47 protein-coding genes and 4 tRNA genes (2 of these 51 running past the window's edge) are annotated in these 57,671 nt (G+C 61.1%); 35 read left to right on the top strand and 16 right to left on the bottom strand.

Annotated elements, in window-relative coordinates; all coding sequences use genetic code 11:
* The 5 genes from F4V60_RS00810 to F4V60_RS00830 all read right to left on the bottom strand — a co-directional run.
* A protein-coding gene (locus F4V60_RS00810) for an arabinosyltransferase domain-containing protein (protein ID WP_075728898.1) crosses the window boundary here: on the bottom strand, positions 1-1,011 show its 5' end (the start). It extends 2,499 nt beyond the left edge of the window; the window shows 1,011 of its 3,510 coding nt (coding positions 1-1,011); it begins with the start codon at positions 1,009-1,011; the stop codon falls past the left edge of the window.
* A gap of 101 nt (positions 1,012-1,112) precedes the next feature.
* Positions 1,113-3,101, bottom strand: a complete 1,989-nt coding sequence (locus tag F4V60_RS00815; protein WP_141255903.1) for a galactan 5-O-arabinofuranosyltransferase — start codon at positions 3,099-3,101, stop codon at positions 1,113-1,115.
* Positions 3,102-3,282: 181 nt separating this feature from the next.
* Positions 3,283-4,041, bottom strand: a complete 759-nt coding sequence (dprE2, locus tag F4V60_RS00820) for a decaprenylphospho-beta-D-erythro-pentofuranosid-2-ulose 2-reductase (RefSeq protein ID WP_075728899.1) — start codon at positions 4,039-4,041, stop codon at positions 3,283-3,285.
* Positions 4,042-4,060: 19 nt separating this feature from the next.
* Positions 4,061-5,464 (bottom strand): decaprenylphosphoryl-beta-D-ribose oxidase, encoded by a 1,404-nt coding sequence (gene dprE1 / locus F4V60_RS00825; RefSeq protein WP_075728900.1) that lies wholly within the window; start codon positions 5,462-5,464, stop codon positions 4,061-4,063.
* Between the two features lie 126 nt (positions 5,465-5,590).
* Positions 5,591-5,866, bottom strand: a complete 276-nt coding sequence (locus F4V60_RS00830) for a hypothetical protein (protein WP_075728901.1) — start codon at positions 5,864-5,866, stop codon at positions 5,591-5,593.
* Positions 5,867-5,900: 34 nt separating this feature from the next.
* Between F4V60_RS00830 and F4V60_RS00835 the strand changes: the two genes are divergently transcribed.
* From F4V60_RS00835 to F4V60_RS00850, 4 genes are all read left to right on the top strand, one after another.
* Positions 5,901-6,374 carry a hypothetical protein gene (locus F4V60_RS00835; protein ID WP_075728902.1) on the top strand — a complete coding sequence of 158 codons (474 nt, stop codon included), beginning with the start codon at positions 5,901-5,903 and terminating at the stop codon, positions 6,372-6,374.
* A 21-nt stretch (positions 6,375-6,395) separates the two neighbouring features.
* Positions 6,396-7,292 (top strand): plasmid pRiA4b ORF-3 family protein, encoded by an 897-nt coding sequence (locus F4V60_RS00840; RefSeq protein ID WP_075730951.1) that lies wholly within the window; start codon positions 6,396-6,398, stop codon positions 7,290-7,292.
* A 68-nt stretch (positions 7,293-7,360) separates the two neighbouring features.
* Complete coding sequence (locus F4V60_RS00845; protein WP_075730953.1) at positions 7,361-7,777, top strand: GtrA family protein; 417 nt, start codon at positions 7,361-7,363, stop codon at positions 7,775-7,777.
* A gap of 23 nt (positions 7,778-7,800) precedes the next feature.
* Entirely contained in the window at positions 7,801-8,277 is a 477-nt protein-coding gene (locus tag F4V60_RS00850; RefSeq protein ID WP_075728903.1) for a GtrA family protein, read from the top strand.
* On the opposite strand, the gene glfT1 is transcribed toward F4V60_RS00850, so the two are convergent.
* From glfT1 to wzm, 3 genes are read right to left on the bottom strand one after another with little or no spacing between them, the layout of a single operon-like run.
* Positions 8,278-9,192, bottom strand: coding sequence for a galactofuranosyltransferase GlfT1 (gene glfT1 / locus F4V60_RS00855; RefSeq protein ID WP_174775525.1), 915 nt, complete (start codon positions 9,190-9,192; stop codon positions 8,278-8,280).
* Between the two features lie 23 nt (positions 9,193-9,215).
* Positions 9,216-10,025, bottom strand: a complete 810-nt coding sequence (gene wzt / locus F4V60_RS00860) for a galactan export ABC transporter ATP-binding subunit Wzt/RfbE (RefSeq protein ID WP_075728905.1) — start codon at positions 10,023-10,025, stop codon at positions 9,216-9,218.
* Positions 10,026-10,044: 19 nt separating this feature from the next.
* Positions 10,045-10,896, bottom strand: a complete 852-nt coding sequence (gene wzm / locus F4V60_RS00865; RefSeq protein ID WP_084559244.1) for a galactan export ABC transporter permease subunit Wzm/RfbD — start codon at positions 10,894-10,896, stop codon at positions 10,045-10,047.
* A 217-nt stretch (positions 10,897-11,113) separates the two neighbouring features.
* Between wzm and F4V60_RS00870 the strand changes: the two genes are divergently transcribed.
* A complete protein-coding gene (locus F4V60_RS00870) occupies positions 11,114-12,370 on the top strand; it encodes an aminotransferase class V-fold PLP-dependent enzyme (RefSeq protein ID WP_075728907.1) in 1,257 nt (418 codons plus the stop codon).
* Positions 12,371-12,376: 6 nt separating this feature from the next.
* Here the strand turns inward: F4V60_RS00870 and F4V60_RS00875 are convergent, their stop codons facing one another.
* A complete protein-coding gene (locus F4V60_RS00875) occupies positions 12,377-13,354 on the bottom strand; it encodes an NAD(P)H-quinone oxidoreductase (protein ID WP_075728908.1) in 978 nt (325 codons plus the stop codon).
* A 104-nt stretch (positions 13,355-13,458) separates the two neighbouring features.
* Here F4V60_RS00875 and F4V60_RS00880 point away from each other — a divergent pair.
* The 5 genes from F4V60_RS00880 (at position 13,459) to F4V60_RS00900 (ending at position 17,070) form a co-directional block, all read left to right on the top strand.
* Positions 13,459-13,546, top strand: a tRNA-Ser gene (locus tag F4V60_RS00880).
* A 655-nt stretch (positions 13,547-14,201) separates the two neighbouring features.
* Positions 14,202-15,206, top strand: a complete 1,005-nt coding sequence (locus F4V60_RS00885; RefSeq protein ID WP_075728909.1) for an HNH endonuclease signature motif containing protein — start codon at positions 14,202-14,204, stop codon at positions 15,204-15,206.
* Between the two features lie 372 nt (positions 15,207-15,578).
* Positions 15,579-15,731, top strand: a complete 153-nt coding sequence (locus F4V60_RS12935) for a hypothetical protein (protein ID WP_373862545.1) — start codon at positions 15,579-15,581, stop codon at positions 15,729-15,731.
* A gap of 248 nt (positions 15,732-15,979) precedes the next feature.
* Positions 15,980-16,642: an ATP-binding protein gene (locus F4V60_RS00895; RefSeq protein ID WP_075728910.1), complete on the top strand. Its 663-nt coding sequence runs from the start codon at positions 15,980-15,982 to the stop codon at positions 16,640-16,642.
* Positions 16,639-17,070, top strand: a complete 432-nt coding sequence (locus F4V60_RS00900) for a hypothetical protein (RefSeq protein ID WP_075728911.1) — start codon at positions 16,639-16,641, stop codon at positions 17,068-17,070. Before F4V60_RS00895 ends, F4V60_RS00900 begins: the two co-directional genes overlap by 4 nt.
* Positions 17,071-17,080: 10 nt before the next feature.
* Here F4V60_RS00900 and F4V60_RS00905 read toward each other — a convergent pair whose 3' ends face one another.
* From F4V60_RS00905 to F4V60_RS00915, 3 genes are read right to left on the bottom strand one after another with little or no spacing between them, the layout of a single operon-like run.
* Positions 17,081-17,476, bottom strand: a complete 396-nt coding sequence (locus F4V60_RS00905) for a phage holin family protein (protein WP_373862546.1) — start codon at positions 17,474-17,476, stop codon at positions 17,081-17,083.
* A complete protein-coding gene (gene hisC / locus F4V60_RS00910) occupies positions 17,473-18,531 on the bottom strand; it encodes a histidinol-phosphate transaminase (protein ID WP_075728913.1) in 1,059 nt (352 codons plus the stop codon). The genes F4V60_RS00905 and hisC overlap by 4 nt, the downstream gene beginning before the upstream one ends.
* A 10-nt stretch (positions 18,532-18,541) precedes the next feature.
* Positions 18,542-20,227, bottom strand: coding sequence for an alpha-keto acid decarboxylase family protein (locus F4V60_RS00915; RefSeq protein WP_075728914.1), 1,686 nt, complete (start codon positions 20,225-20,227; stop codon positions 18,542-18,544).
* Between the two features lie 159 nt (positions 20,228-20,386).
* On the opposite strand from F4V60_RS00915, the gene F4V60_RS00920 reads away from it, so the two are divergent.
* The 8 genes from F4V60_RS00920 to F4V60_RS00955 all read left to right on the top strand — a co-directional run bounded on the left by F4V60_RS00920 (position 20,387) and on the right by F4V60_RS00955 (position 29,601).
* Positions 20,387-21,502 carry a helix-turn-helix domain-containing protein gene (locus F4V60_RS00920; RefSeq protein WP_232315949.1) on the top strand — a complete coding sequence of 372 codons (1,116 nt, stop codon included), beginning with the start codon at positions 20,387-20,389 and terminating at the stop codon, positions 21,500-21,502.
* 83 nt (positions 21,503-21,585) lie between these two features.
* Positions 21,586-21,677 (top strand) — tRNA-Ser (locus F4V60_RS00925).
* A 148-nt stretch (positions 21,678-21,825) separates the two neighbouring features.
* Positions 21,826-23,196, top strand: a complete 1,371-nt coding sequence (mgtE, locus tag F4V60_RS00930; RefSeq protein WP_075728916.1) for a magnesium transporter — start codon at positions 21,826-21,828, stop codon at positions 23,194-23,196.
* 199 nt (positions 23,197-23,395) lie between these two features.
* Positions 23,396-24,970: an SLC13 family permease gene (locus F4V60_RS00935; protein ID WP_075728917.1), complete on the top strand. Its 1,575-nt coding sequence runs from the start codon at positions 23,396-23,398 to the stop codon at positions 24,968-24,970.
* A 138-nt stretch (positions 24,971-25,108) separates the two neighbouring features.
* Positions 25,109-25,813: a VIT1/CCC1 transporter family protein gene (locus F4V60_RS00940; RefSeq protein ID WP_075728918.1), complete on the top strand. Its 705-nt coding sequence runs from the start codon at positions 25,109-25,111 to the stop codon at positions 25,811-25,813.
* An 85-nt stretch (positions 25,814-25,898) separates the two neighbouring features.
* Positions 25,899-25,971: transfer RNA gene (locus tag F4V60_RS00945), tRNA-Arg, on the top strand.
* Between the two features lie 356 nt (positions 25,972-26,327).
* Positions 26,328-26,855, top strand: coding sequence for a YdcF family protein (locus F4V60_RS00950; protein WP_075728919.1), 528 nt, complete (start codon positions 26,328-26,330; stop codon positions 26,853-26,855).
* Between the two features lie 835 nt (positions 26,856-27,690).
* On the top strand, positions 27,691-29,601 hold the full coding sequence (locus tag F4V60_RS00955; RefSeq protein ID WP_075728920.1) for a potassium transporter Kup: 1,911 nt from the start codon (positions 27,691-27,693) through the stop codon (positions 29,599-29,601).
* 29 nt (positions 29,602-29,630) lie between these two features.
* On the opposite strand, the gene F4V60_RS00960 is transcribed toward F4V60_RS00955, so the two are convergent.
* Positions 29,631-30,659, bottom strand: coding sequence for a prephenate dehydrogenase (locus F4V60_RS00960; protein ID WP_075728921.1), 1,029 nt, complete (start codon positions 30,657-30,659; stop codon positions 29,631-29,633).
* A gap of 39 nt (positions 30,660-30,698) precedes the next feature.
* On the opposite strand from F4V60_RS00960, the gene F4V60_RS00965 reads away from it, so the two are divergent.
* The 6 genes from F4V60_RS00965 to tgt all read left to right on the top strand — a co-directional run bounded on the left by F4V60_RS00965 (position 30,699) and on the right by tgt (position 36,032).
* Positions 30,699-31,193 (top strand): tRNA adenosine deaminase-associated protein, encoded by a 495-nt coding sequence (locus F4V60_RS00965; protein ID WP_075728922.1) that lies wholly within the window; start codon positions 30,699-30,701, stop codon positions 31,191-31,193.
* Positions 31,194-31,224: 31 nt separating this feature from the next.
* Complete coding sequence (locus F4V60_RS00970) at positions 31,225-31,656, top strand: nucleoside deaminase (protein ID WP_075728923.1); 432 nt, start codon at positions 31,225-31,227, stop codon at positions 31,654-31,656.
* A 116-nt stretch (positions 31,657-31,772) separates the two neighbouring features.
* A complete protein-coding gene (locus F4V60_RS00975; RefSeq protein ID WP_075728924.1) occupies positions 31,773-31,979 on the top strand; it encodes a CsbD family protein in 207 nt (68 codons plus the stop codon).
* A gap of 119 nt (positions 31,980-32,098) precedes the next feature.
* Positions 32,099-32,189, top strand: a tRNA-Ser gene (locus F4V60_RS00980).
* A gap of 111 nt (positions 32,190-32,300) precedes the next feature.
* Positions 32,301-34,724, top strand: a complete 2,424-nt coding sequence (locus tag F4V60_RS00985) for an MMPL family transporter (RefSeq protein WP_075728925.1) — start codon at positions 32,301-32,303, stop codon at positions 34,722-34,724.
* Between the two features lie 21 nt (positions 34,725-34,745).
* The gene (gene tgt / locus F4V60_RS00990) at positions 34,746-36,032 is read left to right on the top strand and encodes a tRNA guanosine(34) transglycosylase Tgt (RefSeq protein WP_075728926.1); all 1,287 of its coding nucleotides are present in this window, start codon (positions 34,746-34,748) and stop codon (positions 36,030-36,032) included.
* On the opposite strand, the gene F4V60_RS00995 is transcribed toward tgt, so the two are convergent.
* The gene (locus tag F4V60_RS00995; RefSeq protein WP_141256035.1) at positions 36,008-36,715 is read right to left on the bottom strand and encodes a queuosine precursor transporter; all 708 of its coding nucleotides are present in this window, start codon (positions 36,713-36,715) and stop codon (positions 36,008-36,010) included. The genes tgt and F4V60_RS00995 overlap by 25 nt on opposite strands.
* Positions 36,716-37,002: 287 nt before the next feature.
* Here F4V60_RS00995 and F4V60_RS12670 point away from each other — a divergent pair, with 287 nt between their 5' ends.
* The 11 genes from F4V60_RS12670 to F4V60_RS12680 all read left to right on the top strand — a co-directional run bounded on the left by F4V60_RS12670 (position 37,003) and on the right by F4V60_RS12680 (position 54,605).
* Complete coding sequence (locus F4V60_RS12670) at positions 37,003-37,590, top strand: hypothetical protein (RefSeq protein ID WP_232315950.1); 588 nt, start codon at positions 37,003-37,005, stop codon at positions 37,588-37,590.
* Positions 37,590-40,349: a vWA domain-containing protein gene (locus F4V60_RS01005; protein ID WP_075728929.1), complete on the top strand. Its 2,760-nt coding sequence runs from the start codon at positions 37,590-37,592 to the stop codon at positions 40,347-40,349. The genes F4V60_RS12670 and F4V60_RS01005 overlap by 1 nt, the downstream gene beginning before the upstream one ends.
* A gap of 56 nt (positions 40,350-40,405) precedes the next feature.
* Positions 40,406-44,050 (top strand): tubulin-like doman-containing protein, encoded by a 3,645-nt coding sequence (locus F4V60_RS01010; RefSeq protein WP_075728930.1) that lies wholly within the window; start codon positions 40,406-40,408, stop codon positions 44,048-44,050.
* Positions 44,050-47,016 carry an AAA family ATPase gene (locus F4V60_RS01015; protein ID WP_075728931.1) on the top strand — a complete coding sequence of 989 codons (2,967 nt, stop codon included), beginning with the start codon at positions 44,050-44,052 and terminating at the stop codon, positions 47,014-47,016. The genes F4V60_RS01010 and F4V60_RS01015 overlap by 1 nt, the downstream gene beginning before the upstream one ends.
* A 21-nt stretch (positions 47,017-47,037) precedes the next feature.
* Positions 47,038-49,389 carry a SaeA-related protein gene (locus F4V60_RS01020; protein ID WP_150387348.1) on the top strand — a complete coding sequence of 784 codons (2,352 nt, stop codon included), beginning with the start codon at positions 47,038-47,040 and terminating at the stop codon, positions 49,387-49,389.
* Complete coding sequence (locus tag F4V60_RS01025) at positions 49,386-50,924, top strand: GAP1-N2 domain-containing protein (protein WP_075728933.1); 1,539 nt, start codon at positions 49,386-49,388, stop codon at positions 50,922-50,924. Before F4V60_RS01020 ends, F4V60_RS01025 begins: the two co-directional genes overlap by 4 nt.
* A 9-nt stretch (positions 50,925-50,933) precedes the next feature.
* The gene (locus F4V60_RS01030; protein WP_075728934.1) at positions 50,934-51,905 is read left to right on the top strand and encodes a hypothetical protein; all 972 of its coding nucleotides are present in this window, start codon (positions 50,934-50,936) and stop codon (positions 51,903-51,905) included.
* Positions 51,906-52,916, top strand: coding sequence for a hypothetical protein (locus tag F4V60_RS01035; protein ID WP_075728935.1), 1,011 nt, complete (start codon positions 51,906-51,908; stop codon positions 52,914-52,916).
* Positions 52,913-53,380 carry a hypothetical protein gene (locus F4V60_RS01040; protein ID WP_075728936.1) on the top strand — a complete coding sequence of 156 codons (468 nt, stop codon included), beginning with the start codon at positions 52,913-52,915 and terminating at the stop codon, positions 53,378-53,380. Before F4V60_RS01035 ends, F4V60_RS01040 begins: the two co-directional genes overlap by 4 nt.
* A 218-nt stretch (positions 53,381-53,598) precedes the next feature.
* Entirely contained in the window at positions 53,599-54,015 is a 417-nt protein-coding gene (locus F4V60_RS12675; RefSeq protein ID WP_232315951.1) for a hypothetical protein, read from the top strand.
* Positions 54,016-54,362: 347 nt separating this feature from the next.
* Entirely contained in the window at positions 54,363-54,605 is a 243-nt protein-coding gene (locus tag F4V60_RS12680; RefSeq protein WP_232315996.1) for an HNH endonuclease, read from the top strand.
* 130 nt (positions 54,606-54,735) lie between these two features.
* Here F4V60_RS12680 and F4V60_RS01050 read toward each other — a convergent pair whose 3' ends face one another.
* Positions 54,736-56,145 carry an MFS transporter gene (locus tag F4V60_RS01050; RefSeq protein WP_373862534.1) on the bottom strand — a complete coding sequence of 470 codons (1,410 nt, stop codon included), beginning with the start codon at positions 56,143-56,145 and terminating at the stop codon, positions 54,736-54,738.
* Between the two features lie 515 nt (positions 56,146-56,660).
* A protein-coding gene (locus F4V60_RS01055) for a hypothetical protein (protein ID WP_075728938.1) crosses the window boundary here: on the bottom strand, positions 56,661-57,671 show its 3' portion. It continues 213 nt past the right edge of the window; 1,011 of the gene's 1,224 nt are visible here — the last part of the coding sequence; its start codon lies beyond the right edge, outside the window; the stop codon is at positions 56,661-56,663.

A 57,671-nucleotide genomic window follows, 5' to 3' on the forward strand; every position in this document is an offset into this window, starting at 1 on the left:
GAGCGCGGAGACCAATGCGGGCAAACGCACAAACATCGAGGAGCTAGAAATGCCCGCGAGGAAGGCAATCAGGTCATAGAAGGGTGAGCCGAAAGGCGCCTCGGGGACGCCGTACCAGCGGTAGTAATTCGCCATATAGGTGGCGTGATCAGCAACACGGCCCATGGTGAGGATGAAGCCGTCATCCGAGGTATTGGAGCCGAAGATATGCCAAAAGCCCAAGACGGCCGCAACCACCGCGTCGAGGGGGCGAATTTGCTTCCAGGTAGGAGGCATAAAGCCGAGGCGGCGGCCATCAAGGCGATCGATGCGCCATAGGCAGAACAAGCTGAGAATAACCATCGCTATGCCCAGCCACATGGCCGCAGTCTTGATCACTGATGGGGAGGAGGTAAAACGCGAATTGACCTCGACGTGGACGTTCATTCCATCCGCGGCGAGAGCTGCGGCGTTTGCCGGGGAGTCATCGATCTCGGTGTAAATACCGGTGACCTGCGGGCGTTTGTCCTCGTCCGTGGTTTCCTTGTGCTTGCCCACGCTCACGGAGGTTTCTTCCCCAGTCGCGGAGATATGCAGCATCGCGTTGCTGGGAAGCTCGGAGACCTCCTTGGCATTGAGCGCGAGGAGCACCTCATCTAGGGAAGTGACCGAAAGGCCCTCCGTATCAGCGCGCACGAACATGCCGCGATTGGAGGCCTTTGGTGATTCCGGCGGGACGGTGCCGTAGAGCAGGTTTTGGCCCTCCCGCAGATCCGCTATCGCGGAAAGCGGAATGTCCGCCTCAATCGACTCCGGAGCCACCGAAATGAGCGGCGCGTTGACTGACTGCAGGGAATCATTCTGCGGCCAGCCGAAGGAGGATTGCGTTTGATTCACCGGGAGAAGTGGCGTGGCCACAAAACACAGAAAACCGATGATTCCGGCAACTATCGCCGTCAGCCGCAGCCAACGCGGGGATGCCGCGATGGTTGGGCGAGGCTCGTTTTTCTTCGAGGCGAGGCTAACTGACACGGCGAATAGTCTACGTCACCGCTTGGGGTTTTCGGGACTCGTCGCCGCGCGGAGCGTGAAATACTGAGTGCTGCTGAATGCTATTGAGTGCTATTGGGGCCTCAAGAGGCGTCACTGCGCACGGCGACCACGAAGGGGCCTATCTGCTTGGTGTCCCAGCCTTCCGTGAAGACCTCCGGGTTAAAGAACACGGAGCGATAGCGCACGTTGGGCTGATTCGGGTAGATGTCATCGGCCAAGTGAGTCTTAAAACCATCGCCCGGATCCTCCAGGTTGTCGCGGAAGATCATCACATCCGGCCCACGCCATGGCGCAGATTCCAAGGCCTGCCGGAACTGTGCGGGGTCTTGCTCCCAGGAGTCTTTGCTCCATTGTTGAATCTGCTCATTGCGGACACTGAACTCGCCCAAGGGGTTGGCGTAGTGGCTGGTAAAAGCATTAAATCCGAAGTAGGGGTTATAGCCCATAAAAAGCTTCTCATCCGTGAGCACCACGGTGTCATCTGCGGGGTGACCATGGGAATCAATGAAGTCACGGATGTCGATGTAGTGGCGGCTGGAATCACTGGTGAAACGGTCGCCGCGCTCGCCGTAGCCATCCGTATCGGAATAAGCGTGGTCGAGCGCAGACTCATTGGCCTCGGGGATCTGCTGGGCGTAATGGATCCCGCCCAGTGCCAGCACAGCGAGGAAGGCAGCGTTGAGGCGCTGGCGTAGCTTGAGATCGACAACCTGAGGATAGAGCGCCTTAAACCCGCTCAGCCGAAGCTCCGCAAGTGCGAGGATGCCCGCCGTAGCGAAAGTTAGAACGACGGCTATCTCCAAACGGAAGCCCAGCAGAGTAGAACCGATGAGCGTGACAATCATGGAAGCCAGGATCCACAGATAGAGACCAATGAGAGCACAGGTCAGGGAGAGGATCTCCGGCGTTTCCAGCCTTATCATCAGGTAGACCAGACCGATAAGACAGAGCAGGCCAATGATGCTGAAGGAGAGGAAGGGAACCGGAACCTGCGTTCCCTCCTGGGGCAGGTAGTGCTGCGCGGTCGATTCCAGCGGCGTCGATGCCCGCAGCGCCGCCAAGACATAAGGGCCCCACGCTATGGAGGCTATGGCAATGGAGCCAACCCCGATGATGATAGTGCGGAAAATCGGGCGCCACTGCTGCCTGTAGATAGCGGTAAGCAGCGCCAGCCAACACACGACGGTCAGCGCAACTGCACCGGTGAAAAGGGTATAGAAGGTGGCGGATATCCCCAGGTACAAGGTGATGCCGATGGTCGAGGCCCAGGAGCCGGCGAAAGCATGTGCGCACATCACGGCGACTGCGGGAACGCCCATCGCGATGACCGCGGAATAGGGTTCCTCAGCACCGAGGGTCGCGGTTACCGCGGTGGTGACCAAGGCGATGGCGGTGGCTACCGGCAGCGAGCCCGTCAGGCGCTGCCAGATGGGCACGAGGATACAGCCAGCAACCGCGATGGAGATGAGGGACCAAGGCTGGAAGACTTCCCAGCCGGGTATTCCCAACAGGTGCGCTAGGCGCCCGCCCAGCCAGAACCAGCCCAGAGGATAGAAGGTGGGCAGGCCCTCGTAGTTCATGTCGGCGTAGCCCATCTGGTCGGCCGAACGGGTAAGGAACTGCGTGCGGAAGACCTGATCCACCTGGACTCCGTCGAGCCACAGGCGCGTTGCCGAAAGCGGTAGTCCGAGCGCGGCGAGTATCAAAAGCGCGGGGGAGAGGTAGCTGACCACATAAGTCAGCCACGTGCGCCAGCGCGGACGCGGGACACGGCCGCCCTCTTTTTCTTTATACCCATCACGGATCCATAGCGTGGCCAAGACAGCGACGAGGACAACCGTGGCCACTATTCCTACGGTGCATAGAGCGCGGGTGACCATGGAGGTATTGAAAGCAGGCAGAGAAATCCTGTGGAAGATGTACCAACCAGCCAAGGTGAGTAGACCACTGCCCAAAGCCGTGACCGCTATCCCGATGAGGGCGGTCCTAAGCGGTAGACGGTCGGGAGCGTATTCCTGCAGCGCGGGTGGGGTAGGGCGTGCAGAGATGTCGGCAGCTGGACTTGTCATGTCCCATAGTTTCCCACAAATGCAGTTCGGTTTAAGAACCAGCGGGGCTTTCCACGCCAGATTCCTGAGACTTCTCGCCTGCTGCACGAGGGAAAACGAAGGGAGGGCACGGCCACTCGGCACGAAACACTCTGTGCCGAGCGACCATGCCCCCCGCGTTTAAATCCGCTGGCGCCTGATCTTAGAAAGGCAGCTTGCGGAAAATCGCCTGCGGGATGAACTTGAAGGCGAGCGAGACATATTGGAAGAGCGGATGCACGAAGATCGCTTGCTTGTGCTCGACGACGGCCTTCACGGTGGCCTCGGCTACGTCGGAGACGTTGACGGTCAGCGGCGCCTCGCCGGCCTCCGCGGACATCTTGGTGCGGACCTGACCGGGGCGGACAACGAGGACGTTGGCGCCGGTGCCGCGCAGGGCTTCGTCAAGGTTGATGAAGAATCCATCGACGCCGGCCTTGGCGGCACCGTAGACAAAGTTGGAGCGGCGCACGCGCATGCCGGCCACGGAGCTCAGCGCCACGATGGTGCCATGTCCCTGCTCCTTGAAGTACTGACCCAGCAAGACGCCGAGGGAGACGGGAGCGGTGAAGTTGGTCTCCGCGGAGGCGACGGCCTTGGCCTGGTCCTGCCACAGCTCTTCCTGGTCACCGAGGGTGCCGAAGGCGATGATGGCGACGTCGACATCGCCGCGCTCCCAGGCGCTGGCTACGACCTGCGGGTGAGAAGAGAAATCGGTGGCGTCGAAGTCAATGACCTCGACGTCTGCCCCGCGGGCCTTAAGGTCCGCGGTGGCCTGAGCGATGCGCGGGGAATCGTGGCGGGCGGCCAAGGTCACCTTGGCGGGGCCGCGCTGGAGGAACTCCTCGACGATTCCCAGTCCGATCTCGGAGGTACCGCCGAGGAGGAAGATGTGCTGTGCTTGGCCTACTGCGTTAAGCATTGTCTAGTAGTCCTTTCGATTAGTGCAGCTCGAGGCGGCGGGACATGTCGGAGGCAAAGACCCCGGTCGGGTCGATGTCGTTGCGGGTCTTGAGCCAGCCTTCCATACCTGGGTACATCTTATGGAAAGTCTCCGGCGAGGTACGAGATTCCTTGGCCAGGTAGAGGCGGCCGCCGAATTCCAATACTCGGCGATCGAGATCGTCGAGGAAGGCGCCGAGGCCGGGACGGATGGGGAAGTCGACGCAGACATTCCAGCCAGGCATGGGATAAGACAGCGGAGCCTTGTTGCCTGGGCCGAAGAGCTTGAACACGTTGAGCGCCGAGTAGTGCCCAGAGCGCTGCATATCGCGGATGATCTCCTTGAAGGGCTCAACGGCGTCGGTCGGCACAACGAACTGGTACTGCAAGAAGCCCTTGGAGCCGTATCCACGGTTCCATTCGCCAATGAGATCGAGGGGCTGATAGAATTGCGTGAGGTTCTTGACCTTGTTATAGGCCGGCGCGCCCATGGCATAGTAGGCCTCGCCGATGGCCATGAGCGTGAGCTTGTTCATGGTCCATGAGGGGAAGATGTCCGGCACGGTCATCAGCTGCGGGGCATTGAACTTGAGCGGATCCTTCGCCAGCTTCGGAGCCAGCTCCTCGAGCTGCGCCAGGGTGGCCAGGGAGCCGCGCGAAATAGTGGAGCGGCCCAGCTTGGGCTCTGGTGAGATGACATCGAACCACGCGGAGGAATAGGTGTAGTTCTTCTCCGAGCCATCGGAGTGGAAGGCCACCGTCTCTTCGAGGTTGTCGGTGCGGTCCGTATCGGCCACGAAGTAGGCGGTCTCGGTCTTGGTCATGCGGATCTTCGCCCGCAGGATGATGCCGGTCAGGCCCATGCCGCCTACAGTGGCCCAGAAGAGCTCGGAGTTCTCGCCCTCAGGCTCGAGGTGCAGGACCCGGCCATCAGCAACGAGGAGCTCCATGGAAACCACGTGGTTGCCAAAGGAGCCGGCGCTGTGGTGGTTCTTGCCGTGAATATCAGGGCCGATGGCGCCACCGATGGTGACCTGGCGGGTGCCGGGCAGAACCGGTACCCACAGGCCATAAGGGATGGCGGCTTTCATCAGCTGGTCCAGGGTGACGCCACCGTCGACGTCAACGATGGCGGATTCCGGATCGATGGAGTGGATCTTGTTCAGCGGCTGCATGTCGATGACGAGTCCGCCGCCGTTTTGGGCAGGATCGCCGTAGGAGCGGCCCATGCCGCGGGCAATGACGCCGCGGCGCAGGTGGCCTGGTTTGGTGGAGTTATCGTCAGCAACCTGGGCGACGGCCTTCTTGATGACGTCGACGTCTTCGGTCGAGACGACGTGTGCGGTTGTTGGGGCGGTGCGGCCCCAGCCGTACAGGGACTTTTCGGTGGTATGTAGTTCCATCTCTTACTCTTTGCTCGACGTGATGTATCGCTCCTAGCCTACTCACGTAGGTGGCGCGGGGAGGGGACTGAATTAAGTGACATTCGGAACAAAACGGACGCTTGTACTGCCCGAATGTGTTGTTTACTACAGATCCATCAGCTCCCGAATCTCTGCGGGGAGCTCCTCCTGGGAAGTGATTTCTGGGCCCTCATACTCACGCAGTAACTGATACACCCTCCCGCGCGAGTGGGAATCGAGCATGGGAAGCTCTTGGGCCATGAGCCTCGTCATAAAACCATCTAGGGGAAGCGCGGTGTGCTCGGTGGCTAGGAAGTGCCCGTTGCGGCGGTCATCATTATCGCGCTGATCTTGCGCGGCTTGTTGCACCGGCGTGAGGTGCTCTTTTTTCGCGTCATACATGCGCTCTAGAGTACCGCCGCTTAAAGTAGATGCCATGACTACAGGGGCCGAGAAGGCAACAAACAACCGCCAAGATAATTATGCGCTCGATGACACACTAACCGGGCGCATTACCCAGGCCGCAGCGGCCGGGATTGTCACCTCCTACCCGGACTGGATTAAAAGCCGCCGTGGGCGCATTGCGGCATATGTGCTCTCCTTCTTCGGCTTCGGTGCTCTCGTGGCCTATACCAACGCCCAGGCCGAGGAGGAAGACAGCGCCGAGCCAGGCACCTTCGAGCCCGTCACGGGCGCCGAGGCTCCTGGTGCCTGGGCCGTGTCCGCGGCCGTCGTGCTCGCCGGGGTGCTGAGCACATGGTTGGGCACGGCGGCATCGCGCCGGGTGGTGCGCGGCCTGCGTAAGCGGGGCTTCGCCAAGCCCTGGACGGTGCTGGGAATCGTTGCTGCGGCAGTGGTTTATAGCACCAGCGAGCTGGAAGCGCGGCGGATTGAAAAACTAGCGCAATAGCTTTTGCGTATTGTGGGCAGCATGAGTTACGGGGTGACCGATCTAGCGCGGGCGCGAGCCAGGCGAGCGGGCACCCCTATCCAATTGCGGCGCGAGCCTTTGACAATCATCTGCCAGGTTGCCAATATCCGCGCCGATGCGGAAGTCCACCGTCAGATTGGTTTCAGTGATGCACTGACCTTCAACGAGCTGCATCGCGTGCTCAGCATATGCTTTAGCCTGCCCAAGGAAGACTCCCCGTGGCACTTCTTCGAACACGTCGATGCCCGTGGCGCACGGATCGATCCGCGCCACCAGATCTCGCAGTTCCTGTGGAGAGAGGGCGACCAGGTGGACTTTTCCTGGGGGCTATGGGATTTCGAGATTGTCGTCGCGGAGATCTACCCACGCGATAGCGGCACGCCGCGGGCCCTCTGCGTCGGCGGCTCCGGCTCCCTCTTTCGCAACTTCGATCTCACGGCTATCAACGCCGAGCTCACCGGCCAGGAAACCATCGCCGAGGTGCTTAACATGGTCGCGCCCCCGGTTCGCCGGATGATCGAGCGCACGAAGCTCTATGACTTCGTTCCCCTCCTCCAAGCACTGGATCTGAATCGTCCGGTAGAGGTGAGCAGGCCAACGCGGCACACCCTGCGTAGCCTTCCCCGCGAGGTCACCCCTGAGGGCCAGGATGCCTTTTGGGCGATGGCGCTGGCTCTTTCGTGTTTGGGCGGCAAGGAGCTAACTGATTCCGTGGTGGAGACCGCCATGGAAGCGCTGGGTTGGGTTGATGATGACGGCCGCAGCCTGACCGGGGAAAAGATCCGCGCGCTGTGCTCTTCTTCGCTGTCCCAATTGGAACGCGTGGGCGCCTATGGCCCAGCAGCCGACTCGCCGGTGGACCGCTTGGACGTGTACCGCGCATTGCTGCATGGGTAGAGTACTTTCTCGTGACTGATAAACCAGAAGATTCTTCGCAGGGCGCTGCGCGCGCCGTCGCCGAAGACGTGGAGGTACAGGCCTCGAGCACCTCGCTCAAGACGCAGCTCTTCCGCTTCATCTCCGTCGGGGTCTGCACCGCCGCCCTCGACTACAGCCTGACGCTGCTCCTCACCGCGCTCGGTCTGCATCGTTCCGCGGCCAAGGCCCTGGGCTGGGTGGCGGGAACCATCGCCGCCTACATCGCCAACGCGCGGTGGACCTTCGGCGCCCAGGTCTCCGGGCGCACCGCCGGTGCCGTGGCGGCTCTATATGGTTCGACCTTCGTGGTGCAGAACTTCCTCTACTGGGTTCTCAACGCGCCACTTTTGTCTCTGGGTCTCGACGGTGTTGTCAAAGACACCGTCGCCTTCGTCATCGCCCAGGCGGTGGCCACCGTGACCAACTTCGTCATCCAGCGCATATTTATCTTCAAAGATAAATAGAGAGAATTAGACGGGGAAACTAGATGCAGGAGGCCACAGGTCTGGCGCGGGTAGCCGGGCGTCTGGGACGTTCGCATTCTTTGCAGGCCCACGGCCTCAAATTCGCCCTCATCGGCGCCCTGTGCGCGCTTATCGACGGCGGACTGACCTGGACCCTGCAGCTCGGCCTCGAGGTTCTGGATAAGACCCAGGCCCGCGCCGTCGGCTTCGTCGCGGGCACCTGCACCGCCTATTGGCTCAACCGCCGTTGGACCTTCAACGCCCGAGGCTCCACCCGGCGTTTCCTGGCGGTGGCGGCGACCTACGCGCTTACCTTCGGCATCAACATGCTGCTTTACGATGTCGTCTTCGACCATCTCACCCATCAACGCTGGGACCCCAACCTCGGCCTGGCTTTAGCCTTTGCCGTGGCTCAATTGACCGCAACGCTGGTCAATTTCTTTATTCAGCGCTGGGTGATCTTCCGCTCGACGCGTAAGTCCTTCGAGGTCACCGACTAACTAAGGGCGGCGAAAATCCTCGGTGCGTCCGCGGTTATGGAGCTTGAGCCATTGCCAAAATCCCCGCGGATCGTGGCGCTGAACCAGGAAGAACCAGCCAAAGCGGGCAAATTCCTGGGGCAGAAGCTTGCGCATACCGCGCTGCCACAGCAGGTAACCGCGGTTGCGGTAGGTAAAGAAACGCTTGAACTCGCCCTCCGGATACTGCGTGTGCATCCGCCCGCCCAAAATGGGCTTGAACTCATCAGAGCCATCTGGGTGCAGGTAGCTCGTGGTCAGCGCGGTGCCAAAGGCGAGGCCAGAGCCCTGCAGGCGGCGGTGATATTCAACCTCATCGCCGCGGATGAACAGGCGGTAGTCCGGCACCCCGATGATTTCCATGGCCTCAGCCGAGATCAGCGCGCCGTTAAAGAGAGAGGCAATACCGGGCAGGAACTCGCCCTCAAGCTCATCCATACGCCGCCGCCATACCAGGCCTTGGCGCAGCGGAAAGGCCAGGCGGCCTGGGTCAGCGATATTGCATACCGCGGGGGAGACCTCGTGGAGCTGATGCGCCTCCGCTACCCGGTAGAGCTCCTCGAGCACGTGGGAATCGGCCGGCCGGCCATCATCGTCGGCGCACCACACCGCATCAGCCCCTAAGGCCAAGGCATGCAAAAAGCCCAGTGCAAAGCCGCCCGCCCCGCCCAAGTTCGTGTGGGAGGCGATGTAGACCGCGCGATCTCCGGCGCGATCTTCTACCAAAGCCTGCACGGCTGGGTCGGCGCCGTTATCGACCACGATGACCCATTGGACCGGGTGAGTCTGGTTCACCACCTGATCCAAGGAGGCGCCTAAAAGCTCCACGCGTTGGTGGGTAACGATCACGGCGGCGGTGGTCCCCGCCTTGCTCAAAGTGGCAGTCATGGATTCCATTGTGCCACCCGTCAAGCCCGGCCCTAACCTTGAGTGGCCGAGTCGTCCTCGTTGGCAAAGCGCACACGCAGATCGCGGACATACTTGCCTGCCTCGGGGCCCTCGTACTCGCCCACTACCTGCGAAACCTCACCGGCCGAGCGGATGGTGCCGTGGTCTATCCACAGCGCCGTATTACACAGCTGGGCCAAGAAGTCATTGGAGTGCGAGGCAAAAACCAGGATGCCTGAGCGCTTGACCAGCTCTTGTAAGCGCACGCGCGCCTTGGCCATGAAGGCGGCGTCAACCGCGCCAATTCCTTCATCCAGAAGCAGAATCTCTGGCTCGATGGAGGTGACAACGCCCAAGGCCAGGCGCACGCGCATACCAGTGGAGTATGTACGCAGCGGCATGGCGAGATAGTCACCGAGCTCGGAGAACTCTGCGATCTCATCCATCTTATTTTTCATCTGCTTGATGGTCTGACCCAGGAAGAGCCCACGGACGATGATGTTGTCGTACCCGGAGACCTCCGGGTCCATGCCTACGCCCAGGTCGAAGACGGGGGCCACGCGGCCGCGCACCCGAGAAGCGCCGCGGGTGGGCTCGTAGATGTTGGACAATAGGCGCAGAAGAGTGGACTTGCCGGCGCCGTTGTGGCCAACCAAGCCGACGCGATCTCCCTCACGCAGGTGCAGGTTGATGTCCTTCAAGGCCTCGACGACGATGGTGTTATCGGAGTTCTTGCCAATCACGCCGCCGGCCGAGGAAAGCATGGCCTTCTTTAAGGAGCGGGACTTCGCATCAAAGATGGGGAAGTCAACGCAGGCGTTATAAGTATCGATGGAAACCATAATGTGCTTAAAACTCCTTCTAAACCCAGTAGCTCACGCGGAAGCGCCATTGGCGCATGGCTAGGGCGGCAAGCCCGATCCCGGCGAGAGTGCAGCCGATGACTATCCACCAGTGATAAGCCTCAACCGGCTGGCCAATCATGGGGGCGCGCACGACTTCCATGTAGTGATAGAGCGGGTTGAGCTGAGCCAACTTGGCACGCTCAGAGACCGCGCCGCCCTGGTTTTCCAGCGTATCCGTCATCCAGACAATTGGCGTGACATAAAACAGCAGCTGCGTCAGCGCCTCGAGCAAGGGAGCAATATCGCGGAAGCGAGTGGCCACGATGCCGAAGAACATGGCTACCCACACGCCGTTAATAAGCAGCAAGGCTAGGCCCGGGATGATGAGGAGGAACTCCCAGCCTAGGTGACGCGGGAAGATGATGATAAGCAGGACCCAAATGATGAGGTTATGAGCCAAGAACAGGGTTTGGCGCCACACCAGGCGGTACACGTGAACCGATAAAGGCGCGGGCAGCTGCTTGATGAGTCCTTCATTCTCAATGAAGACCGTGGAGCCTTCCTTGATCGCGCCGGAGATGAAGTTCCACATGATAAGGCCCACCGTGACGTGGGGGAGGAACTGTGCAGTGGGAATCTGAAAGAGCATGGAATAGAGCAGGCCCAAGGCTGCAGCCATGACACCGGTGGCGATGGTGATCCAGAAGGGGCCGAGCACCGAGCGGCGGTAGCGCTGCTTGATGTCTTGGATGCCCAGCATGAACCACAACTCGCGTTGACGTGCGCCCTGGAGCAGATCCGCGAAGGCGGCCCGGAACGTCTTGGATTGGGACGCTGGGACCTCGCCTTCGACGGTGGAGGCGACCATGCGCGCGACGTCGGCGCGCTGTTGATTGTTATCGTGCACGTCAATTACCCTAGCGCGCGGTGCAGACAAACGGGGATCTACACGCCGCCTATACTGGGAAAACACTCCTGTGCTGGGAAGATCCAGATTTAGGCAACGGGGCTTAAACGCGTATAGAGTAGATAAGCGATTGACTGCAGAAGTCGTCCAAACTAAAACGTGAGGGAAAGGTAGATCGATGCCACTAGGCTTGCCGCCTCAGTATGACGTTGCTAGCGTGCGAGGTCTCTACACCGGCTTGGCTGATGGCTGGACCTACCTCAACGCGCACACCGACCCGCAGATCTCCGAGCGTGTGGCCGCGGGAGTCTCCCGCGCTTTCCGCATGTCGGCGGCTGTATCCACCCACGAGGCCTCCGGCGGTGCGCACTCCGCGCCGACGGGCCCGCGGCGGCTGGTGGGAAACACCCACTACGATGCCGCCCGCATGGCGGTAGCGGATCTCGTCGGCGCCCAAGCTGACCGCGTGGTACTGGGTCCCTCTCTACCCGTTTTGTATAGCTCACTCTCGCGCGCTTTGCGCCCGCTGTTGCGGCGCAATTCCTCGGTAGTTCTCTCCAAGCTGGATCCGCCGGAACTCTACTCGGCCTTCGCCGAGGTCAACGCCGATACGCGCTGGGCGCAGCCGGATCTGGGCACGGGCGAGCTGCCCGGCTTCCAATTCTCCGAGCTGGTGGATGGTTCCACGCGCCTCGTGGCTTTCTCCGCCGCACACGAACTTTTGGGCACCGTATCCCCGGTGCGCGAGATCATGGAGGCCATCCGTTCGCGCTCCCGCGCCTGGACGCTGCTCGACGTCTCTGCGCTCGCCCCCTATCGTCCCATCGCCTTCGATGACCTCGGCGCCGATATCCTCGGCGTTGACCTCGGCTTGCTGGGCGGGCCACAGCTCGCCGCCCTGGTATTCCGCGATACGGCCATGTTCCGCCGGCTTGATGCCTTGAGCCCCGTCAACAGCGAGCACATCGCTGCCAAGGTCGAGACCCCTGTTTCCTCCGGCTTGGCCGGCGGTGTGGGGCCACTGGTAGATCACCTCGCTGCTCTAGCCGGCGGGGAGCGCGGTTCGCGCCGGGTGCGCGTGCATCGTTCCATGGGCGCGCTGCGCGGCTACCTCGACGATCTCGGAGGAGATCTCTATACCTACCTGGGCACGCTGCCGGCCGTACACATCCTCGGGGTTACTGGGGAGGCCGCTGCCGAAGCCTCCGATGACCGCCTACCACGCCTGACCTTCGCCGTGCGCGGCGTGCCCGCTGAGACCGTGCACCAGCGCCTCTTCGACAACGGGTTGGTGACCACCCTGGCCCCGCGCACCCCACTGCTCACGGAGATGGGCGTTGATGAGGTCGGCGGGGCGGTTACCGTCGCGCTCGGCCCCTTCAATACCCGCCACGACATCGAGCACCTCACCCGCGTCGTGGCCTCCCTGGCCTAAACCCTTCTAGCCCTCGCTTGAGTTCTCGCCGATCTCGAGCACCAGCTTTCCGGTGACCTCGCCGGAGTCGAGCAGGATGTGGGCGCGGGCGGCTTCGCCAAGCGGCAACACTTTGTGGATATGGTGACGCACCGTGCCATCCGCCAGCCACGGCCACACGTGGCGCACCGTCTCCGCGACGATCTCTGACTTCTTCTCCACGCTGCGCGAGCGCAACGTGGTGCCCCGCAGTGCCAGGCGCTTGGCCAAGAGCACTCCCATGTTCAGCTCCGCCTTCGTGCCGCCTTGCAGCCCTATTGTCACCAGCTGGCCGTCCGTGGCCAGAGCCTTGAGGTTGTCTTTCAAGTACTTCGCGCCGATGATGTCGAGGATGACGTCGCAGGAGTTCTTCAGCTCCGCCGCGAAGTCCTGCTCGCGATAGTTGATGAGGATATCGGCGCCATATTCGCGGCAGACCTCCAGCTTTTCTGGCGAACCAGCGGTGACGGCCACCTGCGCGCCCAGCGCCTTGGCCACCTGGATGGCGAAGGTGCCGATGCCGCCCGCCCCGCCGTGAATGAGAATCCTCTGCCCACTGTGCAGGTTGGCCGTCATCACCAGGTTCGACCACACGGTGCAGGCCACCTCTATCACGGAGGCCGCCTCCGTCAGGGAATAGCCCGCGGGGATGGGCAGCAGCTGGCCTTCCGGCACGGCCACGTACTCGGCATAAGCCCCGCCTGCGAGCAGGGCTCCTACCTTTTCGCCGACCTTGCGCCCAGTATCACCAGAATCGACAATAGTACCTGCGCATTCCAGGCCAATGATCTCCGAAGCCCCAGGCGGCGGCGGATAATGCCCCCGGGCCTGGAGCAGATCAGCGCGGTTGACTCCCGCGGCATGCACCTTGAGAAGTACTTCCCCCGGGCCTGGGGTGGGGGTGTCCACCTCGACCAGGGCGAGCGAGTGTGGGTCATCATTATTGGTGAGTTGAATTGCTTTCATGCCCGCCCAGCTTAGGGAAAGCGGGGGCGGGTTTCTAGGAACAGGCCGACTCGGGTAACCTATGACTGTTGCGCGTGAGGCTTGCCTTGGACCGCGCGGCATATGGAGACGTGGCAGAGCGGCCGAATGCACTGGTCTTGAAAACCAGCGTGGGGAAACTCACCGCGGGTTCAAATCCCGCCGTCTCCGCCAATGTCCTCAGTCGCGTCATCGTTGACATATGAGCGCGACATGGTGGACAAATCCGGCAGTTTCTGTTCTGAGAACAGTGGCTGCCGTATTTGCATTTCTGAACCAAGATTTCATCTGTTGGAGCGGGTTGAGGAATCCCTTTCTTTGTCTTTCTTGCGGCTGCTAGGGCTCTAAGCCGCCGCATGGATGCATCCGGGGCCACGGGCTTCAGGGCCACCGCGCTCTGGCTCTGTGCGCTTTGTAGCTGCGGGTATTACCACGCAACGACTCATGTAGCCAGCAGTTTTCTTAGACCTGGTGCCGGCTCGACGGAGAAGGGGCCGTGGTTGAGGCTGTTCATGGTGTCAGATATGACGCGACTGATCTGTCACCTTTCATTCGGGGCTTCCCAGAACAGCGATGTCGACTATGTCTTGAACACGAACACCGCCGTCCCCGCTAACTTTCACGGCCTGAGGACGCCCACTGATTTTGTTGCCGCTTGAGCCCGATCATTCAGGATAGACCGGATGGCCGTGCTAGCGCACTGCCTAATTCTGGCTAGGCGGCCCAGCTGTGGATAACCGCCCCGGGCTTGGTGGGTTATCCACAGTTTTCTTACTGGGCGCGGGTTGGGGATTGTCGCACCGGTGGGCGGTGTCTTAGCGTGGCGGTCATGGGCTTGCAGGAGTACTTCGCACAACTCGGCCGGGGTGTTGACCTCGTAGCCGAGTGCTCGGGGCTATCTGCCCCAGACCTTGAAAAGATGGGGGCCAGTGCGCAGGATGCCGCCGAGCTTATAGGCCTGCACACCATCTACTTCGGCCCCACACCCTACAGCGGCAAGCAGCGCTCGGCCGTTAACTCTGCTCGGCGCAACGGGCACACTCTGAGCACCCTGCACCACATCGAATCTTTTACCCGCCGCGTCAAAGAACAACGAGCCGCATGGAACCTACGCGTAGAGCTATGCGCCACGCCAAGCGAGCAGGTTACTGCGGTAGCTAGGCGCCGGCTGCGCGAGATGCGCGCCCCCCGCGAGTATTGCGAGCGTGTACTGCTGCGCCAGCACCCCAATGGGCTGGCTACCTTGACCGTGACCGGCAATGGGTTGGATATGGCAGATGCTTTCCGGACTATTGACCACAAGCGGCCAGGGGCAAGTTTTATTGCCCGCATGCTCGGCAAGGCAGACGCTGCCACCACACGTACTCGTGTGACGACTATGGTAGTCCTCCAGTTGGAGGACTACGGCACAATCCTGCGCCGTGAGCGCGATGATGTGATGGTGCGCACCACCAGTGGGGCTGTTATCACCGGTGCGCAGCTTGTGGAACGCGCCTGCGCCAACGAAGGACTTGTCACCATCATCAGCCGGGCGCTGGGGCCGGTGGACTTGTACCGCTTTGAGCGATTCGCATCGGTTAAGCAGCGCACGATGCTGGCAGCAGAGCACCCTACGTGTGCGTGGCCGGGCTGTAACACCCCGGCAGAAAGAGGGCAGTTTCACCATCTCACGCCGTGGAGTCATGGTGGGGAGACTAACGTTGTCAACCTGGTGACCTTGTGTAGTTATCACAATGGCATCAACGAGGATGATCCGAATGCGCCGCCGCGCCGCGGGCGCCTTACCCGACAGGGCGGGACAGTAGTCTGGCAGCCCCCGCATACTAGCCGTTAGGGCAACCGTCCCAACGGCTACTTTCCGCACCCTATCGCAGGTAGGGCACGGCGTCGGCTTCGATTACGGGGGACTCGCTTCTTATCTGCCACTCCCACCCTGCGCTCTACAAACGGAAGATTCCCCAAAGTGCCTACTTATGCGCAGGCTGCAGTTCATTCCACCGCAAATCCAACCTGGGATCGAATAAAGTTGGAGAAAGTTTTAAACGAATGGGCAAAGTGGGAATCACTTCCCTGTATTAGAAGCATGATTTGGAATGCGGAAACCCTCGACCGGATACTTCAAGAGTTTCGAAGGCTTGGTAGTGACAGCACCGCCATCGAATGAAAACGTGCAGGAAATGGTGCTCATGATGACGTTTTCGAATCTATTGCTGCTTTCGCGAACATGCCTGAGGGAGGCATCCTTATCCGCGGCGTCGAGGAAAGAGCTGATTTCCAGGTTTTAGGAGTCCCGGATCCTGCAAAGTTGGAAAGTGGGATTGCCGATAAGGTGAGGCAGTCGATTAAACCACTGTCTTAGTAGTAGAGATCGTGCCCTTGGCTCCCGAGCAAAAGCCCGCGCGATTCAAGAACAAGGCATATCTCCGGCAGGCCGATGACTCCCCATGAATGACAATGGCCTCCGGATGATTGACATTGCAGCACTCCACGCCAGTGAGCAACTTTCTGCATAATGTTCGTCATAGAACCGCCCGTGTAGCGAAGATTGGAGAAGATGCCCGTCTTCTTCAGATAACCAATGTGACTGATGATGAAGGACAGCTTCGGATGGGAGGGCTTTACGCTATGGGGCTTCTGCCCGAGGCAACATTCCCATCCCTTGCGGCCACTGCTGCCGTGCGTGTGTCCAGAGACGGATCAGGCGTTCGCACTCGAAATCTCAAAGACTTCGGAGGACCTATTCCACTTCTCCTCGATGAGACGATGGAATGGGTGCGCGATAATCTTGCTGAGGAGCGTGCATATACGGCTGACGGCCATACGGAATCAAGGCCAGAGCTCCCGATGTCGGCGGTGCGCGAGCTTCTGGCAAATGCCTTTGTGCACCGTGACCTGGGGCCGAATACCGTCGGTACCGGAAAACGGGTGGAAATTCGAGTCCTGCGAGATCGTCTGATGATTAAAAGCCCAGGCGGCCTAGAAGGGCTGCCTACCGCGCAACTTGAGTCCACGGATCTAACGAAATCCGCAGTAAATCAGCGCGTATACGAGATCGCGAAGTGTCTTGAAACCCCTGATGGGCGTCCTATCATCGAAGGCGAGGGTGGCGGTATTCCTGAGGTCTATCACGCTATGAGGGGGGCGGGGAAGCCAGACCCACGCTTTTTTGACAATGGCGTGGAGTTTAGCGTGAGTCTATTCCGAAACAATCGTTACGATGACGAAGAGAGTGCTTTCCGCGTTCCTTCTCTGGCTCATTGTCGTGGATGAAGAAAGAGCTCTTGGTAGGTCTCCTCCGGGGAGAAACATGGACGGTTTCCCAGGCAGAGAATGAGTTCGCGCCTGTTGCTCCCAGAGATGTGCGAAGCGAAGTGGAAGATCTGCTGCAGGCAGGAGTCATCAGGAGCATTGATGGGCAACTGAAGCTGGGGTCCGAGGCGGAAGAAAACCCCGAATCCACAAGCAATAGTGTTGCTGACTCTCTCACAAAGATTTCTACGCTCGGTCCCAATACTGAGGCCGTTTACCGGTCTATATCTGCAGCTAAGAGTACCGTGGTAGGCCTGATTGAAAGTACACAGCTCTCCGAGAACAAAGTTCGTTACGCCCTGAAGCAGCTCCTCGAGGCCCACGTGATTGCCATGAGGGGAGGGCGTGGGCACCGAAGCACAAGGTACGAACTATTGAATAGGGACTAGCCCTTGAGAGCTAAGGAACCACTCGCAGGGGACTTGTGAAGAAGTTGACCACCCCGGAGACGATGGAGAGGATGATGGCGCCGAAGATGGCGGCCCACCAGCTCTCGATGTGCAGGTAGCCAATGCCGAGGTCGAGGGTGCGCAGCGCCCACGAGACTATAAAGAGCACCGCGCCGTTGATGACCAGGGCAAAGAGGCCCAGGGTGAGGCAGGTCAGTGGCGCGCCGAAGAAGCGCAGGACCGGGGTGACCACCGCGTTGATGAGGATGAACACAACGGCGATGGCGATGAAGTTGCCCGTGGTATCCGGCGTGATGGAAATGCCGGGGACCAGCGTGACCACGGCCCAGAAGGCCACCGCGATGGCGATGACGTTGAGGATGAAGTTCAGCAGCGAGCTAATTATTCTTCACCACCAAAGGTTTCTTGCCAGGCTGTGAGGAGGGCGTCGGTCTCCGGGGCGGTGGTGCAAGAGATGCGCACGCCCTCGTCGAAGGCGCGCACGAGGACGCCGTGCTCGGCGAGTGCTTCCGCGATCTGCTGTGGGGTGCCCAGGTGCGCGATGTTGGCGGCGGGCAGCCAGATGAGGTTGGCCTCCGAATGAGGGACGCCGTAGCGCGCGAAGGTCTCGACCATGCGTTCGCGCTGGGCGACGGCATCTTCAGTGCGCGTGCGTAGTTCCTCATCGGCCTGCAAAGAGGCTAGGGCGCCGGCCTGAGCCACGGCGCTGACGGAGAATGGAACCGCTACCTTGTTGAGCGCCGTGATGATCTCCGCGTCGCCAAAGGCGTAGCCCACGCGCACGCCGGCGAGGCCATAGGCTTTGGAGAAGGTGCGCATGCCAATGACGTTGGGGTGATCCTTGATGACCTCCGTTGCCACCGGGGTATCGGTGGCGCGGTTGTACTCGAAGTAGGCCTCGTCCAAGGCGATGATGATGCGGGAAGGCACCGCGGCGAGGAACTCCCGGAACTCCTGCGAGGTCACGGTGGAACCGGTCGGGTTATTCGGGTTGCACACAAAGATAAGCCGAGTCTTGTCCGTCACTGCCTCAGCCATGGCGGCAAGATCTAGGCCGTGCTCCGAGTTCAGGGGAACGGCGACCGGGGTGGCGCCGACGACCTGCGTGAAGATGGGGTAGGCCTCGAAGGAGCGCCAGGGGAAGATTACCTCGTCACCGGGGACCGAGGTAATCTGCACCAGCTGCTGACAAATGGCGGAAGAGCCTGTGCCGACGGCGACCTGCTCGAGCTCTACGCCAAGGCGCTCCGCCAGGGCGGTGCGCAGGGCGATCGCTCCCATATCCGGGTAGCGGTTGGCGCCGGCTGCGGCCTGCGCCATGGCCTGGCTGGCCTCTTGAAAAGGCGGCTGGGTGGCCTCGTTGGAGGAGAGCTTTACAGCCGTGTCGTTGCGTGCACCCGGCACGTAATTGGGAAGTGAAGAAAGGTCGGAGCGAATCATGCCTAGTACCTTAGTCGTTTCGTGGCCCACGCGGGCCGTAGTCAAAGTCTGCGGTCATGGGCCCGAAAGTGTGCAATCCGCGTGGCGCATCTGCGGCCGGAAGATGTAGCTCGAGGAAGGCCCCATGCGGGGAGGCAGCGATGGATTCGAGGGCCTGCGCCAGCTCGCCCTCGGTGGTAGCCGAGTAGGACTCCATCGTGGTATCGGCCTTAAAGACCTGCGGCAGCTGGTTATAGGACCAGTCCTGGATGTCGTTGTACTCCTCTTCCATGCCGAGGATATAGCGCTCGATGGTGTAGCCCTTGTTGTTGATGAGCACGATGATGGGGTTGAGCTCCTGGCGCAGGATGGTGGATAGCTCCTGGGCGGTGAGCTGGAAGGAGCCGTCACCGATGAAGAGAATGTGGCGGCGATCCGCAGCGGCTAGTTGCGAGCCCAAAAGCGCGGGCAGGGTAAAACCGATAGAACCCCAGATGGGGGAGTTGATATAGCGCACGCCTTGAGGCAGGCGCTGCGGGCCCAGCCCGATATTGGAGGTGCCTGCCTCGGCGATGACCACATCCTCCTCGCGCAGGAAATCGACCATCTGCGGCCAGAGGCGCTCGTGGCACAACGCGGCTTCAGGGTGCGGCTTAAAGGACTCGACGGCAGCGGGGCTCGCGGGCGCCTGGGAGGCAGACGAGGAGGAGGCGGGGGGAATGCGCTCGAGGAGGACGTCGATAAGCTCGGCGGTGGTGATGCCAACGAAGATTTCGCCGGCGACGTTGGCGTGCTGATCGCCGAAGTTGATGATGGTGGCGCGGCTGAGGTTGTGGGTGAAAGAGCCCGAGTTCACCTCGATGAAGCGCGGGTTGGTGGTGATGAGAAAGTCGGAGCGCTCGATGCGCTCCTGCAGACCGGGGGTCGAGGCGGCGCCGTTATAGGTGCCGAGGAAGTGCTCGCCGCGCTCGGAGAGGATGGCCTTGCCCGAGGAGAGCTGCGCGTAGGGGATGTGCGCCTTGGCGATGAGGGCCTCGAATTGGGCGGTGAATCCGTGGCGGTCGGTGTCTTGATCGATGAGGATGATGGGGTCCGTGGCCTGGGCAAAGCGCTCGAGGATGCGCGCGGCGGCGGCCTCGAGCCTCTCCGGATCGGAGGCGGGCAGCGCGGTGGAAAACGGGGCATCGGGGACCTCGATGCTCAGGTGGGTGATGTCGGAGGGAATCTGGATGTGGACGGGGCGCTTTTCGCGCAGGCAGGTGTGCAGCGCGCGGTCGAACTCCTCCACAGCATTCATAGGGGACAGGCGCGTGGCCACCTCGGTGAAGGGGGCGACGGCTTCGAGCATGTTGGTGTAGTCACCGTCGGCAAGCGAATGGTGCAAGTTCCAGCCAAATTCGGTGGCGTACTGCGGCGGGGCGCCGGCCAAGGAGACCACGGGGACATGCTCGGCGCGGGCGCCGGCGATGCCATTGAGCGCGGAGAGCTCGCCCACGCCATAGGTGGTCAACAGCGCGCCGGCGCCGCGTTGGCGGGCGTAGCCATCGGCGGCGTAGGCGGCGTTGAGCTCGTTGCAGGCGCCGATGAAGCGGATGCCTTCACTCTGGCTGATCTGCTCGAGGAAGCTCAGGTTGAAGTCTCCGGGAACCCCGATGATTTCGGTGATGCCGATAGCTTTGAGGCGGTCGAGGATGAATTCTCCGATGGTGGTGTGCATGGCGCGGAAGACTGCCTTTCTGGAAAGGATTACTGAGATCACGGGACGTACCAGCATTATCGCGGCGGGCTGGGCCTCTTGTCACTAGACAGCAGCACTAAGTATCTTTGACATATGTCAAAGGCTGCGGTGGGAAATTTGCACGATATACAGCATTACGTGGATGAGATCGCGCGGCGGCTGCAGCGATCCGTCGAGGTCACCACGCCCTCCATCGCAGTCATTGCCGCCAGTGCCCAGCTCGGCCCCATCGACGGACACCGCGCCGCCTCCATTCTCAACCGCACGCCACCGCCGGAGCCGATACCGTGGATGCTGAGCTTTGGCATTCAGGAGGCCACGGCGCCGGTGCGCCTGCCCGCCCACCCCGGCTACGACATGCTCCCGCGCGTGGTCATTCCCCTGCGCCGGGGCCTGCGATTGGTGGGACACCTGTGGATCATCAACGAGCCCGCGCTTGGCGAAGCCGCGCTCACCACGATAAACCCCCTCCTCGACGCCCTCATCGAGCAGGTGGACAGGCGTGATGCGCCCCTGGCCGCGCGGGCAGAACAAGCCCGGGAGATGGCCCGGGACCTCATGGCCGGGCATGACGATGCGCTGGCGCGTGCCCACGAGCTAGATCTCCTGCCGGTCGACGGCGAGCTGCGGGTACACCGCCTCCACATCGCCGGGGACCTGGGCCGGTTGGCCCTTGAGCTCGCCCGCCCGCTGCACCGCCGTCCCTTTCTGGCTCTCGATGTCCACGATTCCCTCGTACTCATCGAGTCCCCACGTAACGCCGCCGACAGTGCGGCCTTGCTTGAGGAAGTAGCCAGCGCCGCATTGACCGCAGGTGCCGTCATTGCGGCGCGTGGTTCCGCAGCCGTCGGCGCGGCGAGTGCGGTGGGCGCGGGGGTGCGCCGCGCCCGGCATATGGCCGACATCGCCAAGCTAACGGGAATAGACGCCCTGGACTGGTCCGAGGCAGGGGCCTGGCGTCTGCTCCTCGGGTGGGATCTTTCCCCGGCTACGGTGCGCACCTTAAGCCCGGAGGCCGGAGAATTGCTGCGTGCGGGAAGTGATTCCTATTGGCGCAGCGTGCTTGCTTATCTGGATCACGCCCGCAACGTCACTGCGACCGCGGCCGAACTCTACATCCATCGTGCGACGCTGCATTACCGGCTGGAAAGGGTCCGCGAATTGATAGGTCCTGCCGCGCTAGAGGAGGGCTGGCGCGCCGCCGCCTTGCACGTTGCCCTGCGTCTGCATGCAGCGCTCGAAGAAGGGAAATGACGCCGCGCCTAGAAAGCCTGCCCCAGGTTTTGTCTGTCAGGCAGACTCAGGTAGAGTTTCTTAAGGTTCATCCGTGGACCGCTGGAGACGTGCCAGAGTGGCCGAATGGGGCTCCCTGCTAAGGAGTTGACCTACTTGCGTAGGTCCGGAGGTTCAAATCCTCTCGTCTCCGCCACATTTTCCAATAATCCCAGTTTGCGTGCCTACCGTGCGCAGCTGGGATTTTTGCTGCCGCGGGGGAGGCTTGGGCGGCGACCCGTGTTGAGAATTCGCCGTAGGATGAGGTGGCTTGCAGGTGGGAAGAAAGAGATAGGGGTCGCCAGATGCGGAATAAATCGACACGGTTGTCAGATGTTGAGGCCCTAGAGAAGATCCTGCGCAGCGATGATGCGCTGGATCCGGAGATTGCCTCCCACTTGCAGGAGCTGGCGGCGCGCCTGCCCTTGCGGGAGCTCATTTCCTTAGTAGAGCGCTGCAATTCCGTGCGCGCGGCGCTTATCTTGCGCCTCCTGCCAAGGCACAGGTCCATCGCGGTTTTTGATGCGCTGGACTTTGGCCAGCAGGCGGATCTCATTGATGAGCTGGGAAATTCCGAGGTGTTCGAGTTCTTCGACTCCCTGGAACCGGAGGATCGCGTCGCGCTTCTCGACGAGCTGCCGGCCGAGATCGCAGACCGCCTCCTGAAGTCCTTGAAGAAGCCGGCCCGTGACGTCACCGGCGTTGTTTTGGGGTACGAGAAGGGCTCGGTGGGCCGCCGCATGTCGCCCGAGGTGCCGGACATCTATCCCGAGATGACCGCGCGGGAAGCCCTCCGGCAGCTACGCGCCACCGCACGGGATCTGGAGACTATATATACCTTGCCCGTCGTGCGCACGGACAGGCGCTTGGTGGGAGTCTTGAGCTTCCGCGAGCTCTTTCAGGCCCCGGATGATAAGCCTCTTGGCGAGTTGATGAAGGAGGCCGTTTATACCTATGCCAGCGCGGATGCGGAGGAAACTGCGCGCTGGTTCCTCCCGCTGGATATCTTGGCCATCCCGGTGGTCGATGACTCGCGTCGCCTAGTTGGCCTTTTGACCTGGGACGACGCCACCGACATCGTGGAGGAGGCGGATTCCGAGGACACCGCGCGCTCTGGTGGTACTGAGGCCCTTAATCAGCCTTATATGTCGACTCCGCTGTTCAAGCTCGTGCGCCTGCGCATCGTGTGGCTCTTGGTCCTGGCCGTTTCCGCCCTGCTGACTGTGCAGGTGCTCTCCGTATTCGAGGACACGCTCGCCGCCGCCGTGGTGCTCTCCCTCTTCATTCCGCTGCTCACGGGAACCGGCGGCAACACCGGCAATCAGGCGGCAACGACGGTCACGCGCGCCCTGGCCTTGGGGGACGTGCGTACCAAGGATCTCTGGGCGGTGCTCTGGCGTGAGCTGCGGGTAGGCATGCTCTTGGGTGCGGCCCTAGGTGCACTCGGATTGCTGCTCGCCTCGCTGGTATTTGACCTGCATCTGGGCATCGTCATTGGCGCGACGCTGTTCTTGGTGTGCTCGATGTCCGCCACCGTGGGCGGAATCATGCCCCTTGTGGCCAAGAAGGTAGGCGCCGACCCTGCAGTCTTTTCCAATCCCTTCATCTCCACGTTCTGCGATGCGACGGGGCTCATCATCTACTTCTTCATTGCCAAGGCTGTGTTGGGGATCTAACTTCTTGGCTCTGGACCGGGGATTCGTGGACGGTGTGCTAGATTTTAGGGGCCCACAGCGGGGGTGAAAACCGGAAACAAGCTGAGAACTGCATGTGTACCAATTAGGGTCTGGGGTACCAGCGGTTGGTGGTTTATGCAACCCCGGCCGTCAAACGAGGTGTACATCACCTCCCCACGTTGACCAAGGAGGCAAGAGTATGACCATACCTCAGACCCACAGATCCACGGCCCACGCGGAAGGCGAGGATGATTGCGGCCCCCGGCCTCGGGCCTGGCGCCGCCAGCTCATCGGGCTATTTACCGGACTAATTCTCGCGCTTATCGTTTTCTTCATCTTCCCCAGCAACTCGGTGGAGACGGTCCTCCAGTCCACCGGGGCCGACGAGGACACCACTTATACCCACGAAGCGCTGCGCACCGTGGCGGCCGTAACCATTCTCATGGGCGTGTGGTGGATGACGGAGGCTATACCTTTGGCGGCCACGGCGCTGATTCCCCTGGCAGTGTTCCCTCTCTTCGGCGTCGCCGGCATTAAAGATGTGGGCTCGCCCTATGCCTCCGCCACCATCTTCTTGTTCATGGGCGGATTCCTGATCGCACTCGCGCTCCAGCGTTGGAATATCCACCGCCGCATGGCCTTGGCCGTGGTCAAGATCGTGGGAACCTCTCCCAAACGCCTAGTACTAGGCTTCATGCTGGCCACCGGCTTCTTGTCCATGTGGGTGTCCAACACCGCCACCGCCGTGGTCATGTTGCCCATCGGCGTCTCCGTCTTGCACCTGACCGCAGAGACCGTCGGCGGTATGCGCAAGCAGGCGCGTTTTGCAAGCGCAATGATACTGGGAATTGCCTACGCCGCCTCCATCGGATCCCTCGGCACCCTCATCGGTACCCCGCCCAATGCGCTGCTGGCCGGGTACATGAAGTCGGCGCACGACATCACCATCGGCTTTGGAAAATGGATGCTTGTGGGCATGCCTCTGGCCATCGTTTTCCTATTTTTGGCGTGGTCGGTGTTGATTACTATTTTCAAACCGGAGATAAAGGAGATTCCCGGCGGCAAGGAGCTTATCGACGGCGAGATTAAACAGCTAGGTCCGTGGACTCCTCCGCAGATCATCACTGGGCTCATCTTCCTCATCGCCGCGCTGTCCTGGGTATTCGTCCCCTTCATTGTGGGCGAGGACTCCTACTACGACGACGCCATCATCGGCATCATCGCGGGCCTGCTGCTGTTTATCCTGCCCGCTGAACCCAAGACCGGCGTGCGTTTGCTCGATTGGAAGACTGCGAATGAAATGCCCTGGGACGTGCTCCTCCTCTTCGGCGGTGGCCTTTCCCTTTCTGCCATGTTCAGTGCCTCTGGCCTCTCCCTCTGGATCGGTGAGATGGCCAAGGGCCTGGGTGGATTGCCCGTCTTCCTGCTCATCGCAGCCATTGCCTTGTTGGTCCTTCTCCTTACTGAGATCACCTCCAATACCGCCACCGCGGCCACCTTCTTGCCGATTATGGGCGGCGTCGCAGTCGGAATCGGGCTGACCGCCAACGGCGAGGCAAACGTCCTATTGCTCACCATTCCGGTCGCCCTAGCCGCAACCTGTGCTTTCATGCTGCCGGTGGCAACCCCGCCTAATGCCATCGCCTTCGGATCCGGTTACGTCAAGATTGGCGAGATGATCAAGGGCGGCATTTGGCTCAACATCATAGGCTGCGTTCTCATCACGCTGACCACATATTTTATTGCCATACCAGTATTCGGGCTCGTGGGTTAAGCCCCCACATTCCAGCTACCCTCAGGAAAGGCGCAGTTTGCACCGCTTAGGGTAGCTTTTGCTTGTTAGGAAACCGTGCGCCTTTTCACCATAATTGGGGTAATCAAAACTTCATTCTCTCTAAAAAGGAGGGTTGCCATGTCGCACCCCAATGAGCCGCACGAAGGAACCGAAGGCTCGCGTTTGAACTCCCTGCGGGCGGCGGTCCTCGGCGCCAACGACGGCATCGTCAGTGTGTCCGCACTCATCCTCGGCGTCATCGGCTCCGGGGCGGGGTCTGCCGCCATCTTCACGGCCGGTTTAGCCTCCACCATCGCCGGTGCGGTTTCCATGTCCCTGGGTGAGTACGTCTCGGTTTCCGCTCAGCGCGACACCGAGCGCGCGCAGGTGGAACAAGAGCGCCGCGAACTGGCCGAGGACCCGGAGGGCGAGCACCTAGAGCTCGCCGGAATCCTCGAGGGCTATGGCGTGACTAAGGAAACAGCGCATACCGCCGCAACGGAAATAAGTGGCGGCAATACTCTCTCTGCGCATCTGCGCCTAGAACTCGGCCTCGACGGGGACGATCTCACCAGCCCCTGGCAGGCTGCCGGCTGGTCAGCGCTGTCCTTCCTTTCCGGTGCGTTGCTGCCCTTGCTCTCCGTTTTCGTTGCACCCCGCGGCAACGAGGCGCTGTTGGTAACGGCGGTTACTCTCGTGGCTTTGTCGATAACGGGCTTTATCTCCGCGAAGCTCTCCCGCACCTCACCAGTGGTCTCCGTGGCCCGCCTCGTTATCGGTGGCGCGCTCGGCCTCGCTGTCACCTACGGAATCGGTTCTCTCTTTGGCATGTCAACCGGCTAAATGCCCGCTTACATGGCGATTTGTGGCTATTGCTGCTCGACGCTATAGTTAAATCTCGTTGCACAGTACAGCTGCTCAACAAAATGCGCCCGTAGCTCAACGGATAGAGCATCTGACTACGGATCAGAAGGTTGGGAGTTCGAATCTCTTCGGGCGCACAGTTTATCCCCGTTCTTGTTATTTCAAGGATGGGGATTTTGCTATGTGCGGGCACTCCAGTTTCGGTGGTCTTGGCGTGTTCACTGCCCGCAGTGGCCAAAAACTTCAGAAACTGGCCACTATTTACCGTGAAAACGCCGTGGCGCGCTCAAGCCTGGTGTGGCATCTATTTCGGGGGAGGGAAGTGTCCCTGGATCTGCCACTCTTGTCACACCAGTATTCACCCGTCACAGATTCCTTCTCTCGGCGGCCCAGAGGCCATATGTCCTGCTATGGTCAATTCGCAGCGCATACGTCCGTGCACCCTCCCTGCGGTGGTGAGGGGTTACTCATCTCTTCTCTGGATAGGAAATCTATGTCTTTGACCGGCAACGCTATTGTCGCGACCGGCATCGCTGCGTCCCAGGCGTTCTCCTCTACTAGCTCCGCCGTCGATCTTTCCTCGGAGGTTGCAGGGCTATCGTCGGCTTCCGATCTTGTGGCGGCACACAACGCGGCTTTTGCGGGAGCGCCCATCGTTGTCCTCGGGGCACGTCTCAACCCTGATTGCGTACCGCCTGCAGTGCTTAACAAGCGGCTGGATCGTGCGGCAGCGTTCGTGCGCCTGCATCCTGCCAATCGCGTCGTCGTGACCGGCGGCAAGACGCAGGGCGGTTGCCCCACCGAGTCGCAGTCCATGGAGGCCATGCTGCGCGCACGCCTCGTGTTCAACCCCATCATTCGTGATGAGTGGTCGGGCAACACCGTCCAAAACGCCCAGGCCGTTGCTGGTTTGATCCCCGACAAGCAGGTCGTGTTGGTTACGAGCCAGGACCACTTGCCGCGCGCCATGGGCAACTTCGCCAGCGTGGGCATAGAAACCAAGGGCGTCGCCGCTTTCTAGTAAATCTAGTGAGCTCAACTTATCTTGAAAGCGGTTGGGTGGACAACACCCTAGAAGGATTCCGGTGAGAATTTCAGTATTTACCATTGTTGCTGGCCTCATTTGCTCATTTGCTCTCACAGCATGCAGTAGCGGAGACTCTGAAGATTCTGTATCTTCGCCGTCGAGCACCCCTGCCACTTCCAGCTCAAAGGCGGAGACGTCTACGACGAAGAGTGAGACCACTAGCTCTGAAGTAGCGTCTGACTCTGTGATCCCTAGTCACGCAGCTATAGAGCCTGCGCCGATCACCGAGGCGGCTGTGGAACAGCCTTATGTGTTGTATTGCCTCGAGGGCACTCCAGGCCCAGCCACGTGGTCTGACAATCAAATTAGATTCTCGCAAGAGTGTTTCGATAGTTTGACCGTGGGCCAAGGTGACTACCGGTGTCCGTACACGGATCATTATGTACACGACCCATCTGAATGTGAGAGCAACCGCTCGAGGCCAAGTGTGCAGGATTCTCCTGCGCCCCTAGGCGGAGATCCTTCTACCTGGTTTTATGACGGTCCGAGGAATGAAAATGGCGACCCTGTTGACCATCCGCAGTTGAACTGGCCGAGCTAGTTTTCAGCGCTAATAGTGCATTTTTCGGCCGGAATAGTGCTGTCCAGCTAAAGACAGTAACCCCGAAACCTGTTGAGTTGGACTAATTGGCGTAGAAGCATTCAAGCAATGGGGGACTGCGACAAAAGGGTTCTCGATCCAGTAACGACAGAGGTAGTGGGAGTGCTAAAGAGCACTTAGGCGGCCCAATTATGGCTAAAAGGCACATTTGGGAGCACACTGTATGCCATGAAGATCTCAGTGTCTCCGCAGGTGGCTGCGAAGGGCGGATCGCCGCTACTGGCGCTCGGCGCTTTGGGCGTGGTGTTCGGTGATATCGGAACGAGCCCGCTCTACGCTCTCCACACTGCTTTCAGCATGGAGCACAACGCCGTTGAGGTAGATACCCATAACGTCTACGGCGTCATTTCAATGGTGCTGTGGACCATCACGGTTATCGTGACCGTCAAGTATGTCTTGCTGGTGACGCGGGCTGACAATGACGGCCAGGGCGGAATCCTAGCGCTGGTGGCGCTGTTGCGCAGGTACCTCAAGGGCAGGCATCGCCTCGGCATGCTGGTCACGGTGTGCGGAATGATAGGCGCCGCGTTGTTTATTGGGGATGCCGTCATCACACCGGCGATTTCGGTTCTCAGCGCCGTGGAAGGCATGGCTGTGGTGTCACCCGGCCTTCACCACTATGTGGTGCCAGTAGCCATCGTGGTGTTGAGCGCGCTTTTTCTCATTCAGCCTTTTGGTACCGGAAAGGTAGGCCGGGCTTTCGGGCCGATTATGCTGGCGTGGTTTATCACCATGGCGGTGTTGGGCGTGCCGCAGATTGTTGCGCACCCGGCAATCCTGGCGAGCCTGTCCCCGCACTGGGCGTTGAGCCTGCTGCTGCGCGAGCCGTTAGAGGCCTTCATTCTCATGGGAGCCATTGTCTTGACTGTCACGGGTGCTGAGGCGCTCTACGCGGACTTGGGTCATTTCGGGGCCACGGCGATTCGCTCGGCATGGTTCTGGGTGGCTATGCCCTCCCTCATGGTGGTGTACCTAGGGCAGGGGGCGCTGGTGATTTCGCACCCAGCGGCGGTGTCCAATCCGCTCTTTCACCTAGCTCCCCCGAGTCTGCAGATTCCGCTGGTCGTCTTCGCTACTGTCGCCACCATCATCGCCTCCCAAGCGGTTATCTCCGGGGCATTCGCCGTGATTCGCCAGGCAGTCCGGCTCAACCTCTTGCCGCGAATGACGGTGCGCCACACCTCGACGAGTGAGGAGGGGCAGATTTATCTGCCGCTGGTTAATGCGCTCATTTACTGTGGCGTAGTTGCGTTGATCTTGATCTTCCGCTCCTCCGAGCGTCTCGCCGAGGCCTATGGCCTCGCGGTGACGGGCACGCTGGTGCTCGAGTCTTTGCTGTTTTTGCTCTTTGCCCACTTGGCATGGGGCTGGCGGTGGCGGGCTGTTGGCTGTTATGTCCTAGCTATAGGCAGCCTGGAGTTGTTGCTGCTGGCGGCGAATAGCACCAAGATCTTTGTGGGCGGCTGGCTGCCCATTGGCATGGCTGGCCTTATCTTCTTGCTCATGGTTATCTGGCGTCGTGGCAGCAGGCGGCTGCTCAAGCGGCGCGGTGAACTAGAGGGAATGCTTCCGGAATTCATTGCTGCGCTGCCGGAGCGCAATATTCGCCGGATTGCGGGAACAGCGGTCTATACCCACCCCAATCCTGAGACCACGCCGCTGGCGCTCGTGCGCTGCGTCGAGGACTTCCATGTACTCCACGAGCACGTGCTCATCGTGCGGCTGGTAGCCATGAACGTCCCGCACGTGCCACCCGTGGAGAGGATCTCCGTGGATAATCTCAGCTCCATCCGGGAGGGGATAGTGCACGTGACGGTGCGGGCGGGATTCGCTGACGATCAAGACATCCCGGCTAACCTGCGCTACGGGCTAAGCCAGCACCCAGAATTAGATGTGGACTTAGATTCGGCGTTGTACTTCCTCTCGGTGCTGACCCTGCGCCCAGCCGAGGTGCGGCACTGGAACCAGTGGCACCAGCGCCTGTTCTTGTCCATGGACCGGAACCAGGCCAAGCGCACCGAGGCTTTTCACCTGCCGCCGCGCCAGACCGTGGTGCTCGGCTCCGAGTTGCACCTCTAGCACCGCGCTGAATGCACCCAGCCAAGAAATCAGAAGATCTCTATGCGCCCACCCAAAGACTCCGACTGGCGCAGCTGGCCCACCCAGTGGGGCGCGCCGGGGTGGAGGCGCAGCACGGGGCGCGAGGAAATCTTGATGGGGGAGACAGATTCCTTGCGGGCGCCCGAGCGGGCGTCGATGCGGGTGCGGGCTCTATACCCGGCGTCGGCAAGCTCCTCGATGGAGGGCTGCGGCGCGGCGAGGGAATCGCGGGCATCCTGCAGTAGGTGCAGGGCCTCGTCGAGGGCATCCACCAGGGCGGGGGCGTTGGTCTCACACATCTGGCGCACCAGCGCCGGGGTGGTGCCGGCGACGCGGGTGCCGTCCTTGAAGGAGCCAGCGGCCAGGGATTGGGCGAGGATGCCGCCGTTATCGCCCACGATGGCCAGGACCTCAGCTAGGACATGAGGCAGGTGGGAAACGCGGGCGACGGCGGCATCGTGATTGGCCACGCGCACGGGGACGGCCTCCGCGTGGACCATTTGGGTCATGCGGACGACGTCGGCGAAAAGGTCCTCCCAGAACTTAGGCACGCGTTCGCCACGGGCGTCGCACTCATCGGCGTAATCATAGGTAATGGCCCAGGCAGCGCCGGAGAATAGACCCTTTTGGGAATGCTCCCACCCTGACAGCGCGGTGCCGGCCATGGGATGGCCGCCCACGTAGCGGTCATTCATGTTGCGCTGCTGCACCTGCTCGCGCACGGCACTCTTGACGGAGACGACATCGGTGATGCCGCAGGTGGGGGCGTGCTCCGCAATGGCGTCGAGGATAGAACCCACGGCATTCATGGGCACGGCGATGACGATGAGGGCACCATCGGCCTCGGCGCGGGCTAAAACCTCCGGCAGGTTGTCGGTGACATCGAAGCCCTGTTTGAGGGCGATTCGCGTCCGCGAGGTGGAATGATTATAGCCATATACAGGGTGTTTGCGGGCGACGAGATCGCGCAGCACGGAGCCGCCGATCAAGCCGAGGCCGATTATGCAAATGGGGCGTTGTACATCTGAAGGACTCACGGTGACAATTCTCGCACAACCCGACTATTCTCACGAGGTATGAGCGATGAGAATTTGTCCTTTGCGGTGACCGTAGCCCGCAATGAGGGGCAGTGGCTGGTGCGCAGCTTCAATGATGACTTCAGCGACATCCATACCTCCATCAACGCGGTGCGCTCCCTGCGTTCGGCGGAGGCGGCCTTTGCCCTTCTGTGCGTCGAGGATGATTACTTTGTCGTCGTGCGCCCCGTGCCAGGCGGGGTGCGCATGGTGGTCTCTGATGCCACCTATGCCGTCGAGGATGACTTCGCCGCCGATTTCTTGGAGCTGCGTGACATCGACGTCCCCGACATCGATCCGGATGACTTGGAGGATGCGGAAGCCTATGGCGATGGGGATTTCGATATCTTTGCCGATCTGGGGCTCAGCGAGGATCAGTTGGGCTTCATCATCGATAACGAAGAAGATTGGCCCTCTGACATGCTGCTTCGCATCGCCGGTGACTTAGGCTTTGGGGATGAACTCGAGGAGATCATTGCAGAGATCACTGCCTAGGGAGCAGGGCCTCGTGCGCGCTGAGGAGAGGATGCGCCGGGCACTGGAGGTCGCGCGCCGCACCCCGGCGGGGGACATTCCGGTGGGCGCAGTGCTTTTCGACGGCGCCGGTACCGAACTAGCCTGGGGCGTCAACCGCCGCGAGCAGCGCCAAGACCCGACGGCGCACGCGGAGGTGGAGGCTATCCGGGCGGGTGTGGCCAAGCACGGCGATGGTTGGCGGCTGAGCGGCTGTGAACTCGTGGTCACCTTGGAGCCCTGCGCGATGTGCGCTGGCGCGATTCAAGCCTCGCGCATCGAGTCAGTAGTTTTCGGCGCCTATGAGGAGAAAACCGGGGCCTGTGGCTCGCGCGTGGAGGTGCTGCGCGCGCCGGGGGCGCTGCATGTTCCGCAGGTGCGCGGCGGGGTGCTGAAGGAAGAGTGTGCGCGGCTATTGCAGGACTTTTTCGCGGGGCTGCGTTAGACCCTTTTCTTCACTCTTTCCTAGACCATTTTCTGGATGGTGATTGAGAATGGTCCCTGCCAGCGTTGCATAAGACGCGTATCATGGGTGCTCACGCAACCTAAAGGAGGAAAATAATGGGTGATTTTGAGAATAAGAAAGATGAGCTCGCCGGCAAGGCCAAAGAAGCAGTAGGTGATGCTACCAATAACGAGGAGCTGGAGAATGAGGGCAAGGCCGACCAGGTCACCTCAGACGCCAAGCAAAAGCTCTCCGATGCCGTAGATGGCATCAAAGACAAGGCCAATGAGGTTATTGGCAGCTTCAAGGATAAGGAAAAGTAGGAGCTCCATTCCGCAGTAGTGCGGCGTTAATGTCGCACTACTGCGGTGGCTTGCGGGGCGGCCTGCGCGCCGGGGCAGATGATTTTGTCCAGCGCGCGTGCTCACGTAACCTAGAGCGCGGTGGCGTGTCCGAGCGGCCGAAGGTGTTCGCCTCGAAAGCGAATGTTGGGTAACCCCCAACCGCGGGTTCAAATCCCGCCGCCACCGCCACAAAAAATCGGCGGCTGTCCTGCGCAAAAGGGCAGTCGCCGATTTTCTTGTCTTGCCAGCCTGGGCTACTACACTGGTGCAGGTTCATGTTCTTCACGCAGAGGGTTATTCGTGGCTAAACTTCTTTATCGCCTGGGCCGTTGGTCCTTCCTTAATAAATGGAAGGTCATCATCGCGTGGATTATCCTGCTGGCCGCAGCAGGAATCACCGCCGTATCGCTGGCGAAACCAATGACGAGCGAGTTCTCCATCAAGGGCACGCCCGCCATTGATGCGACCGCTCGGACCATGGAGCTCTTCCCGGAGGGCGGCAACCCCGCCAACTCCGCCTCGGTCAACCTGGTTTTCCAGGCCCCGGAGGGTCAGAAACTCTCGGATCCGCACAACCGCGCGGCTATTGATGCGGTGATAGCCTCCCTCGAGGAGAATCTGGCCATGGGGGATACCCTGCGCTTTGGTAACCCGCTGGATGTCTCGCCCGCGTTGGAACAACAAATCATTGATCAGTTCACCGGCATGGGCCTGCCGGAGCAATCCGCACGCCTTGATGCCGAGAACCTCGCCATGGTCAATGATGACGAGACCATTGCTTATACCACCTTTAACTTCGACGCCGATAGTCCCTATACGGTGCAGCAGGCCGATAAGGACAAGGTCACCGCCGCCATGGACCTGGGCCGTTCCATGGGGATTAACGTCGAGGCCGGCGGCGCTGGCTTCGGCGACGAGATCGCCATCAACTCCACCTCTGAGGCCATCGGCCTGGGCGTGGCCTTCCTGGTCCTCATCTTTACCTTCGGCTCCTTGGTGGCCTCCGGGATGCCGCTTATCTCCGCCGTGGTCGGCGTGGGACTCGGTTCCCTGGGCGTCCTGGCCGCGACGCACTGGGTTGAGCTCAACAACATCACCCCGGTCCTGGCTGTGATGATCGGCCTGGCCGTCGGCATCGACTACGCGCTCTTTATCCTCTCCCGTTTCCGCTCCGAGCGCTCGCGCATGTCCGGCGCAGAGGCCGCGGGCATGGCGGTGGGTACCGCGGGATCTTCGGTGGTATTCGCCGGAGCCACGGTCTTTATCGCGCTTTTCGCGCTGCTCATTGCCAATATCGGCTTCCTCACCGCCATGGGTCTCTCCGCCGCGGGCACAGTGGCGGTGTCGGTGCTTGTCGCCCTCACTCTTATCCCGGCCCTCCTGGGTCTTTTCGGCGACAAGGCCTTCAAAGGCGCTATCCCCGGGGTGGCGGGCAACCCCACTCGCAAGGGCAAGCGCCGCCGCGGCAAGACCATGGGCAGCCGCTGGGTGCGCGTGGTCCAGAAGGTGCCGGGCCTGGTCATGGCCTTCGTCGTTCTGACCCTGGGTGCTATGACCGTGCCGGTGCTCAACATGGAGCTCTCCCTTCCCGCGGATACCACCTCCAACCCGGATACCACCCAGCGCAAGGCCGCAGATCTCCTCTCCGAGGGCTTTGGACCTGGCGTCAACGGCCCCTTCCTCGTGGTGGTGGATGCGCACCAGGTAAACACCGAATCCCAGGCGCTCGAGCCTTTGATGGCGGCGCAGTCTGAGGGCAGCCTCGAGGACCAGGCGGCCTTCGCCTCCTTCATGTACTCCGCGGATAGGCTCAAGGACATCGGCGGAGTCAAGCACGCTCAGATCGTGGGGCTTTCTTCCGATGGCCGCGCGGCCCAGATCATGGTCTCGCCCGATACCGCGCCCACGGATAATGCCACCATCGCCACCGCGCATGCGCTGCGCACTGCCACCGCGGAGCTCGAGGATGTTACCGGCGCAGACATCGGCATGACGGGACTTACCGCAGTCCAGGTGGACATCACCGAGCGCCTCGAATCTGCGATGGTGCCGTACCTGGCCATCGTGGTGGGCCTGGCCATTGTCTTGCTGTTGATAGTCTTCCGTTCGCTGCTGGTCCCGCTCGTCGCTGGCCTGGGCTTCTTGCTCTCCGTCGGCGCCGCCTTCGGGCTGACGGTTCTGGTGTGGCAGGAGGGCCTGTGGGGCCTGGTGCCGGCCCCGGGTCCGCTGATTTCCTTCATGCCGATCTTCCTCATCGGCGTCACCTTCGGCCTGGCCATGGACTATCAGGTATTCCTGGTCACGCGCATGCGCGAGCATATATCGCGCCACCCGCAGGGCACCGGCGGGAAGTACAGTCCGGTCGACGAGGCCACCATCATGGGCTTTAGCCAAGGCGCGCGCGTGGTCACCGCCGCGGCGATCATCATGATCTCCGTCTTCGTGGCCTTCATAAACCAGCCGCTGCCGTTTATCCAAATCTTCGGCTTTGCCCTGGCCGCAGGCGTGCTTTTCGACGCCTTCTTCGTCCGCATGTCCCTCGTGCCCGCCACCATGTTCCTCATGGGCAGGGCCACCTGGTGGATGCCGAAGTGGCTAGATAAGCTCCTGCCCGCGCTCGATATTGAGGGCACCGCGCTGGAGAAGGAATGGGAGCAATCCCATGCGCCGCGCACCGAGCAGTTTGCCCCCGTGCCGGATCGGGCAAAGCACGCGCGGGATTAGGGCTGCTCTAGACTGTCCCTCATGCATAAACCGCCCGAGATTGATCTGAAACGCAACCTCTCCTTCGAGATCAAGACGCGCCTGGATGACACCAGCCCCGGCAAGCACGGACGCACCGGGGTCATCCACACCCCGCATGGGGACATCAAGACCCCTGCTTTTATCCCCGTGGCCACCAAGGCCACCGTCAAGACACTGACGCCCGAGCAGATTCGGCAGACCGGCGCGCAGGCCATCTTGTCTAATGCCTATCACCTCTACCTGCAGCCTGGCTATGACATCGTTGATGAGGCCGGCGGGCTGGCTGAGTTTGAGAACTGGCACGGGCCCGCCTATACCGATTCGGGTGGTTTTCAGGTGATGTCTCTCGGCGTGGGTTTCAAAAAAGTACTGGCCATGGAGGTGGCCAACCTCACCGAGGGTGACGTGCGCGCTGCGAAGAAGGAACGCATGGCACAGGTCGATGAGGAGGGCGTGGATTTCAAGTCCATCATCGATGGCTCGAAGCACCGCTTCACGCCTGAGAAGTCCATGCAGATTCAGCACGGGCTCGGCGCGGACATCATGTTCGCCTTCGACGAACTGACCACGCTGGTAGACACCCGTATCTACCAGGAGCAATCCGTGGCGCGTACCCACCGGTGGGCCAAGCGTTGCCTCGATGAGCACGAGCGTCTGACCAATGAGCGCACTCATCGGCCGAAGCAGTCGCTATGGGGCGTCGTACAGGGCGCCCAGTACGAGGACCTGCGCCGCAAGGCGGCCCGCGGGCTAGTACAGCTATCGCGGGCGGCTGAGGAGGCTGGGCGCCGCCCCTTCGGTGGTTTCGGCATCGGCGGGGCGCTGGAGAAGGAAAACCTGGGCACCATCGTCGGCTGGGTGTGCGATGAGCTGCCCGAGGACAAGCCGCGACACCTGCTAGGAATCTCCGAGCCGGATGATCTCTTCACCGCCATCGAGGCCGGCGCCGATACCTTTGACTGCGTGGCGCCAACCAGGCTGGGGCGCCGTGGAGGCGTTTATACCCTTGACGGGCGCCTTAACCTGAAGAACGCCCAGTTCAAGCGGGACTTCTCCGGCATCGATGAGGAGTTCGGCGGATATGTTTCGGAGAATTACTCGCGGGCCTATATCCGCCATCTGCTCAAGGCCAACGAGTTCCTGGCTGGAACCCTGTGCACCATGCATAACCTTGAGTTTATGATTCGGCTCGTCGATAACATCCGCGCCTCCATAGAGGGCGGATACTACGCGGCCTACCGCGATGAGTTCACGGGGCGCTACTACGCGGACTCGAGCGGGATGTAGTTCTCGCGGGACTTGACCCACTTGATAACGCGGGTGGTCACGGGCAGAAGAACTACCTCAAGCAGGGTCTTCCACACGAAGCCGACGATGACATAGTTGAGGAAGCCTCCCACGGAGTCCACCCCGATGACGGGGGCGGCGATGAGGCAGAACAAGAAGGTATCTCCCAGCTCGCCGACCACGGTGGAGGCCACCAGTCGGCCGATGAGGCCCTTTTCGCCGCTCTTCTTCTTCATCCGGGTGAGTACCCAGGAGTTGAGGAGCTGGCCTACGAGGTAGCCCGCCAGGGAGGCAAGCAAGATCTGCGGAACGAGCCCCAGCGTCGCTGCGAAGGCGTCCTGGCCCTCATAGAAGTCTGCTGCCGGGAGCCAGATGGCGATATAGAAGCAGAGCACGGCGAGAATGGCCAGGCCAAAGCCCATGTAGATGGCGCGGCGGGTGGATTTGAAGCCATAGCACTCGGAGAGAACATCTCCCACGACGTAGGCCAGGGGGAAAAGGAAGAAGGCTCCGTCCGTGATGAGGGGGCCGAGCTGCACTCCCTTGGTGGCGTTGATATTAGAGATGATGAAGGTGACGACGAACACCGTGACCAGCCACGGATACAGTGCAGACTGTACCGGGATGAATCGGATGCTCTCGCCACCATTAGCGGTGGTTGCGGTTGCCGATTGAGTTGTCATAGGTAGCAATAGTGACATGCCGAATTCTTCCGCGCCTAACTCGCTTCACCCCGCCTAACCCACTTAAGGCCATGTGCACCCTGCCAGAGCGGTGTCCGGAGGGGGCGCTATTGTGGGCAGAAGTGGCGCATTCTTTTGGTCTTTATGGCATTGTTTTCCCTACGAGAATTTTGCCCGCCGTGTCTCTACACCAGTTTCCATCTATCACCCTCCCGGCGCTGCCTGAAGGACCTCTCTGCAAGAGGTGTTTCTTCGCGCAGCGTCACCGTTTTGAAAAGGTCATAATCATGACGTTTGGCTCACCCGGCCCCCGCCCGCGTTTTGGCGGCGGAAACCCAGCCCCGCAAGGCGGGTCCTTCGGGCAACCCGGTCCTGCGGGTTCATTCCCTGCTCCCGCCCAACCCGGCGGGACTGCGGGCCCTACAGGCTCCGCAGGTTCGGCAGCCCCCAGTGGGGGCACACGGCCTTCCTTCGGGGGCGGTTTCGGGGCGGGCGCCCCAGAGCCCATGCCAGGAACGCAGCCCACACCTGCCGCCACCGCCCCCACCAAGGGGCCTTGGGCTTGGCTTATCGGTGCCGGAGTCGCGGCGATCCTAGGCTTGATATTGGTTATCCTCGCCCCGCTTGTGGCTAGTGCCACCTCCACCCTTTTCTTCACGCTGGGGTTGTGCGGCTGGGCTTTGGCGGGAATCGTCTCCTTTGTTCTACTCGGCATCTACACGCTGAAGAACACGCAGCGCCAGGCGGAGACCTTCTATATCGAGGACACCACCCAGACCCTGCTTTACCGCATCATCATGGGTGCTAGCTTCATTGTGGTCATCGGCGCTGCTGTAGAAATCGCCCTCTTCGTAGGCAAGGCGGTGGGGATCTAATGCGGGTTTTCACGCGCCTTCTGGCCGTCGCCTCTACTGTTGCCCTCGCCGGCATGGCTTCTAGCCTGGGGGCACTAGCGCAGGAAGATCCGGGTATTCCTCCGGAGCAGGCGCCTGCGCCGGAGCCTGCCGGAAACACTGCCGCGCCCCAGTCGAGCCTGTCCGAGCTTTCGCAGAAGAACCTCAGCGAGTTCGGCTCCTGTATCGCCAGCTCCAAGTCCGCGGATCTGCTCTTCGTCCTCGATCAGTCGGCCTCGCTCGTGGGATACCAGGGCTCTACTCCCACTGACGCCGAGAGCTTCCGTGTGGACGCCACCCGGGACATCGCCACGCAACTGGCGCATTTGGGCGCTGATAGCGGCGCTTCGATCAACGTCAAGCTGGCTGGATTTGGCTCCGAGTATTACAGCGATAGCGCTGACTACGGTGAATGGGTCGATGTCTCAGGCAACCCGGATGCGTTGAAAGAGCAGATAGAGAAGTTCCGTAGCTCCGAGCGCGTCGCCGATCTTGAGACCGACTACGGCACCGCCTACGCTGGCGCTCTGCGTGAAATGGCGCAGCGCCCCTCCAATGATTGCCGCGCGGTTGTATTCTTCACAGACGGAAACTTCTATTCCGATGAGGCTCAGGGAGATATTGAGGGAGCTAAGAATGCCCTCTGCGCCGATAACTCGGCGGTAGCGGCCCTGCGTAGCTCGCATATTCGCCTCTTCAACGTCGGCCTCGTGCCCCCGGAGGACGCTGACTCCCAGGTTGATCTCCTCACGAGGCTCTCCGAGAACCAGACGTGTACCGGTCACGAGCCGAACGGCGCCTTCTTCAACGCCGGGCAGGATCCGGCGGCTCTCTTCGCCGCCTTCCGCAACCTCATTCCCACCTCTGGCGGAATGAGCAAGAACGCTGCCTTCGCCGAGAGCTTTGACTTTGTCCTCGATGACTCGATTACGCCGGTGCGTTTGTCCGCCATCCCCAAGACCTCGGTGCGTGAAGGGGAGCTTGTCCCCACTCTGACCGGCCCGGATGGGCAGACGGTCGATCTCACCCCGGAGACCACGCGAATCGCCGGTGCGGAAACCAATGTGAGCGTCAATGACAAGCTTCCCGGCATGGTGGACGTGTCTATGTCCAAGGCGGCTGATGGCGCACGCTGGGCAGGCGAGTGGACCTTTGGTTACCGCGTTGCCGAAGGATCGGAGGGTGAGTACTCCGCATCGATGGTCATGATTCCCGGTCTGAGCGTCAACCTAACTCGCGCAGACGGTGGCGAGGCCAAGGGCGGCATTAACAGTGACGAGGTAATCAAGGCCCAGTTGGTTGATGGGGCAGGAAACCCCCGTTCCCTCGAGGGGGAGGGGCTCTTAAGCGCTGCTTTCCTTCCCTCGCAGGGAGATCCCATTCCTCTGGTAGAAAACCAGCCCATCGTCAACGGCGAGCAGGTCGACATTCCTCTCGAGGCCATCGACACTGCCGTTAACGGGCGGCTGGCTACGCGCGTGGACATCACCACCAAGGGCGCAGATGACGCGCCGGGCACCCGCCTCAACCCCATCGAGGCGGAGACCTCCCTGACCGTTACTCCGAGTGATATGCCTTCGGTTGGCTCGGTCCAGGTGGTCACCATGGATGACAAGGAAGTCACCATCGATGTCCCCGCTAGCGGCCCGGGCAAGATCTGGGTGGCGGATCAAAGCATCGGCGCGCAGGAGGGGACCCTTCCGGACGGCGTCGACAAGCTGGCCGTGTCCTCTACCCACAATTCTGCCGACACCGCCCTGGAATTGGGCGAGGGTGAACAGGGCACCATCCCTGTGACGCTGCGCATGGACACCCTTGCGGATGGCCCGCTCAATGCGGCCGCCGTGATTGATTTGCAGTCCGCCGACGGGCAGCGCCAGGCGCAGCTGCCGCTGGAACTGCAAGGCTCGGTGACCACCCCGGTCAACAAGACCGTCTTCGGCGTGGCAATGGTTCTGGCCATCGTCCTGGCGCTGCTCATACCGCTGGCGATCTTGTACCTGATGAAGTTCGTCTCCGGGCGCATTCCGCGCCGGCCCAAGCTTTTTGTCAAGACTATTCCCGTGCGCCGTGAGGGCACGCGTCTCATCCGCACCGACAAGGGCGGGGACTTCGTCCTCGACCCCCAGGAGTTCTTCGAAAGCGTGCCAGTGACACCGGCAGGGCGTTCGGTTAACCTCGGCACCTATCCGGTGCGGGTTCGCAGCGGCCTCAACCCCTTTACGCCGGCTCAAGCGGTGGTGGACAAGGCCGGCACCATCTCCGGCAAGGGGCGTGCCCGCAATGGGCACGCGGTGCTACCGCTGGCAGTCCACAATGGCTGGTTCCTTGCTGGCAATCCCGCAGACCCCGACAGCGGTGAGATCGTTGTCGCCGTGGATAACCTCGCGCAGTCTCCGCGTGTGGCGGCGCTGTCCGAGGAGATCCGTGCCAACGCTCCCGCGCTTTTCGACAGCGTGGAACTCCCTGCCGTGGACACCCCTCCAGGCGGTCCTGGTGCGCCCAGTGCGCAGGGTGGCTACACCTGGACGGAGACGACATCGCCAAGCGCAAGCAATACGCCTAGCGGCTTCCCCCAGCCCAACGGTCAACCCCAGTGGGGACAAGGTCCCGCGCAGCCGCCAGCTTCCCCGCCCTTCAACCCCGGGCCTAGTCCCGAGGGCGGTCCCCAGGGCGGGGGATTCGGGCCGAGCAGTGGCTGGCCCGGTGGCTCCGGCGGCCCAACTTTTGGCAAGAGTTAATCCGCAGATTCACCCACAAGCGCATACGCACACTTCTTTGTGAAAGGTAATTGCTAATGAAAAAGTTCCTCGTCGTTGGTTGCGGAGGCTCCGGCGCCAAGACTTTGGCGTACATGATGGACCAGCTCAAAGCAGAGCTGCGCGCTATTGACCCCACCATCAAGTCTTTGCCCAAAGCCTGGCAATTCGTCAGCCTAGACGTGCCCCTTGAGGCCGAGTCCGGGCCGGATGGTCTGCCCAACGTGGTGCAGAACGGCGGGGACTATGTGGGCATCGGCTCCCACTTGAGCTTTAGTCAGTTTGATACAGGCGTCTCTGATGAGCTGGGCAAGCGTGGGATGCTGGGGGAAATCGCCACCTGGGCACCGAGGGATCCGAAGTCCAACACCACCATCATCTCTGATGGTGCGGGGCAGTACCGTGCCATCGGGCGTTTGCTCACGCTGCCTGCACTCAAGAAGATTCGGGCCAGCCTGGAGCGAGCAGTGGGGCGCATGTATGAGCCCGAGGCCGTGCAGGAACTCGATGAACTTATCTACAAGGCAACCGGCAAGCGTGGCGATACGGCCGATGGCGCACCTGTAGTTCTCATCGTGTCATCAATGGCAGGTGGCGCCGGCGCATCGATGTTCCTCGATGTCTGCCGTGTGCTTTCCACCGTCCACAACATTGATGCCAGCGGCAACCTCGTATTCATGTACACCCCGGAGATCTTCGGGGCAATCAAGTCTGAGGCCATGGCTGGTGCCTGGCCTAACTCTCTTGCCCTTTTCGGTGAGGTCTTCGCCGCCCAAACGGGTGCTGCGCACCAGCATGATCGCGCCATCTTCAAGGCCTTCGGCATTGATAACACCCCGGATACCGAGACCTTCGCCCGGCTTTTCCCCATCGGTTCGAAGATGGGGGACAAGCAAGCCTCCTTCGGAACGGGACGGCCGGAGGATGTGTATCGCGGTTTCGGCCGTGCCTTGGCCGGATTGATGTCCTCGAAGCGCGCTACCGAATCCTTCATCGCCTACGCCCGTGGCAACACACCAGCCGCTGACGGCGGGCGCAAGTACTTTGGCTGGACCGGCGGGGAGACCCCGGTGCCCTGGGCACGTCTGCCCTGGGGATCACTGGGTTATGCCCAGGTGTCGATGGGCCGCGGGCGCTTTGCCGAGTATTCCGCGCAGCGTCTCGCACGCAAGTCCTTCGACCGGCTGCTTTCTGGTCACCTCGACCCAATCAAAACCACCACGGGTGAGGAGCAGCTGGCTGCCAAGCGCGAAGAGCGCCTGCCGCGTATCTACCAAGAAATCTCCCTCGACGGGACCTGGGCCCTGCGCCCTGCCGATCTAGGCTCCGTACAGAACTGGCTGGGGCTCACCTTCGGCAACTTCGCCCAGAATGCAGCTGCGCAGGCCGAGGGAGAGTTTCGACGCTACTTCCCGCAGGGCCAGGACAGAAGGGTAGAGGAGTGGCGCGACGAGCTGTTGATGCGCCTTAATGATCCACTCACCGGGCGTAATCTATCCGCCATCCTCGACCGCGCTGCTTATAGTGCTGTCTATGAGTTCGCGGACTACTTCTCTGATGCGGTGCTCAGCGCCATTGAGGGAGACCTGGCCGCAGTCGGTATTCCTTTTGTGGAGATGGTGCTCGATCACCTCAAGAACCTCCTGCAGACACAGCTCGTCCCCATGACAAAGGCGGTGGCGCAACAAAATCAGGGCCAGAACCCGGCTGCCCTGCCCGCAGGATCTGAGGTCGACATCAGCCCGCTTAACGGCAAGGGCACGATGTCTAACCCGCAGGCCACCGTCGATTCCCTGTCGGCGAAGTACCGCAACCAGTTCTACAACTACTTCCTACACTCGGTGGCTGGGTACCTCGCGCCGGTCCTGGAGGATTACGTCAACGACAACCTCTTCTACCTCGACCGTGAAATCAACGATGCCTACCAAGACTTGGAAAGCGCCTCGCGCTCGACCTCACGCGCCAACAGCCTGGCAGACGTAGCCACCGTCGCGGTGAACTCCTGGCCCTCCGACACCGATGAGAAGGTGGATTCCCGCTTCGAAGGCGCGAAGAACGAGATCATGCTGACGGATGTCGAGGCCTTCGCCGCAGACTACGAGACGCAGCTGCTCGCCACCGTGCAGGGACAAGAGCGCACCAACTACATCAGTAACTTCGCTGAGGCCGCTGCGGATGCGGCACGCTGCATCATTCGTGGCGAGTGGGAATCCCAGGATGCCATTCAGGCACCGGGAGATACCCTGGCTCCGCCGAAGCGCGAGCGCAGCCAGCAAGGCAACCGTGCCGGCTGGGTGTCTAAGAACCTGACTACTCCGCCGACGGGTGGGGACTCCCGCGATTCCCAGCACGCACGCTATTCCGCTTTGATTCGTCCCCGTGACCTCATCGAACGCGCGCGCCAGTGGGTGGGGCGTAAGGACTATCCCTTCGACAAGTTCATCTCGGTCGATCTCAACGAGTACCTGACCAAGACCGGTGACATCAACGACGTCGAGTATGAGCGCCGCAAGAACGTCTTCGTCTCCGCTTTCGATCGCGCCTTGCAGTATGGGCGCCCGCTGGCCGCCGTCGACGCGAACATGGTTCGCCAGATCCACGGGACTGACGTCAAGTACACCTATAACTTCTCTGAGATTCCTCTAGAAGGCCTCGACAGCGTCATCGACCTCGTCATGGAAACCGTCTCCGGACCGCAATATGACGAGCCCACTCGCGCCGGGGTAAAGAACGCGCTGACATCTTCTAAGAAGATCCGCCACATCGAGGTATTCGGCTCTTACCCCAACTACTCGCCGATCGTCTTTAGCTCGCTCTTCCCGCATATCGCGCAGGACTACGCCAAGCGCAACGGCCGGCTCGATAGCTACTGGAAGGAACGGCGCACGCGTCCCCTGGCGGCGGCCCTACCCATTACTCCGACGGAACGCGAGGCCATGGTGGCTGGCTGGATCATCGGAAGAATCACCGGGCGTATCCACATTGCGGACTTCGGCACCGACACGGCTCGGGCCTATGTTTATGATGACCGCGCCAAGGAATGGGTCAGCTTCCCGCATCCGCTGCTGATTCCGCCGGCCAAGATGATCAAGAACTCGGACTGGATGAGCTCCGTCATCGAGTCGGTGCTTATCGCCTACGCCAACGTGCAGAGCATCGAGAATGGTAAGATTGCGAACTCTTTGCGGCCTTATCACCTGCTGCGTGGACTCTATGATGACGGCGAAGAATCCGCTAACTCCGGCGGAGTCACCGCGCACCCAGCGATTGCTCGCCTCACCGAATTCCTGGCCACCGGCTATCGTCCCGGAAGGGACGTCGCTGGTACCTCCATCGATGACCGCTACGCTGCCTTTGCCCAGGAGCTCGACAAGTTCTTGTCCGGGGCCGCGCACTTCGTTCCGGGATACGGCAGCGCTCTGCCAGGCCAGGCGCAAGCCAACAAGCCTTTCGCGGAGATTCGTTCCCGCGAGATTGCGAGCCAGACGCCTTATTACCGCGATCTTGCTGCAGATGTAGTCGGCCTGGTTCCGCGCATGCGTTCCTTCCTGGATCAGGCCAAGGTGGCTGCGCCGAACTGGGGCAGCGCGCCGGAGGCTTTCACGCCGACTTCTGCCGGTGCTGCCAGTGGACAAGACGCCGCACCAGAGTTCGACCTTTCTAGTTTGGATGACACCTTCTGATGAGCAACGTAGTATTCCTCGCCCACGGCATTGTGGCCGGTCAGATTCGTTCCCGCCTCTTCGATCTTCGCTCCGTCGGCCTGCTCGAGGACTTCTTGTGGATAGACTATGCCCATGATCCCGCAGACGAGGTGGTTCGCACCTTCTCCGCGGATTCAAGCCCGCGCATAGTCGGCCTCGATGCCGCGCTGCGTCCCTTGGATAACGGCGCCATCTTGGTGCTCATTGATCCGCTCGATCCGGACTCTCCCGTTGATGCCGAGGCTCTCAATAATTGGGTGAACAGCATCGACAACAGCCTCGTCCAAGGCGGTACCAACCAGCGCTTGCGTATCATGCTGCCTAGCCTGCCCCTGCGTGATGTACCGGCAGGCCAGCTCAACGGCTGGTCTAACTTCGCGCTCTCGCCAGAAGATAGCGATACGCCCGGTTCTCCCCTGCGCGCCATTAACCGCGAGGAAGGGGACTTCGGTCTCGCTGAGTATGCCGCGCCCTCCTTGGCGTCCGTGATGGGGTTGTGGCGCGACATGGATGAGGCCCCCATTGCGCAGGATGGACGGGTGATCGAGACTGGGGATCTCTCCACGTTCCGGTTGGTCCGTGCTTATCACCGCACCATCGATGCAACGAACGTGGAGGAAGAGGTCAAGCAGAGCGTTTTTGATCTCAATGCTGCGCTGCCGCGCCCCCAGCTCAATAACAATTCCTACGCGGTGCATCACTCCAATCCAGACGCGCTGACCACGTTCTATGCCGATGGCTTCTTGAACAACCATGCGGCGGAGCTGGTGTCCCGGAAGGCTCCATTGGAGACTCTTGCTACCCAGAAAGTTAAGGGCTGGGAAGCATTGCGCCAGAACCTCGCGCTGTATTGGGCAACCGTCATTGGCAAGCCGCAGGATTGGGTTAACGCCCAAAAGGGCGCTGCCAGCTCGCGGGCGGCAGGGCTCATACAGCGAATGCTTTATGGCGAGAACTCTTCCATTGAAGTCACCGTGGGTGAGCATTCTGGACGCTCACGCGGGGTAGCCTCCATTGCGCAGCTGCGCCAGCAAAACCGGGAGAACCGCGAGCGTGCGCAGCAGGCGGGTCTATCTACTGGAGACGATCCGCAACTCGCGCAGACCTGGCACGCTTACCAGGAGTACTCGTTGGCGTTGGTGGATGGAATCTCCGGGCTGGATAATTTCGCGCTCGAGCGTGACAGCCAGAACAACGTATTCATTGTGCAAAGAGGCTGGCAGGCCATCGCTGATACCGGGTTCACTTTCAATGGTGAACACCCGCTCTTGCTCAAGACTGCGGGTCAGAGCGATCCGCGGGCCTTCGATGTGCTGCCTTTCGATCCGCGCGGCGCAGGGCAATACGAGCAGGAGCTCGACTTTGTCTACCAACAAACGCGCCGTCGTGAAATCGCGCAGAAGCAAAACGAGTTCAGCAATTGGCGCCGGAACTTCTCCACCACCTTCGGCTGGAAGGTGGGCGAGCGCCTCAATCGCAAGCTCAATGATGCTTTGGAAGAAAACGGCCACTTGGCCCAAACCGCGCGGGATATCGAGGCTCAGCGCAACCAACTAGCAGAGCGTGACTTCAACGCTGAGAACCGCAGGCTTACCACGGCGCTGCGGTGGATGTGGGCCATCCTCTTCGTGGTCTTGGTCCTCGTTAGTTACTTCTGCGCGGCGCATTATCGCCCCGGAATCCGCATCTGGGAGTCGATGCCAACCTACGATTGGCGCTGGTTGATTCTCGGCTACGTCATCGCCGTGGGTGGTTTCTTCCTCACCAGTTGGTTCACCTTCACCAAGGCTCAGCGCGAACTCTACGATTATGTTCGCAACCGTGAGCTGCTTGAGCGCAATGAGAAGATCGCCCTCGACAATCTTGCGCTGTCCTTCGGTGATGTTGACCGAGTCACCAAGGCTTATGAGCAGTTCTTAAGCTGGTCAAGCCTGCTGGGGCGTGCCATCGCGGCTCCCTTTGGTTCCCAGATGGTCCGCGCTGAGCAGTTGCGTATCCCGGAATCTGGCTTGCCACGCAATACCAGCATAGGCCGCGCGGTAGTCTCGCCTCCGGACGTGGGCGCGATGGCACGAGAGATTCGCGTCGCGGTTTTCCCGCGGCGGTGGGCTCACGACGCCCTCGAGAACCTCTTTGTCGATGTCTCCAGCGCGGTCAATCGCAGCAAGCCAGGTTTTCCCGTGGGCCAACTCAATGATCTTTATGCTCTGCCTGGACGTGGATCCCAGTCGCAGCTCGATCAACTGGTGAAGTGCCTTGACCGCCCGGACGTGCTGGCGCGCGATTTGAAGCCCCAGCGCTGGCGCGCAGCCTTGGCCGTTCCCAGCATCAATCAGAAAGTGCGCTCGTTGTTGCACACCGTCCAGTTCCGGGAAGGCTCAGATTTACGGACTCTGCCCACCGAGGAATTCCTCGCGCGTATGAGCCAGGATGCGAAGGCGCGTCAGGCATTTTCCAATGCCTCGCTCACCGCAGCCGGTGTCAATGCTGGCGGTACTTCTATCGATGGATCCCACACCCGCATCGTGGAGGTAGATAACCAAGCGGCGACGAACAGCCAGCTCTCGCGTTCGCTGACAGTGGTTCAATACGGCAATACGGTCTCTTTGGCTTATCTGCAGCCCGATGAGGGACGTGCTCAAGACACGGGCTCGGCAGCGGCGGCGGAGTTCTCCGCGCCAGCCGGTGCCACCGTTCCCACCGCCCCCTCAGCTGCTGAGGACTCCCTGTCTTTCTTGGATTCCCTCGACGATATTGATCACATGGAATCCTTTGACCAGGTGCCACCGGCTCCTGTCTCTGAGCCAAGCGGCAACCCCTTCCTTGATGGGGCGCCGGCAGTAAACCCCAGCGATACTAGTGGATCTTCTGACCCTGCTGGGTTTTCTCGGCCTGCGGACCCTGCTGACCCAGAGGACCTTTCGGACCTCGACGAGACCTTTTAGAAGAGAGGTTCAGCCAGAAAGATGAGTATGCATAGCGAAACAAAGATCAGCGATATCCCATTCTCCGAGTTGGCTTTGGTGCACGCATTGCCCCAAGCGGATGCGGAGCATATCGCCGAGGTCTTGTCACCGCAGTTCTCTCGCTTCGCCGGCGATATTGCCCGGGCCTTGGGCGGGGAGTCAGTCGAGCACCCGCAGCTGCGAGCCGCGGCGCTCAACGAGCGCCTCGCACAGATGGAGCATAAGCGTGAGGCCGCACGGGCAGCAGCAGAGGCGGCCGAGGCCGCTGCAGGTGCAGCGGCGCAAACAGCAGAAGTTGCACAATCAGCACAGCCTGCGCATAGGGTGCCGGAGCAGCCGGCTAAGCACTCCGCGAAGGAGGACAAGCCGCGAGCTTCCGTTAGTTCTTTAAGTCTCCGTGAGCAGCTGCTGGCTCAACGCCGGCAGCGTGATGCTGCAACTCAGGTCGATGAGAACGACTACGTCGGCCTAGAGGCAGAAGACTTCTCAGCGCCTTATCGATTTGGCCATGATCCGGCCCAAGTGGTGCCAGAGTTGAAGTACGCCGTCGAAAAGCCGGTGGCCAGCTTAGGTACGGAATCGGGAACGGAACCTGATGCAGAAAGCCCAAGTGAGCTCTTTGTGGATGCAGTTTCGGATGGAATAGCGGAATTCAAGCGACATCCCGTGCGTATCTGGTGGCAGCCGCTGCGCGCGGCCGCGGATGAGACCGTGCTTTATCGCGTGGTGGCAGCTGATAGGGAAATGGTGGTTACTCCAGACGCGGGTGAAACACTCGTGGTGACGAAAGGCACCGCTTACCGCGACCTGGAGCCGGGCAACGGCGGACTTCGTCACTACGCAATATGGGCGTACCGGGGCATCGAAATAATCGATGTGGTTGACAGCCAACCCGAGCTCATCGCAGAAACCGTCGTGGTTTATCCGCCCAATAATTTCAAGGTGGCGCCGACCCAAGGCGCTATCCAGGCCACGTGGGATCTGCTCGAAGGACATACCGGCGCGCTCGTGTATGCCTGCCGGGACACCGAGGTGCGCAACCGGCTTAGCCCTAACTTCCAGGTGGAACCCGATCCAGGCGGACGCAAGGTGACGATTCCCACCGAAGAGAGCGGGCAGACCATGGTGGTATCCGTGCGCGGGCAGGTGGAGTTCCGTGGTGAAATCATCCTCGGCAGCGCGGAGCTCGTGGCGGAAGAATCCATCAAGGTGGCAAGCGAGCTCGACTACATGACCTTGAAGAGCTGCCAGCGCGAGATCGAAGAAGGCAATGATTACATCGCAGTGCAGTGGACCGCCCCGAAGACTGGGGAGGTAAAGATTTATGTCACGCAGCACTCCCTTGACCCAGATTTCGCCAATAGGCCGGTGCCGCGCAACTTCATTGATTCTGCTTTTAGCAGCGGCATCATTGCCTCACAGGGCCAAGATCGCCCCGGTGACGAGCGCTTCGACCGCACGCCCTGGCCCACCGACTGGCACCAGGTGTATGTCACCCCGGTGAACTTCAATGACACCGAAGGCTGGGTGGGCCAATCCATGGTCCTGCAGCGCGTCTCTCCCATTAAGGAGGGGACGTGGCGGCTCATCGAGCGCGTGGATAGCCAGCTCATCACCTTCGATTGGCCCCTCGGCGCGGAGATGGTGGAGTGCATCCGAGATGAGTCAGAGACCGTTTTGCTGCGTGAGGAATACGAGCGCCAGGGCGGCATCCGCCTCAAGCTGCGCAATTATGGGGAGACCGTGCGGCTGCGGCCGCGCGCTATCTTTGCCGGCGAGTACACGGATGCGCCGATAACGAGCGTGGTGTACGCGGGCCTGCAGGTGTTCAACTACGTGCTGCGATATGACTGGGCTAGTTCTTCCGTCGGCGTGTGGATTAAAAGCCACGAGGGAGAATCCCGCATGCCTCCTAGCTTCCAGCTGGTATTCAATCCGCAGCGGTTGCCCCTACACGCGGATGACGGTCAGACCGTGGAGTTCTCCGAGGACATGGCGATCAAGACCATCTACTCACCGCGGAGCATTGCCGCAGAGTATGGGCCGGATCCCAGCCTGGTAGCAAGTCTGGGCAGCTACATGGATCGCGGTGGATTCCTCCGTCTCTTTGTCATCGAGGACTTTGTGGCTTCCACGGCGGCCGGAGGCGACCTGACGGATAAGTTGTGGGGCGATCAGACTGAGTATTCTTCCGGTTTTTCTACAGGTTTTTCTTCCGGATTACCCGGGGAGCCCGAGCCCGTTGCCACGCAGAGCGAGGCGGTCATCGTGGAAGAAAACATCGCAGGAGGGCTATATGTCTTGCCCGCCCAGCAGCGCGGTGGATACGACCTAGGGGGACAGCCACAGTGAGCGGTTCATTCAACTTTGCCTCCTTCAGCGGGCGCGGTGCCCGCGGCGGTCGCGGTGGCTGGGGCGTAGGCACCGTCGTTGGCGATCTGGGACGTGACCAGGTCCGCGACCTCGTTACTTATGTTCCGACCTCCCTAGGCGGTGGCCAATCCATTCCCAAGTTCCCTTCACCGGAGATGCGGGCTCGTTTCTTGCGGCGTACCGCGGTTTTTTCCCTCAGCGCTGACGCCTCCTCCTGGATCACTATGGTCTCCGTGCACGCAGGCACGGATGCCACGGGGCGCGGGGGAAACGTTTATACCCTCACCAATGTCATGAGCACGGCGATTCCTCCCGCACCGGAGCTCGTGCTTTATTCGCCGGATATTCCGGCCCCCTTTTCCATCCATGAGGTCGATACCGCGCCGGTTCCGCGCGAGATTGTCCAGCCGGGTCCCCTGCAAGATGGCCAGATAGTCGAGGAATTCCTCGACGGTGAGTTCCGCAACCCTGAGCGCTTGCCGCTGCCCTTTCGGGAAGTTGTGCCAAATCCGGACGGTGAGTTTAACCGGGCGCTCGTGGAGGCGATGGCCGCGGTGCTTAACGTGCCCGGGGCTACGGTGGTGCTCTCGGCGCCTGAGGATCAGGCGGCCTTGTGGATCGCTGCGGTGTCCCCGGCAGTGCCGGAGGGTTTTGGATTTTCCACCTCTGAGAAGGCCTCAACCTTAGAAGAGTTCCCCAAATCTACCTCGACCATGCTGGTCACCTCGCTTAAGGAGAAGGCCCGCTTAGCCGATATGCGGATGTCAGGCCGCGTGGTTCTCTTCGCCACAGACGAGCCAATCCCTGATATCACGGGCTTTCTTCCGGCACGGGCGCCGCAGCAGGAACCGGCACTTCAACCGGTGCCGAGCGCCGAGCCTTTCTTGCAGTTCCCCCATGAAGTCCTCGGCGAACCCACAGACCTTGAAGAGGACCCTTTCAACACCGCCGCAGTCGCCGCTCCCACGGTGGGCGCGGTTGGCATGGGCGGCGCCGTCATTCCAGGGGAGACGCTGCCAGGCGCCAATCCCTTTCTTAATGCGGAACCAGCCCCTGAACCAGACCCAATCCCGGGTGCTACTCCGGTGCCGGTGCGAGGTGGCGGGGACGAGGCCAATGCCCACGTTGGGTCATTGACGCCGGTAGAAGCCGCTAACCTCGAGCATTTCAACGCGCGGTGGTGGTTCGATCATCTGCGCGCCCATCCCGCGCGCGCTTTAGAGATCGCCTTGTTGCTGCCCACGCACTTCGGTCCGAACCAGCGCGAGTTGGCGTTAGCGGCTTGTGTGGTGGAATGGAGCATTTCCTTGCCGACTGCCTTCGAGGAATTGGTAGCGCCGGTTCTCGGCGGGCTCGACCCGCACTTCCGAGACAAGGTTCGCCACTTGGTTCATACGCACTTTGAGCAGCACCTGCATCTTGATGAAGCAAAACTCCAACACTTCTACACCCTCGGCGCTACGGCTGAAGTGACAGGCCCCACGCACGCAAGCAATGTCGAAGACGAAAGGTAACCCAAGGCTATGGCTAATTACGCACTCAAAGCCGGCGGCTCGCGGACGGTACCCCAGGCCCCGGTCATCTTTATCGAGGTTTTTGAAACGGGGGCCGGCGGCGCCGCGTTGGAATTGCAGATTGAGGGGGCTGGGGTTGATGCGACGCGCGTCGACAAGCGGCGCCTGAGCGTGCGCGGCATTGTGGGCAGTGCCTCCATTGTTGTGCGCCCGCCTCTTGGCGCGACCTTTGGTACCAGTAGCAGCGTGCAGCTGCGGGTGGATACCGGCGAGCACCAATTAGACTTCCCCCGCGTGCTTGTCGACGCCGCTGAGGACGAGGGCGAACACCTCGCCGACGTGGTTGCCGCGGACGGTAGCTACCGTTTTTTGGCCTATGGCTCGGATGCGGGAACCAAGTATTCCGCTGAGGCCCGCGAGGTTCGCTCCACGGTGCGTCGAGAGGACTTGGAAGGCGTGGCGCTCTCCGAGTTCCGGGTCATCGTGGATAGTTCCGCCTCGATGGCGGTCAATACTTCGCGGGATGCCATTGCGGCCATCGCCCGCTACATTGACGGGCTGCGGGTGGGCTATACCGCGCGTAGCTTTAGCATCACCGATGGGCAGGCAAGCTCCCAGAATACAGAGGTCCCCCAGCTAGAGGAGTTTGTTACCAAGATCATCGCGGCCGGCGCGGACCGTGTGGGATCACGGCGCTGGGATGCGCAGCGCGAGCGCACTCGCGGCGCGGATACCCTCACCGTCTATGTCACGGACGGTCCCACCTCAGACATGTTTGAGTCCTCCGCACCCACCGCTGTTCTTATCACGGGTCCCATTGCCCGCCAAGAACGAGAGCTTGCGCGCAAGAGCGCGGGGCGCGCTCCCGTGGCCTTCGCCGTCATCGATGATGAGGCCATCGCGGAGCTTAAACAGGGCAATGCCACAGGCCTTGCGCAACTGAGTGAGCAGGTAGCCCAGCTTTTGAAGGAGAAGAACTAGATGAGTACCCTAGCGCGTTGCCCGTGGACCTTCCAGCCTTTGGAAGATGGCGCGACGGTCAGTCCCTATACCCACCGGGAACTGCTCCCCGGCTGGGCCGATTCGGTGACGCATTGCATCGCCATGGCCGGTGCCCGCGCCTCCGGAAAGTCCCTCTATACCGCGGTGATGGTGAAGCAGCTGCAGCTGCTGGCTAACCACCACAAGGTCTCCGTCCTGGCGGCGGATGAGTCGACGGAAGAGCGCTTCCGGGAAAACTATGAGATTCCGCTCTTTGAAGAGATGAAGATCATGGGCGCTACTCCCTCCGCCCAGTCTGACCAGGCATATCAGCGCGATCCGCTCATCTTTGATCTTGGTCAATGGCCCGACGCCGAGGGCCGGCTGCGCACCAACTACCTGGTCTTTCGTGACGTTGCCGGGGAGGACCTGGAAAACCTCCCAGAGGATAGGTCCAGCTTGGACTTCTTCAAATTCGCGGACCTAGTCATCTTCCTTTTCGATCCGCTGCGCGTTCCGCAGGTGCAGACCTACCTCAAAGGCATCGTCGCCACGCAGGGAGAGCTGGGCGCAGCGCCTTTAGACGTGCTGCGCAACCTGCTCATCCTCGTGGGCGAGGACGCGCCGCCTTTGGCCGTGACGGTTTCGAAGTTCGATACCCTCCAGAAATTGGAGCTAGTCAGCGGCACGGAGTGGGCGAAGATCATGGGCAACCACGGTGCCGCGTTCCGTCGCGATACCGGGTGGAACTTTAGCTTCGATGACGCCCAGATCCTCGACCTCGAGGTGGAGTCGCTGCTGCTGTTGATGCAGGCCGATGATTTGGTCAATACCGTGCACCGCATTGGCAAGCGCGAAGAGGGCGCCTTCCAGTACTTCGCGGTCTCCGCACTGGGTGAGTCCCCGCAGGGCGAAGAGCTCTCGCGCAGCGGCATCGCGCCTTTCCGCGTGCTCGACCCCATCCGGTGGTTGCTCAGCTCGCGCGGAGTGATGTGGAGCGACGTCGCATGAGTTTCGGTACACCGCAGTTCGACGGCGCGGAAGACTACCGCTTTGCCCAGGTATCGCAGCACCAGCGGCAAGCACGCCGCGCGGTGGATATGAAGGCACTCTGGGCGCCACTGCCCATCAAGATAGCGGCCGCACTGGAGCTTTTCAGCGCGGCCTACCTTGTGTACTACATCTTTGATCTCGTGGGCGCGGAGCGCGTGCCGGAAAGCCTGTCTCGCATCGACCACCTGGCCGGGGAGTTCGCGGCTTTCTTAGGCCTCATCGTATTCGCGCTGTGTGTGCTCACCGTCTATGCGCTGCGCGCACAGAACTGGGCCCGCATAGGGCTCAGCGTGCTCTCGGCCTTGTTCGTGGTGCTCATCATCGCCCCACGGGTGTGGCCCGTCTCCCTCGCGGGCATTGCCGTGGTGGTCTTGTTGTGGCTGCCCGCCAATAGGAAGTGGTTTGGGTTCGGCGCGGCTTAAGTGGCTCTTCTGGTTGTAGAGTGCATTGGTTTTGTTGGTCAGCACCGAGCCCGATCATTCAGGATAGGCCGGATGGCCTTTTTACCGCACTACCTAATTCTGGCTAGGCGGCCCGGCTGTGGATAACCGGGGTGGTGCGGGTGGGTTATCCACAGTTTCCTTACTGGGTGCGGGTTGGGGATTGTCGCGGCGGTGGGCGGTGTCTTAGCGTGGCGGTCATGGGCTTGCAGGAGTATTTCGCACAACTTAGCCGGGGTGTTGACCTCGTTGCCGAGTGCTCAGGGCTGTCTGCCCCAGACCTTGAGAAGATGGGGGCTAGCGCGCAGGATGCCGCCGAGCTTATAAGCCTGCACACCATCTACTTCGGCCCCACACCCTACACAAGCAAGCAGCGCTCGGCCGTTAATGCGGCCAGGCGCAACGGGCACACCTTGAGCACTCTGCGCCACATCGAATCCTTTACCCGCCGCGTTCAAGGACGCCTGGCCACGTGGAACCTACGCGTAGAGTTATGCGCCACGCCCAGCGAGCAGGTTACTGCGGTAGCCAGGCGCCGGCTGCGCGAGATGCGCGCCCCCGCGAGTATTGCGAGCGCGCACTGTTGCGCCAGCACCCCAATGGGCTGGCTACCTTGACAGTGACCGGCAATGGGTTGGATATGGCGGATGCCTTCCGAACCATCGACCATAAGCGGCCAGGCGAGAGCTTTATCGCCCGCATGCTCGGCAAGGCGGACGGGGCCCCGGCTGAGCGTACTCGTGTGACGACTATGGCAGTCCTCCGGCTGGAGGACTACGGGAAGCTTGTACGCCGCGAGCGCGATGATGTGATGGTGCGCACCACCAGTGGGACTGTTATCACCGGCGCGCAGCTTGTAGAGCGTGCCTGTGCTAATGAGGGTCTTATTACGGTGATTAGTCGGGCGCTGGGGCCGGTGGACTTGTACCGCTTTGAGCGCTTCGCATCATCAAAACAGCGCACGATGCTCGCAGCAGAGCACCCCACGTGTGCGTGGCCGGGCTGTACCATCCCGGCAGAGCGGAGCCAGTTCCACCATCTCACGCCGCGGAAGCACGGTGGGGAGACTAACGTTGCCAACCTAGTGACCTTGTGTAGCTATCACAATGGTGTTAATGAGGATGATCCGAATGCGCCACCGCGGCGCGGGCGCCTGACCCGTAAGGGCGGGACAATAGTCTGGCAGCCACCGCACACCAGCCTTTAGGATAACAAGCCCAACGGCGACTTCCAGCACCCCAAAAACAAACCCAGCCCGCGATCCTCCCAACTGCAAGAGATGAGTGGCTAGAGGAAATGGACTTTTTTCTGTGGAATCCGAGTGACGATTGAGGGCCTTAGGCCTCTACGCCCTTAGGTTCAACTGCGGCACTATCGCTGCTCGTCGTTGTATCGGAGAAAGGCATATGTGTGGTGTCGATATTGGGATCGGCATCCTGGCCCTTGACTATCTCGATGGCTTCCTTTTTGGACTCGACGGTGGGGAAGGACCCCATCAGCGGCTTCTGTGAAGATTCCTTCATGAACAGAAGAGCGACACCAGCAAGTACGGAGAAAGCCATGATGTAGAGCGCCGGCACAATGTCCAGCCCGGTCTTTTGCAGCAGGAACTGGGTGACCAGTGGGGTGGTGCCGCCGAAGAGCGAGACGGAGACGTTGTAGGAGATTCCCATGCCGGAAAAGCGCGAGGCGGTGGGGAAGAGCGCCGGAAGTGCAGAGGCAGACAGCGCCACATACAGGCCGGTGGGGATGGCCACCATGCACAGTGCGATGAGCACTGCAGCGATGGAGCCGGTGTTCATAATCAAAAATGCAGGGACCATGAGAACAACGGTGGCGCCCACAGCGGTGGCGTAGACGGGCTTGCGGCCGACCTTGTCGCTCCAGCGCCCAACGAGGGGGAGCAACAGGGACATCGCAACGAGGACAGGCACGGTCACGGCTGCCGCGGATGCGGCGTGCAGGCCGATTTGTTCCTCCAGGTAGATCGGCATGTAGCTGGTCAGCGCGTAGCCGGCGGTATTGGTCGCGGCCACGATAGCAATTCCGATGAGCAGCGCACGCCAGTGGTGGCGGATGACGCCGACGAGGCCCAAGCGTGCGTAGGGATCCTCGGTGTCCTTTTCAATGCTCTCTTCGTCCTCGGACTGGTTGTCCTCGAAGGAAGGCGTTTCCGGAATGCGGGTACGCAGATAGACGGCGATGATGCCCAGCGGGATGGCGGTAAGGAAGGGGATGCGCCAGCCGAAGTCGTGCATGGCAGTCTCGCCGGCGAAGTGGGTGCTCAGCCACGTGGTGATGGCGACTACGGAGGCACCGGCGGCGAAGCCGAGGTAGGAACCCATATCAAGGAAGGATCCGAAGAAACCGCGGCGCTTATCTGGGGCGAACTCTGCCACGTAAGTGGTGGCGCCGGCGTACTCGCCGCCGGTGGAAAAGCCCTGGACTAGCTTGAGTACATAAAGCAGGATGAGCGCCCAACCGCCTATTGAGGCGGCTGTGGGCAGCAATCCGATGAGCGCGGTGGAGATGGCCATCATGGCCATCGTGACATAGAGGACTTTCTGGCGTCCGACTTTATCGCCGAGTGGGCCTAAGACCAGGCCGCCGATGGGGCGGACGAGGTAGGAGACCGCGAAACCGAACATCACCGCGAGTAGCTGCCACTCTTCGGGTAGGCCTTGGGTGAAGACGGTGGTCATGGTGACGGTCAGATAACCGTAAATACCGAAGTCGTACCATTCCATGAAGTTTCCCACCACGGTGCCTTTGATAGCCGGGCGGATCTTCTCTGAGGTAACCACGTTGACATCATCAACGCTGAGGCGCTGTTTGCGCTGCTTCTTGGATTCTTTTTTAGATCGTTTAAGATCCACGAGTTTCAACCTCTCGTCTATAAGTGAAACGGGCAGCGGTGAGTGCACCGCACAACCCTCGAGCGAGCTTCCTTCTTCCTGACTGTCTCCTTCTCAAAATTCCGAAAGAATCGAGCCCAGGTTTGTGCCTAGGGAGGTATCCAAAGATGCGCTCGGTTCGTGCAATGACAAAAAAGTCTACTCCCCCCGGAATGCCATTTGCCAAGCTAAGTAAATTAAATACCTGCAAAAATGGCGAAAATGTATAGCTAATCCGCTGGGCAATGGGGGTAGGTCACAAATTGGTTAAGGCCTCCTTGTGACAGCACTGCGGGCCGTGATCACGGATGATCACGGCCCGCTTGTGGTGAGGTTGCGACCCCGATTTTCGGAGACCCTCGGGGGGCTTAAGCCTTGGCGCGCAAGGAGGCGAGCGCCTGGGCGTTGCCGGCGCTGGAGAAGAGCTCATAGGCAATGCCGTAGTTGCGGCGGGAGTTTCCGGTGTCCCCGGCGGTGGCGTAGCGGTCCCCCAGAAGTTCCGCCACTGTGGCTACGGCGCTGAACTCTTCCGGCGCGGAGGCAGCCTGCACAGGGTTGGTGGCCATGAAGTCGAGGAGTACCTGGGTGGACTTGGCCATAGACTGGGAGACGGTGCGCAGTGTCTCTGAGAAGAAGGCTATCCACCGTGCGCGTGCCAGGAGGCTGCCTGAGTTCTTGGCCTTGACATAGTAGGAACCGAGCAGGTCATGGGCGTCCTCGGTGCGCTGCATCTCGAGGTACTCCATCACGCGGGCCAAGAGCAGGTCAACCTCTTTGCCGGGGTTTCCGGCCTCGCCATAAAAGTCCGCTGCGAGGTCAAGGAAGCTCAGACGTGTGGCGGAGGAGACCTGTCCGGCGGCGGCGTCCTGGTAGAAGCGGCCAAGCAGTGCAGCGGGCAGACTACTGTGCATGGAGCTGGGCCGGGCGGCATCGAGGTACTCGTGAGAGGTGCGGGCTACTTCCTCGCGCGCACCGGCATCCGCGGAGGCGTAGAGGAAGCCTACCGCGGAGTCCAAGACCATACGCAGGGATTCCTCGTCGTGCTCGAGTCCCTGCGCGGCCTCGTTGATTGCGCGGAACTCGGCGCCATGGGCTGCGACGTCCCCGGACTTGGCCGCGGCAAGCCGCTCGCGCAGATCTGCTCGCGGATCAGCTTTGGCTGTGAGGCGCTGCTCGAGAGCTGTTGCCATGTCAGAATCGCTGATCTTGGCTATAAAGGCCTCGGCGCCGGCGAGGTCGCCGTCGTTGAGGCTGTCTTCGGCCAAGTAGCTATACCCGATGTTGATGAGCGAGGGCTGGCCAGTGATGGCGCCCAAGGATGCAACGTGGTAGTAGTCCTCGGAGCTGGGGGCGTTGCCGAGCATGCGCCGCAGGACTTC

Source organism: Corynebacterium flavescens (genome assembly GCF_008693105.1).
In the GTDB taxonomy this organism is placed as follows: domain Bacteria; phylum Actinomycetota; class Actinomycetes; order Mycobacteriales; family Mycobacteriaceae; genus Corynebacterium; species Corynebacterium flavescens.

Bases quoted from the DNA above. Each gene is read 5' to 3' on its own strand.
- F4V60_RS00850 (WP_075728903.1), top strand. From the start codon at position 7,801: ATGCAGGAGGCCACAGGTCTGGCGCGGGTAGCCGGGCGTCTGGGACGT.
- F4V60_RS00950 (WP_075728919.1), top strand. From the start codon at position 26,328: ATGTCTTTGACCGGCAACGCTATTGTCGCGACCGGCATCGCTGCGTCC.
- F4V60_RS01040 (WP_075728936.1), top strand. From the start codon at position 52,913: ATGAGTTTCGGTACACCGCAGTTCGACGGCGCGGAAGACTACCGCTTT.
- F4V60_RS00995 (WP_141256035.1), bottom strand. From the start codon at position 36,715: ATGACAACTCAATCGGCAACCGCAACCACCGCTAATGGTGGCGAGAGC.
- dprE2 (WP_075728899.1), bottom strand. From the start codon at position 4,041: ATGCTTAACGCAGTAGGCCAAGCACAGCACATCTTCCTCCTCGGCGGT.
- F4V60_RS01035 (WP_075728935.1), top strand. From the start codon at position 51,906: ATGAGTACCCTAGCGCGTTGCCCGTGGACCTTCCAGCCTTTGGAAGAT.
- glfT1 (WP_174775525.1), bottom strand. From the start codon at position 9,192: ATGGAATCCATGACTGCCACTTTGAGCAAGGCGGGGACCACCGCCGCC.
- F4V60_RS01015 (WP_075728931.1), top strand. From the start codon at position 44,050: ATGAGCAACGTAGTATTCCTCGCCCACGGCATTGTGGCCGGTCAGATT.
- F4V60_RS01010 (WP_075728930.1), top strand. From the start codon at position 40,406: ATGAAAAAGTTCCTCGTCGTTGGTTGCGGAGGCTCCGGCGCCAAGACT.
- F4V60_RS00840 (WP_075730951.1), top strand. From the start codon at position 6,396: ATGAGTTACGGGGTGACCGATCTAGCGCGGGCGCGAGCCAGGCGAGCG.
- F4V60_RS01030 (WP_075728934.1), top strand. From the start codon at position 50,934: ATGGCTAATTACGCACTCAAAGCCGGCGGCTCGCGGACGGTACCCCAG.
- F4V60_RS00955 (WP_075728920.1), top strand. From the start codon at position 27,691: ATGAAGATCTCAGTGTCTCCGCAGGTGGCTGCGAAGGGCGGATCGCCG.
- F4V60_RS00965 (WP_075728922.1), top strand. From the start codon at position 30,699: ATGAGCGATGAGAATTTGTCCTTTGCGGTGACCGTAGCCCGCAATGAG.
- F4V60_RS12670 (WP_232315950.1), top strand. From the start codon at position 37,003: ATGACGTTTGGCTCACCCGGCCCCCGCCCGCGTTTTGGCGGCGGAAAC.
- F4V60_RS00975 (WP_075728924.1), top strand. From the start codon at position 31,773: ATGGGTGATTTTGAGAATAAGAAAGATGAGCTCGCCGGCAAGGCCAAA.
- F4V60_RS00835 (WP_075728902.1), top strand. From the start codon at position 5,901: ATGACTACAGGGGCCGAGAAGGCAACAAACAACCGCCAAGATAATTAT.
- wzm (WP_084559244.1), bottom strand. From the start codon at position 10,896: ATGGTCGCCTCCACCGTCGAAGGCGAGGTCCCAGCGTCCCAATCCAAG.
- dprE1 (WP_075728900.1), bottom strand. From the start codon at position 5,464: ATGGAACTACATACCACCGAAAAGTCCCTGTACGGCTGGGGCCGCACC.
- F4V60_RS00940 (WP_075728918.1), top strand. From the start codon at position 25,109: ATGTCGCACCCCAATGAGCCGCACGAAGGAACCGAAGGCTCGCGTTTG.
- F4V60_RS12675 (WP_232315951.1), top strand. From the start codon at position 53,599: ATGGGCTTGCAGGAGTATTTCGCACAACTTAGCCGGGGTGTTGACCTC.
- F4V60_RS00915 (WP_075728914.1), bottom strand. From the start codon at position 20,227: ATGCACACCACCATCGGAGAATTCATCCTCGACCGCCTCAAAGCTATC.
- F4V60_RS00935 (WP_075728917.1), top strand. From the start codon at position 23,396: ATGACCATACCTCAGACCCACAGATCCACGGCCCACGCGGAAGGCGAG.
- F4V60_RS00830 (WP_075728901.1), bottom strand. From the start codon at position 5,866: ATGTATGACGCGAAAAAAGAGCACCTCACGCCGGTGCAACAAGCCGCG.
- F4V60_RS00885 (WP_075728909.1), top strand. From the start codon at position 14,202: ATGGGCTTGCAGGAGTACTTCGCACAACTCGGCCGGGGTGTTGACCTC.
- F4V60_RS00875 (WP_075728908.1), bottom strand. From the start codon at position 13,354: ATGAAAGCAATTCAACTCACCAATAATGATGACCCACACTCGCTCGCC.
- F4V60_RS01020 (WP_150387348.1), top strand. From the start codon at position 47,038: ATGAGTATGCATAGCGAAACAAAGATCAGCGATATCCCATTCTCCGAG.
- F4V60_RS01005 (WP_075728929.1), top strand. From the start codon at position 37,590: ATGCGGGTTTTCACGCGCCTTCTGGCCGTCGCCTCTACTGTTGCCCTC.
- mgtE (WP_075728916.1), top strand. From the start codon at position 21,826: ATGCGGAATAAATCGACACGGTTGTCAGATGTTGAGGCCCTAGAGAAG.
- F4V60_RS00970 (WP_075728923.1), top strand. From the start codon at position 31,225: ATGCGCCGGGCACTGGAGGTCGCGCGCCGCACCCCGGCGGGGGACATT.
- F4V60_RS00900 (WP_075728911.1), top strand. From the start codon at position 16,639: ATGAAGAAAGAGCTCTTGGTAGGTCTCCTCCGGGGAGAAACATGGACG.
- F4V60_RS00815 (WP_141255903.1), bottom strand. From the start codon at position 3,101: ATGACAAGTCCAGCTGCCGACATCTCTGCACGCCCTACCCCACCCGCG.
- F4V60_RS00895 (WP_075728910.1), top strand. From the start codon at position 15,980: ATGGGAGGGCTTTACGCTATGGGGCTTCTGCCCGAGGCAACATTCCCA.
- F4V60_RS01050 (WP_373862534.1), bottom strand. From the start codon at position 56,145: ATGGAATGGTACGACTTCGGTATTTACGGTTATCTGACCGTCACCATG.
- hisC (WP_075728913.1), bottom strand. From the start codon at position 18,531: ATGATTCGCTCCGACCTTTCTTCACTTCCCAATTACGTGCCGGGTGCA.
- wzt (WP_075728905.1), bottom strand. From the start codon at position 10,025: ATGGTTTCCATCGATACTTATAACGCCTGCGTTGACTTCCCCATCTTT.
- F4V60_RS12680 (WP_232315996.1), top strand. From the start codon at position 54,363: ATGCTCGCAGCAGAGCACCCCACGTGTGCGTGGCCGGGCTGTACCATC.
- F4V60_RS00870 (WP_075728907.1), top strand. From the start codon at position 11,114: ATGCCACTAGGCTTGCCGCCTCAGTATGACGTTGCTAGCGTGCGAGGT.
- tgt (WP_075728926.1), top strand. From the start codon at position 34,746: ATGCATAAACCGCCCGAGATTGATCTGAAACGCAACCTCTCCTTCGAG.